A 47,851-nucleotide genomic window follows, 5' to 3' on the forward strand; every position below is an offset into this window, starting at 1 on the left:
TCCGCCTGTTTGTTCAGATGTGCATGAGGGTCCAGCCACCAGCCAACGATGGCCCATGGACCCTGCAGAAAAGCCATCCAAAAACCCGGTTGTTCGCAGCGGTCATTTTGCAGGCCTTTGAAAGCATTCACACAACATGACAGGACCCTGGATCCTTTATGCTGGTGCAATGCAGGGTGACCTCAGTGGCCCCTCACCTGCTTCCTGAAGAGGTTCTTCCATGGATTCACCAACCAACAAAACCCCACAGGACGGCTGGAGACAGGAACCTGGCGAAGCTTCTCTGTCCGAAGCCAACAGCACCATTCCCATTCCAGAAGGCAAACCACACTGGCGGCGCTTTCTGGCGTTTGTGGGTCCGGGTGCACTGGTTGCCGTGGGCTACATGGACCCAGGAAACTGGGCCACCAACCTGGCTGGGGGTTCCAAGTTCGCCTTTTCGCTGCTCAGTGTGGTGTTGATTTCCAACTTGATGGCCATCTTGCTGCAAGCCATGTCCCTGCGACTGGGCATTGCCACCGGGCGGGACCTGGCGCAGGCTTGCCGGGACCACTACCCCAGGCCGGTGGCCCTGTTTCTTTGGGTGCTGGCCGAAATTGCCATTGCTGCCACCGATCTGGCCGAATTGATCGGAGCTGCAGTGGCCCTGAATTTGCTTTTTGGCCTTCCCCTGCTCTGGGGCCTGATCCTCACGGCTTTTGATGTGCTGCTTTTGCTGATGTTGCAAAACCGGGGGTTCCGCTGGATTGAAGCGTTTGTGATGGTTCTGATTTTCACCATCTTTGTGTGTTTCGGCATCGAACTCGTGCTGGCCAAACCCGAGTGGTCTGCTGTGCTCAGGGGGTACATTCCCACCCACCAGATCCTGACCCAACCCCAAATGCTCTACATTGCCATCGGGATCCTGGGGGCAACGGTGATGCCGCACAACCTCTACCTGCACTCCAGCATCGTGCAAACCCGCAATTACAAACGGGACCTTGCAGGCAAAAAAGAAGCCATCAAGTACGCCACCCTCGATTCAACCATCGCCCTGATGCTGGCATTGCTGGTCAACTCAGCCATGCTGATCCTGGCTGCCACTGTCTTCTTCAAAGCAGGACGCACCGAAATGGCTGACATCACCGAAGCTTACGGACTGCTCACCCCACTGCTGGGCACCACACTGGCCAGCACCCTGTTCGGAGTCGCCCTGCTGGCCTGTGGCCAGAATGCCACCATCACCGGCACACTCAGTGGTCAGATCGTGATGGAAGGTTTTCTCAACTTCCGGGTGGCCCCCTGGATCAGGCGGTTGATCACCCGACTGATCGCCATTGTTCCCGCAGTGGCAGTCACCGCCATCCATGGCAGCAAAGGCACAACGGACCTTCTGGTGCTCTCCCAGGTCATTTTGAGCCTTCAGCTTTCTTTCGCGGTTTTTCCCCTGTTGTTGTTCACCAGCGATCCCAAAAAGATGGGAGGGTTCGTCAACCCTCCCTGGATGAACGTGCTGGGGTGGCTGACTGGCCTGACCATCGCTGGCTTCAACCTCTACTTGCTTCTGGTGACGTTTGGGATCCTCCAACACGGCTGAAATGGAGGGTGTTCCACAAACCCTGGACCGGTAAACGGTGGCCCTGGGGACATCTGCTCAACCCACTCATTTTTCTCCTGCCGTTTGAAGGTGCAGGTTTCCAGGCCACACCACAAGTCCGTGCATCCCCAGCGGCTCCACCTGCCGGTTTGCATGGTGTGGCCTGGGATCAACCTGCACCTGGGGTTCCACCCCTTCACAAGCCTTCTGCTGTTGCACCAAACCACAGGGCGTCCACCGGTGATGTGGCAAGAAAGACGTCCAGAAATGGCCTCACCCACCTCTTTGTCTTCGACCGCACCTTGCAACCACCTGAGAAGCCAGAGGTGTTCTTCTTTCAGGTTCCCCGGGCGGCTTTGAGACAAAAATCCTTGAAGGTGTGGTCGGCCCAAGCGTGAAACCAGAAAAGCAGGGGGAGGTTTCACCTGGGTGCACGCTGCGCGTGCGGCTCAGGGTCTTTGGGTGCCTGGAAGCCCTTTTCATCCTGCGCAAAATGAAAGGATGGGTGAAGTCATTGACAGCCCAGAACAATGGGAGTGGATTCACCTTCGCGGTGCTTTGTGGCCCCCCAGCGGACCGAAAAGGACCTTTTTCTGGTGCCTCATCCCGAACTGACGTGAAATGAAAGGGTCATGCCCACCCTGCCTTTCGGAACATTCGGCAGCCTGACAGGAGTGAATGGATGGCTTCAATCTTTTGGAACATCACTCCTGCCTGTGCGGTGCACCCATGAAACCACCTCTCCTGATGGTCAAAGCCCCCACTGAGGGTCCGGCGAGTTGGAGGGCACCCCTGTCAGTTGCACCCCCACCTGGAAACTGGATTGTGAAAGGAGCCCGGCTCCTGCTCCAGACCTGTTTTCCCAACCCAGCCGGTTGGAGTGGCATTCGTTCAGGAGGACCGCAGGAGGCCCGGCGCAGACCTGACCTCACCCGTTTGAACACCATGTTGGGTCACTGGCAGCACACCTGCACCCCCCGGAGGCTCTTCAGGCGTTCTTTTGCCTGCCCCGGATGGTGGACTGGCGACAGGTGCCAGATGACCTGGCCTTGAATGTGGTCACCGACAATGGCCGTGACCTCCCCCAGGGCACCCGGACCACACGCTTGCCCGGGCACACCACCATGGTGAAGGGCTCAGCGAGAGGTTTTGTGGAACGGATGGCTGGAAAGGCAGGAAGATGGTTTGCCCTGGAGAAACATCGCCGTGGTTTGCAGCAAAGCAAACCACATGGGCCATGCCCAGGCACCGGTTTGAAGGCCCTGCTCGGTGCAGCCCGGTTGAGGCAGGTTGCCTCCAACGCAGCAACGGGGACCCTGCAGGCTGAACGTTCATGCCGGCAAAAAGGCCCCATGATTGAAACCCTGCTGAACAGCCTCATGCCTCTGCACTCCAGAATCACCCGCACCCAGGTGCCTCGTGGTGGTCCTGCAGGGCCGTGGGCTTGAAGGAAGAAAGCACCCAAAAACCCACTGGAGGGCAAGCCTGCCTCCTCAAAAGCCTCGAAGGTCAGGGCTGCCCGCTCAACCAACTGGAAGGACGCCCGGCGGTGATCAATTTCTGGGCCTCCAGGTGTTGGCCCTGCCATTCAGAAGCCCCTGTCTTGCAGCGTTTGTTTGGGTTGACAGGAGACCAGGTGCAATTCCAGGGGGTGTTGTTCAACAACGACCCCGGGTCAAAAGTGGCGATTCACTGCGGCAACAGTCAGGTTCCTGTGACCCTACTGCTCGACCAGAAGGGCACCATCGTGTCCCCCCACCTCGGTGAAATTGACTTCAGAACCATGCAAGGTGTGCTGTCCAGCCTCGGGGTGAAGCTGTAAAATCTGTACCGGAAACCTGATGGATCTGTCTCCCCAGAAACACACCCACCATCACCCGGTTGGGTGTGTTTGTTTCAGCCCACCAGCGGCAAAACCGATCCGTCCACTGAAAGCACCCTGCGACCTGCTGGTACAGGCCAGACCTGAAGTGGAGTGTCCTGCCGAGCCTTTCTGGCTCACACCGTCATGCCCCCCTCTCCAATGGGACTGTCACGTCCCTTCGAGCCGACAAGCCGGATCCCATCTTTGGTCTGGCAGGTCCTGCTGCAAATTCAGGCCGGCTCAGAATCTGGGGTTCCGATGCCACAGGGTTGTTGCCTGGCAACTGTTCCCTGGGGACTCACTTTTCCTTGTGCTGGAGGTCAGCATGTTCATTCCCGGTGATGATGTGGGCAAGTCATGACTGCGCGCTTCAGATCCACCCAGCGAGGCACCAGCAAACCTGGCACCAAGCACCAAAGCGTCAGTTAAAGACTTGACGCAGTTGCAGAACCCCTGTTGGGGGAACGCAAGAGGCCCTTCAAGACCAGCAACACCACCCCGCTGACCACAAACACATCCGCCAGGTTGAAAATCGGAAAATCCTGTTTGTACAGAAACCGCGTGATGCTTGAAAGGGTGTGCGACATCAGGGGATCCACCACTTTTCCTAAACGGAACCCGTCCAGGGCGTTCCCCAGGGCACCCGCAGCAATCAGGCTGAGCGGCACCCAGATGTCCCGGTACTTGCCCCTCAGCAAACTGAAGGTGAGCCACAAACCCACAAGGAGGCGCAACACCGCCAGGATCAGGGTGGCTCCGCCCAGCATGCCCCACGCGGCCCCTTTGTTGTAAATGAGCCCCAGGCTTAAAAAACCCCCAATGAACGCCTGGAATTCCCCCTCCCGGAAGGTCGACACCGCCCACACCTTCAGCCACTGGTCCAGCACCACCCCCATTGCAATGCATCCCGCCGCCCGCCAGAAGAGACGGGGGAGGCTTGTGGAGAGGGCGGGATTTGAGGGATGCTGTGTCATGTCTTCCTCCGTTTTGTTGGGGTTCAGGGTTTGGCTTTTTCTTGCAGTCGTTTCCAGTCAGGTGGAAAGCCCCACTGTGACACCATTTCGCTGGTCACATCCCTGAAGATGGGGGCAGCGAGCATGGACCCAAAGTAATTTTTCTTGGCCCCATGCACCATGATCACCATGGTGACTTTTGGCTGGTTGGCAGGGAAAAAACCTGCGAAGAGGCTGTTGTAGATTTCATTGGAGTACCGTCCATTCACGACCACTTGCGCAGTGCTGCTCTTCCCACCAATGTCATACCCGGGAATTCCTGCAGCGGTTTTGATGCCGTCATCCACCACCCGACGCAGGAGGTCACGCATGGTGCGGGCAGTGGTTTCTGTGAGCACCTGCCGCTCTTCTCGGATGCGGTCCACAGCCACCAGGTAAGGTGCGGTGTATTGTCCGTCATTGGCAAGGGTGTTGTACGCTGCAGCGACCTGCACGGTGTTGGTGGTCATGCCCTGTCCGAAACTCATGTTCACTTTCATGATGTCACTCCAGCGGGAAGGCGGGTAGACCACCCCATCTTCGGTGTACAGGTTCTCGATGGGCGTGGCCTCTCCAAAGCCGTACTGTTTGAGGTAGTCGTAGAGGCTCTGATCGGGGTAATTCTGCACCAGATGACTCATGCCAACGTTGCTGGAGTACCGCAAAATCTCCCGGGTGGTCAGCCGCGGTGGGTGCTGCACTGCGTCCCGGATGCGGTTGTTGCCGATGGCACGCCACATGGGGGTGTCGAAGGTCTGTTCAGGGTGGGTTTTGCCGTCATTGAGGATTCCGGCCACCACGAGGGCTTTGATGACACTTCCCGGTTCATAAGAATCCACAAAGGGACGGTTCCGCCACCGCTCCGTGGGGTAGTTCCTCCAGTTGTTGGGGTCAAAAGTTGGCCAGGAAGCCGCTGCGAGGATCTTGCCGGTGGGGGTGTCGAGGATCACTGCGCTGCCGTACACCCCCTGGTTTTCGGTGGCGTACCGGTTCATTTGAGATTCCAGCACGGTTTGGATGGAAGGGTCAAGGGTGACAATGACATCCCGGCCTGAGGCGAGTTCTTCTTGATAGAACAGTTCCAGTCCAGAGAGGCCCCTGTCGGTTCCCAGCACGCCAAGGAGGGCTCCTGCGAGCGTCTTTTGGGGATAGATGCGTTTTTGCAGGCCGGTGGCTGGATCGTGGACACTCTGGGCGAGAATGGTGCCGTCCTCGGAGAGGATGCGGCCACGCAGCACGTCAGTTGTGTCCATGGGTGCACCGGGAAGCCTCCATTCCAGTTTGGCATAGGCAATCACCAGGACCATGAACATCAGCATGCTGATGAAAAGCAGGATTTTGGATCGGGAGCGGATGCGTTTCAGTTCCACCGGGTTTCGACCTCCAGAGGTTTGGGTTGAGGAATGGTGAGGGTCTCCTGGGAGGGTGCTTCAAAGTCGGTGGGTTCTTTCTTCGCCTTTGAAAAGGGAACCATGCCGTTTTTGACGGCCCATTCCCGGATGCGCACCGGACTGGTCAGGGACTGGAGTTCTATGGACAGGGTGCTTCGCTGGTCGTAAAGTTGCTCTTCCTGGTCCTGCAGCTCCGTGATCCGGGTGGGAAGGTCCCTCTGAATGTACCTCCAGGCCACGAGCACCGTGGCCAGAATGAAATACACCAGCATGTAACGCACCGCCCGATCCTGCCAGCTCACTCCTGATCCTCCTCCGTTCTTTCTGCCACCCGCAGTTTGGCGCTGCGGGATCTGGGATTGTGCTCGAGTTCTTCTTCGGTGGCCTCCACGGGCCGTTTGGTGAGGGGTTTGAAACCGTTGTTGCCTTTGACGAATTGCTTCACGATGCGGTCTTCCAGGCTGTGGAAACTGATCACGGCCAGACGCCCACCGGGTTCGATCAGGGTTTTTGCGGCCTGCAGGCCATCTTTCAGTGCACCCAGTTCGTCATTGACGTGGATGCGCAGGGCCTGAAAACTGCGTCTGGCCGGGTGAATGCCCCGGGCATGCTGTCCGGGGTAGGCCCGTTTGATCAGGGCTGCAAGTTCGGTGGTGGTTTCGATGGGTTTCTTTTGACGCGCTTCCACGATGTAACGGGCAATCCTGCGGCTGTGGCGCTCCTCGGCGTACTCGTACAGGATGGCGGCAATCTCTTCAGGGTCATACCCGTTGATGACCTCATAAGCAGAGAGGCCTTCCTGGCTCATGCGCATGTCCAGCGGGGCATCCTCGTGGTACGAAAAGCCTCTGGACGCATCGTCCAGCTGAAAACTTGAAACGCCGATGTCCAGCAGGATGCCATCCACCTGTGAAATGCCGGTTTCCTGCATGAGTTCCACCATGTCCCGATAGTTGCCTTTCAGAACGGTGAGACCGGGAAGTTCGGGGGTGCGGGAGGTGACAAAAGGGTCCTGATCAATGCCGTACACCTGAGCGCCCTTTTCGAGCAGCAGCCGGGTGTGACCTGCTCCGCCAAGGGTTCCATCAATGAACACCTTGCCAGGCTTCGGGTCGAGCCCTTCCACCACTTCGTTTGCCAGGACGGGAATGTGACTGTAATCCATGATGCTCCTCAGGTGATGAAGTTCTCCAGCAGTTCTGGAGGTGTGGATGAAGTGTACTTCCCAGTCTGCACCTCGGAGAGCACCTGGTTCCAGCGTTGTGGGTTCCAGAGTTCCAGGCGGTTCGGCGCCCCGGCCACCACCACTTCCGTTTCCAGATGGGCAAACTGGCGCAAGGGCTGCGGGATGGACAGCCGGTGCTGGCTGTCTGGGGCGCATGGGGTGGCGGAGCTGTAAAAGAAACGCACAAAGGCCCGTGCGGTGGGGTCCGTGAAGGGGAGTTGGGTCAGGTGACCTTCAAGCTTCTCCCAGGTGTCCTGGGGGAACAGGTACAGGCAACCCTCCAGGCCCCGGGTGGCCATCAGACCATGGTGCAAGAAGTCACGGAAGCTGGGAGGAATCACCAGCCGGCCTTTGGAGTCCATGTTGTAGTGGTGTTCACCGGTGGGCATCGACTGGCCTTTCTTGAATGATCCCTTGAGCATGGTGCTGTCCATGCTCCTGTTGTGTCAGAGCATCAAACTACCACAGTTTCCCACGATTTACCACCTGGCTTGCCTTGAACTCACCGGCACTTCATTGAAACTCCATATGATGTTCACGATGCGTTCACCTTTGATCCCCATGGTGCTGCTGATGGCCTGCTCACCGGCACTCGCACTCAACACGTACACCGTACAAGCAGGCGACACGCTCACCCGAATTGCCAAAAAACTCGGTCTGACCCCAGACGCCCTGCAATCCGCCAACCCCAAACTCAAAAACATCCACAACCTCACCATCGGTCAAAAACTAAACGTCCCCAGCCAAACCCAGCGCCCACCCAACCCCGCTGCCCAGACGGTGCGCACTGGACTGCAAAAAAACACCTGGGTGTGGCCAGTGAGTGGGAAAATCACCAGCAATTACGGCAACCGCTCCCTGGCCGTCGCAGGAAGCACCTTTCACGGCGGCATCGACATCTCTGCCCGCACCGGAACCCCCGTCAAAGCTTCACAGGCGGGCACCGTCACCTACGCCCGCTTTGACTCCAGCGGATTTGGCAACACCATCCTCATCGACCATGGGGCAGGCTGGAAAACCCGCTACTCCCACAACAGTCAACTGCTGGTCAAGGAAGGTCAAGCCGTCATCGCAGGACAGACCATCGCCCTGGTCGGTGCCACCGGCTTCGTGACAGGCAGTCACCTTGACTTCCGCTTGCTCTTCAACAACACCGAAATCAACCCCCTCAAAATCATGATGCCCCAGTGAAAAACCCACCGATGGCACCCAACACCGGACCATGAAAAAACGCTTCCCAAAGGGACTTTGCGGGTGACCTGATGCAGGGAAGCCATCAAAGGCAACGGTGCATGAAAGCAGACGGGTTTTCACACCTGCGATCTCGGTGGCCCATCAAACTTCATCCTTGAAACCCACCTGGCTGGACACGAAGTGTCTTGATCATGCGGCCTCATGCGGCCGATCGAAGTGAAGGACTTCAAAGTCAGCTGGGGTCAGGTGCCCCAGGCTGAAATGAATGCGCTGCCGGTCATGGAACACTTCCACACACTCAAAGACCCCCTTCGGATGGCCCTCCCCATCCAACCTCGTCAAACCCAGGCCACCCTGAACCATCGCATGTTGCGTTGATTCAGGAAGACAGCCATCATTTGCTGCGTCGCCGCCCAGGATGGCATCTTTCCTTTGCCCGCATGCGGCAGGCCTTCTTGGATGTCCCATGAATCCCGCTGGTGATCCTGAAAAACCCAGGGGCAAAGCAAGCCAAATGGTGCAAGAAATCCTCAGCGGGTCAGCTGTTTTTCCTGGTCGCCTGCCCTCCAACCCATGTCAATTCCATGTCTCTGAAAGGCTTCCTGAGGTGTGGACCCGAAATGTCATGGACGCCCTCAACAGGGGATCCATGCTTCCCAAAATCAAGGTGCACAGAAGGGCGATCGGCAGAAGTCAGAGGAGCCTGTCAACACCTTCATTTTCCTTCAAGGTGCCCCACCTGGTGCAAACATGAAAAACAACATGAGATGCATGGTTTGGAAGCACTGGTGCCGCCGGGAGGGCGCTCCTCTCCTTCACCCCTCCCGGTGCAGATCATTCCAGGACATCGGCACCTCACCCCGTTTCACTTCACCGCTCATCCTCAGGGCCTGAAAGAAAATCAGCACCTCCAGCACGGTGGTGGCCACCCCATAAAAGTCCCAGGCTTCCTTTTCACCCACAGAAGGACCGACAAAAGGCACCCCCCAGATGCGGGTGAAGACGTACAGCAGGGCAATCGCCAGGTTCCCCCACGCTCCTGCACGGTAAAAGCTGCTTTCCCACGAAACCACCCCAGCACGCGGGTACGGGTCGTTTAAGGCTTCTTTGGACTCCCAGAATTTCACCAGGGCCAGTCCACCCCAGAAGAGTTGCAAGACCGTGGAGACCAGGAAAAACACCCCGTAACCCACCCACGCCTCGAAGTGCGCCCCGGTCACCCCGCCGTGCAGGCCCGCAGCAGCGAGGCTCATCACCCCCACCTGGGGAATCGACGGGTGCAAAAAAGAAAATTTGCGGTCCCGGTCCACCTCTGGTGGACGGAACTCCGAAGCGGGGATCTGGGTGGGTTCTTCTTCCATGGGGCCACAGTACGGCAGCCTCCCCAAAAAGACAAGGGGGTTCATCTTCAGACCAGCGGGACATTCCTCCCCAAACCGCATGTTGTACAGTGACTTTTGATGCTCCTGCTTGTTCTGCTCCTCTCCTCCCAGGCCTTTGGGCACGGAGGCCGCACCATTGACGGTGAGCAAGGGCTTTTCCCCCAGGTGATGCTGGGCCTGGGCCTCCTGCTGACCGGCTGGGGCATGGTCCACTTCAGCTCCCGGACGTTTCACCTGCCTGCCCGGGACATCCGAACGAAGGGAAAACTTCCCCTGGGGCTGGCATCTGTTTCCACCGTGCTTTTCGCCCTCCTCTGCTGGGTGTCGGTGAAACCTGCGGGCCTGACCCTTCCTGTCCTCATCGAAACCCGTGAAGGGTGGGAGGTGCACCACCCGGGTGGCCTGCACTCCGAAACCACCCTGCTGCTGGAAGCGGGGAAGCCTGTGAAGTTGCAACTTGAAACGGAAAACGGCACCCGATTTCAGGTGCCTGCCCTGGGGGTGGATGTGGAGGTGAAAGCCGGAGAGAAAAGGGTGGTGAACATCGACCCCCCACAGGCCGGAACACATGAGACGAACGTGGAAGGCCTGTTCGTACAGGTCCTGCCAGAAGCAGAGTATGAAGCACTCATCCAGGGGGAGCCATGAGCCGCTCCCTGTGGATTGGACTCTCGATCCTCGCAGTTGGCTTTCTGGGCAACCTGGGCTTCTGGGGGTACCAGTACCACCAAAACACCCGCCTGGATTACTGCCTGGAGAAACCCGGTGAGGTCTTCGGTGGGGACCTCGGTGTTGTCCCAAAGGGGTACCGGCAGTTCTGTCAGGAGAACACGGTGGTGCGGCAGGAAGTCAGGGATGGCCAGATGCAAATCGAGTGGTTCCAGGTCGCGGGACGTGACCTCACTGGTCTCTGGGACACCCTGCTGGAACGGGGAGCAAGGATGAAAACCCGGGATCCCCTGCAGGAGAACGTCTTTTTGTCCCTGCTGACCTGGAAAGGGCAGGTGCTCGAGTACCAGGCGGTGTTTGATGGGGAAACCACCACCATCACCCTGAGTGGCTCTGGCGACGGGCACTGAAGGGGTCATTGTGCCCTGAACCTGGCTTTTTCCTGTCCCTTTCATCAGGTCCTGAGGTTCTTCATTTGATGTGGGTGCCGGAGAGGCGGCTGGTGGCGTTTTCAATTTTATTGACGCCGCTCGCGCAGTCCACGTCATAGCTGAGGGTGTTTTTGCTCTGGGCCGTCATGACCCCATGATATATGAATGAGTGTTCATATATCAAGCGATGCGAAGGACGTTTCTCCTCAAGCACAGGAATGGGTTCCCTTTGAAAAGAGGTCCTTCCCAAAAAGTGGAAGCAACCCGCTGCGGGCTGCTCCAGAACCACCAACACAACCCGGCGCCCGTATTTCCGTCCCAGGGACGCCCCCACAACCTGCCTTCAAAACCCTGCGCAGGAAAAGCCCGGAATGGCTTTTACCAGACAACAGCCTGACGACCAGGGCACCCATCGGTCAAAAACCGGGAACGGCGGGAGACCCTGCCAGATCCGGTGAGACCAAAAACCTGTCCTGGCACCCCCATGCAGGGTGACCACACGGGTAAGTGCCTCGCCCTTGTGCGAACGGCATTTTGCCTCCCAGGCATCGCTGCCCATGCCCCGCATTTCTAACCGACGAGGTCAAGGTGAGACCCCTCTGGTGATGAAGACAGCCACCCGTGGTTGGTCGGGTTAATTTTTCAAGGCCCGCAGGATCAACTGGACCAGTCGGTCAAGGGAGGCTTCTGGCATCCGCGTGGCTGCAGTGAGGCTGTGCAGGCAGAAGAGGGCCAGTTCCCCAGCAGGGGTGTCTTCCCTGACCTGGTGTTGCTGCTGGGCCACTTCGATGAGGTGGGTCAGGGTGTGCAGGAGGTGTTGTTGGGCCTCCAGGGCGTGGGGTTGCTGGTGCAGCAGGTGCGAGAGTTCCGTCTGGGGGTGATGGTGGGCCTGCTCGGCGAAGAGGGTGAGGATCTGCTTGAGGTGCTCCAGGGGGGTGCCGGGGGTGCTCAAAGTCTGCTGGAGGTGCTGGAGGTGCTGCTCGAGGTGCTGCTGGTGCCAGCGGGAAAGGATGGCGGCAAGGTCCTTGAAGTGCTTGTAGAGGGTGGCGCGACCAATGCCGGTTTCCCGGGCGATGTCTTGCATGGTCACCCCATTCAGGCCTTTTTCGTGGATCAGGCGGGCGGTGGTGTCCAGGATGGCCTGGTGGAGGTGCTGTCGGTGGCTTTCCAGGGTGTCGTCCCACAGTCTGGGCATGAAGCAAGTATACGGCATGTTGTTCATGGAGACACAGTGTGTTGACAGAGACAGACTGTCTCTATAAAGTGAAATGGACCGGACCTGCTTTTTCCGGGAAAGGACCCCCCATGCCTGACCAACCTGCCCCCCCCGGTCCACCCCGCTGGGTGAAAATCCTGGCCACCCTCACCCTCACCGTGCTCTTGCTGGTTCTGGCTGTGAAACTCCTCAGCGGAGGACAGCATGGCCCCATGCGGCACTTCAGCCCACCCGCCACAGAAGATCACCCATGAAGCTGACCGGCACAGCACGCAAACTGCTGCTCACCCTTCACATCAGCACCTCCGTCTCCTGGCTGGGGGTTGCCGCAGGTTTTTTTGCCCTCACCGTGGCCGGACAGCAAGACCCTGCTTTGAACGTGTACCCTGCCCTGAACACCCTCTCCCGCACGGTGCTCTTCCCCCTCTCGGTGCTGACCCTCACCACCGGCATCCTGCAGGCCCTCCTCACCCCCTGGGGCCTGTGGAAGCACTACTGGGTGGTCTTCAAACTCTTTTTCACCCTCATTGCTGCCCTGGTGATGTGGAACGAAATGACGACCATCGCCATGCTTTCTGGCATGGCCACCACAGGCACGCAGGCACAGGGGTTGCACCAACAGGGCCTGGCTGGCCTCTCCGTCCACTCCGGAGTGGGTGCCCTGCTCCTGCTGGGCATCAACCTGCTCTCGGTCCTCAAACCCAGGGGAGAAACCGGCTGGGGCAGAAGGCGCAAACCAAACCCTCAGTAAAAGTCCCCACCGTCACCCACGGCTGAACCCTCAAGCACCTCCTGGCACGTGGAAACCGACCCGATCCCACTGACCCTTCAGTTGCCCCGCAGGCCGGAAAACAGCAAGACCATTTGAACGGTTTGAGTGCGGTCCCCTGTTGTTGCTTCCCCAATACGAGAGCACGGGTTGCCGGGCATCCCCAGGTGGTCTTTGGGGTGAGGGTCCTCTGTGCCGGAATGTAGGGCCTGGTCTTCCCTGCCACAAGACCTTTGAGCAAGCGAAACACCAGACCCTGTCAGCATGTCCTGTGGAGGGTCCACCAGCGGTACGGGTGAAGGAAAACCCCTTCGTCAGGTGTGAAGAAGGTCCAGGCATGTTTCAACGTCTCTCCGTGTTGCCTGATGGGTGGGAAGGTCTTTCATGTCCCGGGTTGACCGGTCAACTTCGGACGTCAAAGCCAGGGGTTGCACCTGCCCTGGCTTTTTTCCTGACACCAAGGCAGGAAAACCGCAGATTGAATTGTCAATTTCTCAAGGCAAAATCCGGCAAAATGCCTTGAGAAATTGACCGATGGGTGACCAGCTTTCCACACCTCTTGATCCCGCAGCCTGCCCGGATCCGCATTTACCCCTTGGAGACCGTGGTGGCCGAGAAGTTCGCTGCCCTGCTGGAACTCGGGCGGGCCACCACCCGCATGAAAGACCTCTATGACCTGCACACCATCCTCAGCCGTGAAACTTTCGAGCTGTCCTTGCTCCAGCAGGTCACCCTCCGGGCCTTTATGAACCGGAACACCCCCAGGAAAGCCCAGGAAGAGGTGTTCAGTCCTGAATTCTGGGATGACCCTGCTTTGCAGGGCCGCTGGCGATTGTTCTTGCGCCGCACAGGGCTCGACGCCCCACAGAACCTCAGAACCCTGATGGAGACCCTTGCTGGATTCCTGCAACCCACCCTTGGCCCTTCAGCAGCAAAAACCTGGGTTCCCGAAAGAGGCAACTGGCAAAATCCATCCCCATGAGCCCATGCATCAGAGGGCCAGGCACCGGGAAAGGGGGAAAAAAGACCAGTTGGACGAAAAAACACGGCCAGACTCAAAATGTCATGTCTCGTAAAGCGGATTTTTTGTTTAAACTCCTGTTCTGACATGGCCATCCCCTTCAGATCAATACAAACATCCATCCAGACAGAACTTGACCTGAAGCAAACCGCTTTGACCGGGACTGTGCTGGGTGAACTCCCCTGCAGGCAGATGCCCAAGGCACCGGAAATCAACAGCCCTTTCGCAACAGAGACCCCTGGCATTTTGATCACGGCGAAACATTGAAGGGACTGCGTTGAAATGTTAACAGTGAAATCTCACTGGCCAAATTCAGAAGTAAGGGATTTCCCTGAAAAGCGACTGATTTTGGTCATTGCATACATTCGTTCAACATAGTGGAATAAAGGATACAGTTGTCGAAATTCGTGGTGAGAGGACATCAATGCCTGGTCAAGTTGAAGAAATACTGATGATCGTCAAAACATACCCAACCCCGAGCAAAAAACTTGGAGAAGTGGTGTGCACCGCTGGGATTCGATTGAGAGACATGGCCTGGGTGAGGTTGTACCCCTATCCTTTTCGGCAGGCAGATCGGGATTTTCAATTTCAGACCTGGCAGCGCATCCAGGCTCACATTGAAAAAAGCGACAGCCGAGACCGTCGACCTGAAAGCCACAAGCTGGTGGATGTGTCCACCATCCGCCACCTTGGAGCACCGATCGGGACGGACAATGGGACCTGGAAAACCCGGATGCCCTACATTTACAAAACGGAAGTTCCCAGCGTTCAGGTGCTGTTGGACGGGATTCCTGAGAAGGGAGAGGATGCATGGGGACCCACCATTCGACCTGTGCGAATTCAGCCTGGTGCGAAATTGACCGCTGAGCCGAAGAAGGATGAAGACTGGACTGAAGAAGAAAGAGCATCCCTGGCCAAAGCCAAGTATGCTGCCGAGAACAGCCTTTTTACCACCTATGCACCGGACACGTTCAGGACACTCCAGAAGATCCCCTACCAGTTTCGCCTGACGTTCAAAGACATGACCGGTGAGGAGTACAGTTACATCATTCTCGACTGGGGACTGGCTGTGCTGTACCTTCGCTATGCCGCAGACCCCTTGGACGCCATTGAAAAAGTCAGGCACAAGATGGAAGTCCAGATCTGTGGGCCTGACAAGGAAACCTATTTGATTTTGGGGAACATGAACCACGGGTTCAAGCAAAGGCAACTGGCAATTGTGGGGTTGGTGCATCCGAAGCTTTCACGGGAAAAGCTGCGCTTACCTGAAGGTGGCTTGTTTTAGGCACGACCTTACGCTTCTCCAATTCTTTGGAGATCAAGGAACGGTGACACGTCAGGGGGTCTGCCTCAAAGCACATGAGGCAAACTTCAGTGTTTTGCACCTGATGGGCCAGGCGGGTGAGGGCCTCATGTTGGGTGGTCAGGTGAGCCTCGTAATGGTGGACATAGTCCTGCCAGTCACCTGTGGCCTTGAGGTTGTTGCGGACTTCCCTGGGTGCACCCAACTCCCGGAGGTGAATGTAGGTGATTCCTGCAGCTTCGACGGCTTCCTTGAGGCGGGATTTTGAGAAGCCTTTTTTGCGGCTGAGTGGCACGGCCCTCACATCAACAAGAACTGTCACTCCGCTGTTTCTCAGGGTGGTTAGAAAATTGTCGATGTTGGTCCCTTCGTAACCGATGGTGTACAGCATGTGCTGATTTTAACAGGTGGGCGGATAAGAAAATCCAACGAGATCTGGAATCTGTAAACCATGTCTGAATGAACAAAAGCATGGGTCTGGGAAACAGGACCTGAGGTTCGATTTCTCTGACATTGCTGTATGAGCAGCAGAGTTGCCCTGGCGGTCGCGGGATTTCAATGCGCCGTGCGTGTTCACCAAATTGCCCATGGGTCCCCCTGAAAAAAGCCCAGATCTGTGAAAGTCTGGGCTTCCGGGAAGCCAAAAGGGTTCAGGTTCGCGCCTGAGCAAGACGTTTCTGTCCGCCCACCATCAGGGTCACTAACGCACCCACTCCGGCAAGCACTGCTGCAGAGATGAATGCCGCCTGGAATCCGGAGAGCAGACCCTCTGGTCCAGTTGTGGTGTTCGCCTGGGCAATCAGTCCGATCAGCGCGAGACCCACCGCACTCCCCACCTGGTAGGTGGTGTTCACCACACCGCTCGCCAGTCCCCCCTCTTCGGGTTTCGCTCCAGACACGCTGAGGATGGTGGCGGGAATGTACGCCAGGGACATTCCGAGGGCAGCAATCAATGTGGCGGGAAGCACATCAATGAGGAAGTTGCCGTCCACAGGAGCACGAGCGAGCAAGAGCAGTGCTCCAGCCAGCAGAACGAGGCCCACGGTGAGGTTCATTTTCACCCCGAAGCGACCGATCAGGTTCCCGGTCACCCCGACCATCAGGGCCATGATCGCCAGGGTCATCGGCAAGAGGGCCAGGCCACTGTTGAGGGCACTGAGGCCCAGCACCTGCTGCAGGTAGAGGTTCAGGAAGAACCACAGGGGAATCCAGCTTCCAGCAAGCAGCACATTGATGGTGTTGCCGATGGCGAGGTTCGGGCGGGAGAACAGGGTCAGGGGCATCAGGGGGTCACGACGGGACGCTTGCAGCAGGATGAAAATCAGCAGCAGCACCACCCCGAGAACGAGTGCACCGAGGGTCAGGCCCGTGAGGCCACGCTCGGCCTGCACGATGCCGTACACCAGGCTGGACAGACCCAGCGTCACAGTGAGGGCTCCGGGCACATCCACCGATCCCCTGGAACGCTGGCCTGCAGGGAGAATCGAGCGGCTGAACAAGAGCACCAGAAGGCCAACGGGCACGTTCACCAGGAACACCCATTCCCAGCTGAGGTACTGGGTGAACACCCCTCCAAGGAACACCCCGGCGCTCCCTCCAGCAGCAGCGGACGCCCCCCAGAAACCCATGGCTTTGCCGAGTTCCTGCGGACGGGCACCGAAGAGTTGCATCAAGAGGGTCATGGCCGCAGGGGCAATCAACGCCGCCCCTGCACCTTGCAGGGCCCGGGCGGTGTTGAGGATGCCTTCACTGGAGGCCACGCCGGCCAGCAGTGACGCCAGGGTGAGGATGAGGAAGCCCAGCAGGAAGATCCTTCGGGGACCGAACAGGTCCGCGAGTCGGCCCCCCAGGAGGAGCAGGCCCCCGAAGACAATCACGTAACTGTTGAAGATCCAGGAGAGGTTGTGTTGCTGAATGGAGAGTTCCTGCTGGATGGCAGGGAGGGCCACCCCGAGTGAATCGAGGTGTCCATGATGACAAAAAACTGGGCCAGGCACAGGATGAACAGGGCCTGCCAGCGGCGGGGGTCGGGGGTGCTCATGCTTGTTTCCTCCAGAAGTAAAGGGCAGCCAGCAGGGCCACGAGGATGAGGGCAATCAAAATTCTGGGCATGAAGGGTCCTTTCCCGAAGCCCGATGGGCTCAGGATCAAAAACTCAACCATCCCCCCAGGGGGATGGTTGTGGGGTTGTGGGTCAGGAGATCAGGGTGGCCCCGTAGCCTTCTTCGCGGATGGTTTCCAGCACCAAGTCCGCCTCGACCTGGCCTTCAATGGTGGCGACTTCGGTCTGGAAGTCAATTTTTGCCGTCTTCACCCCGTCGAGTTTGCCGAGGACGTGTTCGAGGGTGCGGACACAACTGCCGCAGTGCATGCCGGTGACTTGAATGTTCATGGTGTGCTCCTTTCAATACCCCCCAGGGGGGATATGGGAATGATGAACCCAAATCACCAGATTTGTCAAGCCCTGATTTGTTGATCCCCCATCAGGGGTCCCTATGATGCGCAGGATTTTCTACCCATCCCTGACAGGAGGAGAGCAAGAAAAAGCTTCTATAGGACTCCATAAAAGTGATGGTCTCGAAAGTGAAATGCCGACATGCCTGCTGCTTGACCCCCGTCCTGCTTGAAATCCCCCACGGGGGATGCTAGAGTGCGAAACAAACCATCCCCCCAAGGAGGATCACATGGACACCCCGGTCACCGTGTACACCACCCCCCACTGTCCCTCATGCCACGCTGTGAAAACCTACCTGACGCAAAAAGGCATTGCATTCACCGAGAAAGACGTCACCCAGAGTGAAGCAGCCCTGCAAGAAATGAAGGGAATCAGCGGGGTCAGGATTGCCCCGGTCACCCAGATCGGGGATGAGGCCTTCTACGGGGACTTCCCCGTGCAGCGTCCCCACATCGACCAGGCCCTCAAAAAACTCGGGCTGCTTTGAGCCTTGCAACACAGGAGGCAACACATGCATGAACCCCAGGTGATGGTGGTTGGAGGGTACGGGCAGGTCGGGCAGGCAGCTGCCCTGCACCTGCTGACCCACACGGACTGCCACATCATTGTGGCCGGACGGAACCTGCAGCAAGCCCAGCGTTTCTGCGAAAAGCACGGTCCACGGATGACAGCCAGATTCCTGGACGCCCAGAAACCCGAAACCCACAGTCCAGCCCTGAAAGGGGTGGACCTGGTGGTGGTGTGCGCCGAGCAGTCCGACACCCACTTCCTGCAAGGGTGCATCCAACAGGGCATCCACTGCCTGGATGTCACCGCCACCCCGGCTTACATCAGGGAGGCTGAAAAACTGCACCCACAAGCCCGGGAGGCAGGCACCACCGTCTTGCTGAGCGTGGGACTGGCCCCCGGACTCAGCAACCTGCTGGCCCGTCACGCCACCAGTCACCTGGACAGTGTTGAAAAGGTGGACCTCACGGTGATGCTGGGGCTCGGTGAGCACCACGGCAAAATGGCCGTGCAGTGGACGGTGGAGAACCTGATGCGGCCCTTTGAGGTGCAGGTGGCAGGCCAGGTCGGCACGGTGCCTCCCTTCTCCCAGGGCAGGACCGCACGGTTTCCCCACCCTTACGGCCACAGGCGGGCGTACCGGTTCAATTTCTCAGACCAGCATGTGCTCACCCGGACCCTGCCTGCCCCGGAGGTGCACACCCGCTTGTGCTTTGATTCCAGAGGGGTGACAAACCTGCTGGCCTTCCTTTCCAGGGTGGGGGTGTTCCCCCTGCTGGAACGGCTGGGGGCACGCAGCATGCTGGAGGAGGTGTTCGGGCGTTTCCATGTGGGGAGTGAGGTGTTCGGCCTCTCGGTGGAAGCCCGCGGCACCCTGCAAGGCCAGAAGACCGTGTGGCAGGAGGGCCTGCTGGGACGGGGGGAAGGCCAGATCACCGGGCAGATGGCCGGCTGGAGTGCAGCACAAATCCTGCGTCAGGGGTTGCCTGGAGGGGTGTTCCACAGCGAGCAGGTGCTGTCTGCAGAGGGGGCGTTGCAGTTTGCCGCCACCTGCGGGGTCCAGTTGCACCTCGGGGGGTGATGCCCCTTCAAAGTTGAACCCCCCACCGCAGGGTGGGGGGCAGCTGGTGCTGGATTTTACTGGGTGAGTTTCATGGCTTCAAGCAGTTCATCGACGAGTTCGGTGGCGTCTCCCCGCTCACTGGCCGTGGCGACGTGCGCTTCCAGGTGACCCTTGAGGACCACTCCGGCCACCCCACTGAGTGCCCCCTGCACTGCCTTGATCTGCCTGAGGACATCCATGCAGTACACGTTGGGGTCTTCCAGCATCCGCTGGATGCTCTCCACATGGCCCCGGGCGATGGCAAGCCTGCGGTTGGCCCGTTTTCTGGCGTCTTCAGGCATGCACAGGTGGGTGTCGGTGTGGGTGGGATGGCAGCCCACATCTTCGGTTTTGCTGTCGGTTTTTTTCATGTTCAGTTCCGGACCGTTGCCCCGTAACCCTCTTCAGTGACCGCCTGGATCAGGGCTTGCACATCGGCATTCCCTTCCACAGTGGCGGTGCCCTGCTGGAGGTTCACTTCGGCATTCTCCACGCCAGCAACGCTTTTGAGCGCACTCTTGACGGCTTTTTCGCAGTGTCCACAGCTCATTCCGCTGATGTTCAGTTCGACAGTCATGCTCTTTCTCCTTCTTCCCCCTCGGGGGGATATGGGACCAGTATAGGGCTTTTCGGAACTGCACGCAAGGGGCAACGAACACCGCAAGTGGGATAAATGTCACTTTCAGTGCTGATTTTCCAGGGCCGTTGCTGCGGAGGAACAACCAGGCTTCCGCTTGACCAATCCCCCTGAGGGGGATATAGTGGTTTCATACCCCCCTCAGGGGGACAGGAGGCAAGCATGAGCACAACCATTGAACTCGGCGTCCAGGGCATGACCTGCGCCGCCTGCGTGGGCAGGGTCGAACGGGGACTCAAAAAAGTCGAAGGTGTGGAAGACGTGGGCGTCAACCTCGCCACCGAACGGGCCGTCATCACCTTTGATGAGGGAAAAACCAGTCCGCAAGCCCTGATTGAGAAAGTCAAAGACGTGGGCTACGAAGCCGTGGTCAGCGACATCGAACTCCCCATCTCGGGCATGACCTGCGCCAATTGCGTGTCCCGCGTGGAACGCGCCCTGAAGAAACAACAGGGGGTGCTCTCGGCCTCCGTGAACCTCGCCAGTGAGCGGGCCACCGTGCACTACCTCCCCACCACCGTCTCCCCTGCCCAGCTCAAACAGGCGGTGCGGGATGCCGGGTACGAAGTCATCGAAACCCAACAAGGGACCCAGCAAGAAGACGCCGAGAAAAAAGCCCGGGAAGAGGAACTGCGCAAACTCAAAAACCAGCTCACTGTGGCATCCGTGTTCTCGATTCCCCTGTTCCTGATCGCCATGGTGCCCATGCTTTACATGCCCATCCACATGTGGCTGATGGACCGACTCGGCCACTGGCCTGGACCCTGGGGAGACATCATGGGCATGAACCTGTTGATGCTGGCTCTGGCCACCCCCGTGCAATTTGGTCCGGGCATGCGTTTTTACCGGGGCGGATGGAAAGCCCTCAAGCACAGAAGCCCGGACATGAACACCCTGGTGATGATTGGCACCACCGCCGCATTCGTTTACAGCGTGGTGGCCACCTTCTTCCCTGGCATTTTCCCAAAAGGCACGGCTCACGTGTATTACGAGGCTTCGGGTGTGGTCATCACCCTGGTGCTGCTCGGCAAGTACTTTGAGGCCATCGCCAAAGGCAAATCCAGCGAGGCCATGAAGAAACTGCTGTCCCTGCAGGCCAAATCTGCACGGGTGATCCGGAATGGTCAGGAGATGGAAATCTCGGTGGACGATGTGCGCCTGATGGAACAGATTCTGGTGCGCCCTGGGGAAAAGATCCCGGTGGACGGTGAAGTGCTCGAAGGCCAGAGTTTCGTCGATGAAAGCATGATCACCGGAGAACCCATCCCCGTCGAGAAAACGAAAAGCAGCAAAGTGACCGGTGGGACCATCAACCAGCACGGGGTCCTCACCTTCAAAGCCACCCGCATTGGGGCAGACACCGCACTTGCCCAGATCATCAAACTGGTGGAAAGAGCCCAGGGGTCCAAACCCCCCATCCAGGGGCTGGCAGACAAAGTGGTGGCGGTCTTCGTGCCCATCGTGCTGGTGATTGCAGTACTGACTTTCCTCCTCTGGCTGATTTTTGGTGGAGAAAATGCCCTCTCCAATGCCCTGGTCCACACGGTGGCCGTGCTGATCATCGCCTGCCCCTGCGCCATGGGCCTCGCCACCCCCACCTCCATCATGGTGGGAACCGGCAAAGCCGCAGAACTCGGGGTGCTCTTCAAGAACGGTGAAGCCCTGGAAATGCTGCAGAAAGCCGACATCGTGGCCGTGGACAAGACTGGCACCCTCACCGAAGGCAAACCCACCCTCACCGATTTTGTGGTGCAACCTGGCTTCAATGAACGGGATGTTCTGGCCCTGGTCGCCAGCGCCGAACGCAGCAGTGAGCACCCCGTGGCAGATGCCATCGTCAAAGGGGCCGAATTGCGCGGGGTGGACCTTCTGAAAGCAGATTCCTTCAATGCCGTTCCCGGATTTGGTCTGGAGGCTTCAGTGTCTGGCCGCAAGGTGCAGGTGGGGGCAGACCGCTACATGGCCAAACTGGGCCTCGATGTCTCCAGCTTCACACAGCAGGCACAAAACCTGGGAAATGAAGGCAAAACCCCCCTGTATGCTGCTGTGGATGGAAAACTTGCTGCCATCATTGCGGTCTCTGACCCCATCAAGTCAAGCACACCTGAGGCCATCAAAGCCCTGCAAAGCATGGGCCTGAAGGTCGCCATGATCACCGGGGACAACAAAAACACTGCAGAGGCCATTGGCCGTCAACTCGGGATCGATCAGGTGCTGGCAGAAGTGCTGCCCTCTGGCAAAGCCGACGCAGTGAAAACGCTGCAACAGCAGGGCAAGGTGATCTTCGTGGGAGACGGCATCAACGACGCTCCAGCCCTCGCCCAGGCAGACGTGGGTCTGGCCATTGGCACCGGAACGGACGTGGCCATCGAAACCGCAGATGTGATCCTGATGGCCGGGGACATGCGCGGGGTTCCCAACGCCATCTCTTTAAGCAAGTCCACTTTGAAGAACATCAAGTTCAACCTGTTCTGGGCCTTTGCCTACAACATCGTGCTGATCCCGGTGGCTGCAGGGGTGGTGCAAAGCACCCTCGGCTGGTCCCTCTCCCCTGTGTTGGCCGCCGCAGCCATGGGCCTGTCGAGTGTGTTCGTGCTGACCAACGCCCTCAGGCTCCGCTCCTTCAGGCCTCCCGTGAACGTGCAGGATGCAGGGCAGAATCCTGTGTCCAGCCGGACCGTGCAGGCCTGAAGTCCAGAGCTCCAGAACCCCAGGTGACCCCTGGGGTTTTTTCATGTGTGGACGGGCGTGAGGGCAATGCGCAACAGGTGCTTCTGGCTTCCGGAAGGCTTCTGGTACCGGGAGATCACCTGGGCGAGTTCCTGCTGCAATTGTTTGGCCTGCTCCTGGCTCAGGGAGAGGGTCGCCCAGTGGGTGAGCACCGCAGGCAACCCTTCTTGCAGGAGGTGCCCATGGAGTCGCCGGCCGTCGGTGCCGAGGTCGAGTTGGACTTCACCCACCCCACCGATCCACACCTGGTGCCGGTGCACGTCCAGCACACTCCGGTGGGTGGTTTCAACCAGTTCCCGGGTGAGGTGCCGGGCCTGGTGGGCATCGAAGTGCCCCATCAGGTCCTCCAGGGTGCCGGAGGGAATGTGCTTCAGCGGGATGTCGAACCGGTCGGCCACCGCCCGGTACCAGCGGATGGTTTTGCCCTGCTGTTTTGCTGTTCTGACCTCCCGGATCAGTCCGGCAGAGAGGAGTTTTTTCACCCAGTACAGCATGCGGTGAGGTTCCAGACCCAGATCCTGGGCGGCCTCCCGGACGGTTTTTTCCTGCCCGAGGAACACCCCGAGGTGCTGCAGGCTGCGGGGGTGGGTGAGCAGGTGCACTGTTGCAGGGTCATGGACCTGCAGGCTGGGTAAAATTTCGGTGTCCATTTTACCCAGCATACCGGCAAACTCAGTGCATGCAGAAGCCTTCTTTTCATGTGCTCCTCCTCCAGCAGGAGTTCGGTCCCTTCCGTCGCACCTTCCACCTCACCCTGCTTTCTGACTCCCAGCATGGCCTGACCCTCATCGACACCGGGTTGCCCGGAGCGGAAATGCAGATCCTGGACTTCATCCAGCAACTCGGACATGACACTTCGGACCTGAAGGCCATCGTGCTGACCCACTCGGACATCGACCATGCTGGATCGGCACGTGCTTTGCAGGACCTCACCGGAGCACAGGTGTGGGCAGGCCTGGAAGAAAAACCCCAACTGGAGGGCACCTTGCCTCCCCTCCGCACTCCGCCAGCACACCTGCTGGCTCAGCTCCCTGCTGAACTGGCTTTGCAACTGGGTCGGGGATCTGTACCCGTGCAGGTGAACCGGACCTTGTCTGAAGGGGAAGTCCTACCGGGCGGGTGGAAGGTGATTTTCACGCCCGGGCACACCCCGGGGCACCTGAGTGTGTTCCACCCTGACACTGGGGTGCTGGTGGCCGGGGACGCCGTGATGGTGAAAGAAGGGCGAGCGGTGTTTCCCGACAATTCCATGGACGTTGCTCAGGCCACACACTCCCTGAGCCGCCTCGCTGGGCTGGACGTTCAGCACCTCATTGCCCACCACGGAGGGGAAGTGTCTGGAGGGAACGTGCTGGACGCCTGGAGTTCCCCTGAAAGGGTCAAAAACCGAGGCGTTCCAGGGTGTCCTGATACAGCCTTGAAGTGACCTTTGCTCCTGATTGGGTGGCTTGCAGCACCACGTCTTCCAGCACGTCCAGCTGGTTGCCGATGATGCCCGATGTGCGCACGTACACCATCTCTGCCGCTTTCTGGTAGGTGTCTGTCCATTCCTCCAGCTTCAGGTGGGCGAAGAACGCCAGGGCCACGCCCAGGCTGTCCTCAAAAGTCAGGGCATCCATCTTGGTCCGGGTGAAGCGGGTGGAGGGTTCCGGGTTGATGGACAGGGCGTCCACCATGCGCTCAGTGCCCACCGGGACGATGCGAAGCCCGGCGTTGTTGAGGTCTTTGATTTTGGTGAGCATGTGGTGGCGGGTTTGTGTCCCGACACTCAGCACGTCATGGAATTCATCCAGCACGATGACCCTGGTGCCCACCACGTCCAGCAGGTTGAGGAGGTGTTCGGTGCGGGCGTCTTCGTTCCCACTGACTTTCACGGGCGTGACCAGGGCGAGCAGGCGGTCCACCAGCTGGGAGGTGTTCCTGAGGGGGGACATGCGCAGCAGCAAGATGGGTTTGAGGTCCAGTTCCTCCCCGAACACTGCAGGGTGCATTTTCATGAATTGGGTGATCAGGCGGCTCTTCCCGGAGTTTGCAGGTCCAATCAAGGCCAGGCTGCGTTCCCGGTGTCTGGGGGGATCGGTGACCAGGAAGGAAAGCCGCTGCAACAAAGTTTCGCGTTCAGGAATCAGGAACCAGGCGGATTCCCGGGACTCAATCAAAGCTTCGCGGGAGAAGCTCAACCCCGGCCCCGGTTGGAAGGTGGGGGTGCTTCCTCTATGGCAAAGCGGGGCCACTGGGTTGAAGGGAACCGGAAAACGGCGGAGGCCTCCGGTGCTGCCTGGGTTTCTGGCGGGCGGTGTTCAGGGGTGGCTGCTTGCATCTGCAGCACTTTGTGGTAAATTTGGTGGGCACTGCGGGCGGGTTTCAGTTCCAACTCCAGTTGTTTCCTGGCCTCCTCCCACCGCCACACGCTGGTGGGGCTGGGGATGTCCTTGCAGAACAGTTCCAGCAACTCCTGGGTTTCGGGGTGGATGAGCCACACCTGCTGGATGTTGTGGGGATCAAAGAGCACCGTGACTTCCCCCAGGCCTTTCCTGCGGCGCACCAGGTTCAGAAAATCCGGGTGGAAGGACACGTAATGCCTCTTCTTCCACTGCACCCCTCCTTTCTGCAAGGAACGCTGGACACAGGGCAGCAGCATGTTCTGGATCCTGCCATGGTCCTGTGCTGGGATGGGAGTGAACTGGCTTTTTCCCTCGCTCACCTGCACCCAGGCGTTTTGCAGGCGGCTGATCGTCTCTCCCCTTTTCACTTGCACATTGAGGCGGTCCAGCAGGTACTGGGTCAGGTAACGCTCCAGGTCTTTTTCCCCAAAGCAGGCGTAGTCCTGTCCGGTTTTGCCCCTCATGCGGTGGCGATTCAGGGTGGACCCTGGGAGGTGCCGGAGGGCTTCGTTGATCAGGCCGATCAGGCGTTCAATGCGGCCCCTGAGGTGAGGGGCTGAGGGGATGGCCTGGAAGGTCACCCCGTACTGAAGGCAAAACCGTTTCAGGGAGTGGTTGACGAATTCACTGCCCCGGTCCGTGAAGAGTTCTTTAGGGATCCCCAGCGGAGGCAAAGTGTTCTCCACCCCCAGGGCCTGGTGGTGCTCCTTCTGGTTCAGCAGGATGCCCCGGAGGGTTCGGAGGGTTTCAAAGGCCGATTTGGTGTGTTCGGTCAGGCTGAAATTCAGGAACAGGGAGGTGCCTTCGTCGACCGCCACGGTGATCCAGTACCGGGTGTGCATGGATTTGACTTGAGGCCGCTTGTTGCTGCTTCTTTTGACCTGCAGTTTGCCGTCCCTCACGAAGAAGTCCAGCAGGGTCCCGTCCATCTGGATGCGCTCGCCGAAGTGTCTTTCTGGACTGACGCCCAGTCGGGGCTCCCTGCTGCGGGCGATTTCTTCCCCTTCCCTGAGGCGGGCATACTTTTTGGGGTCCTGTTTCTCCCGCCGCTGGAGGCGGTTCTTGAGGGTGTTGTAGCTGGGTTTGGGCAGGTTCTTTTCTGTGCAGTGGTCGTGGATGAGGTCCAGCATGGCCTGGAGGGTGTAGGGGCGAAAGGTGGGACTGCCCAGGGGGATCAACCAGTGCTGGTCGATCAGGGTTTGCAGGAGTTGTTCGACTTCGGGACTCAGGGTGTGCTTTCGAAGTTGTGTTTTGCGGCCTTCGAGGAAGTCGGGAATGCTGACGGCGTGCTGGTGACCACCGAGGTCCAGGAATTTCTTGTAGTAACGGCGGAGGGTGGGAACGGAGATGTGGGCTTGCTGGCAGAGTTTCGCTTCGTGTGATTTAGGGATGCCGGTGCTGCCTCTTTCCCGGAAGTATGGGAGAAGGTGCTCCAGGGCTCGGGTGGCGCGGGCATACTTCGGGGAGGTCATCTTTTCATCTTACTGGGTGTGTTTTGCCACTGAACCCTGAGGAACAGGGATGATTTCGTTTTTGCCCTTCATGAAGAACCCAGGGCCAGGAAACCGGCACACTGCGCCATGATGTAGGCCTGTGTGGCAGCCAAAACGTTGCTTGTACGCTCGGTGATTTTGCTGGCCGCCATTCCTGGCTGCACCAGGCCAATGTGAATCTCGATGGGCAAGCGGGATTTCAGCAAGGTTTCCAGTTTTGCAAGATCTCCATTGCAGAACTTCTTTCCAGAGGTGTTCTCGAAGCGGTGTTTGATTTTTTTGAACATCTCTGCGGGGGGCAAATCCCTGAATTTCACAGACTTGATCACCTGTCCACACACCTCGTACACGTCACTGACCCGCTCTCCCACCACGCGATTTTTGCAGGATTTGACGTGATAAATGTGGATGTGGATGCAGTCTTCTTTTACGGCAAAAGTGATGAAGTCGCCGGTTTCCCCTGAGCCGTGGTCATAGAAGACCACGTCATCTGCCTGCGCGGCACCCACCAGGCGCTGTTCCAGCCAGTTGTGAATGGAGTTGGGTGTGCCGAACTCCTTTGAGATGTCCACTCCTGCTCCCCGCCAGTCGATGGCTTGAATGAGTTGGGCATCGAAAGGGCTTTTGGGCAAACTGGAAAGCCGGATGGCTTCACGGCCTTCAATCATGTCACCGTTCACGCAGCGGAACACTGGGGGGTGACTCTGGAAGTATTCCCCGATCTCAAGGGTTCGGCCCTGCTGGTCCACAAAGGAACAGGTGATTTTCTCGTCCATGTTCTCAACCCGAAAGGTTGACCCCAGCAGGTACATCATTTTGATGGTCAGGGAGCCGATTTCCAGGTGGAACTCGAACCGGTCATTCTTGATGGACTCGTAATCGATCCACAGGTGGGCGTCCTCAGGGGAGAGGAGTTGGGGTTGACCATGCACCTCCACGGTCAGTTTTCCTGGCTCCTCATAGAACCTGGGGTTCCAATCGATGGTGAGCAGGTCAAAACCTTTGAGGCTGGCGATGGGTTCACGCACCCCCAGGTAATCCAGGTTTGTTCCCGTGACTGGGTTGCTGCCGTTGCGGAATTTGATGGCCAGGGCGTCGCACCAGTGGATGAAATCAGGAATCTTGTCGGTGCGGTTGCTCCACACTTTTGCAGCTGAACTGAAACCCAGGGTGACGTCTTTGCCGTTCTCCTGCGCTTTGCAGAACGCGTGCCCCCGGTCGTAGATCTTGCCGTCAGCGCTGTCGATCACATTGTCTGCGCGGTTGCCGATGCGGTAGAGGTACGTTTCGTCCCTGTTGCCGCGGATTTTGCGCATGCCCACGTTAAAGACCTGCACCTGGGTGAGGTTGTGGAGGGATTTGTTGGTGATGGACATGGAGACCGGGGAGGGCAACGCAGAGACTGTGGAGGCAATGAAGTGCTTGAGGATCTGCTGGTAGAATTGTTCGGTTTTTTCGGTGGAACTGATGAACAAAAACCCGTGTTCTTTGTTGTGGTACACAATGCACAGTTCGTAATGGTACTGGGTCAGGAAATCACTGCGGATCCACTTGGGTTTGTCGAGGTACCTGAAGATCAGCACCGAAACGCGCGCTTTGGGGTAGTCTTTCTTGAACACCGTGCGGTGGTTGGACTCCAGGGTGACACTTTCTGGGATCTCAAATCCGTCCGGCAGGTCGTAGACTTTCACGTGGTGGTAGGGCCGCAGGGAGAACAGGGAGAAACCTGCGAAATCCGCATAATCAAACGATCCCGGGTCGAAGCCCTGAAAGAAGGCTTTGTCTTCCTCTTCTTTTTCGATCCGGGCATCGGCGAGTTGCGGGAGCAGGGTGGCCCAAACGGCGTCCTCTTCGTACAGCCGTTCGATTTCTGCATTCAGCCCGTCGGATGGGGTGTAAATGAAGCTGGCTGGACCCACCTTGTCCTCTCCAGTTCGGGCGAAACGGCCAATGAACTGCAAGGTGATGGCCAGGGATTTGTGCAGGGCATGCACAGCAGCGATCTTGAAGCGTGGGATGTCCACCCCTTCTGAGAGCATGTCCACGGTGATGATGCCGTCGAGTTCGCCCTGTTCCAGCAAATCCAGGATGCCCTGGTTGTGTTTGAGGGTGTGTTTGCTGTAAATGATTTGCATGCGCAGTGAGGTGTTTTTGCCGTACACGTCCAGCAGGGCCTCCGCGTGGTCCTTGGTGGCTGCGCGGGCCAGCACGTAATGGTGGTGTCCCCGGCCCCGGTCTTGCATGAGGGTGATTTCGGCCTGGCGTGCGATGGCGAGGTCTGCCGTTTCTCCGTCTTGTGGAGTGATGCGTTGTGGATTCACCTCACCAAAAATCTTGTCCTCGAAAGCTTTCAAGGTGGGATAGGTGTACACATGTTCGCCGTTCAGTTCCAAGCTGTCTGAGCGGTAAGGGGTGGCCGTGAAAAGCACCCGCTGGGCTCGGGGGAAAGCATCCAGCAGCTCATTCCAGGTGTGGGCAGGGGAATGGTGCGCTTCGTCCACAATCACCACATCAAACAAATCTTCACTGGGGAGGGGCACCTGCAGGCGGGCAGGACTCACCGTGTGTGGGGTCACCACCACCACATCGAATGCCCGGAGTTCTTCCCAGGCTTCTGGGGTCTTGACCGTCCCGGTGACGACTTTGACTTTGGGGGCAGCGTCAAGGGTGAACAGACCTGTCTTTTTGAGGCTGTTGAGGGTGGTGAAGGCATTTGCCATGTGACCTTTCAGCATCACACTGGGCGCAATCACGAGCACCCTCTTGGCTTTCAACAGGAACGGGGTGGCACAGATCACTGTGGTTTTTCCTGATCCTGTGGGCATGGTGATGATGGCGGGGGTGTCGTGCAAAGTGAAGTGGGCTGCAAGGGCGTGAATGGCACCCCTTTGGTTTTTGCGGAGGGAAAGTTCTGCCCCGTTGGGGAAAAATTGAAGGTATTGTTGCCGCTCTGAAAAGAAGGACATATCTTACCGTAGCCCATTGCAATCTCTGAAACAACCACTTCTATTGAATCATCACTCAAGTGTTAAATTTGACACTGTGTTATGTTTTGAGCAACTCACGCATCGAAAGAAATGATATGTTTGGCAAGTGAATTCTTTGGGATACGTCATAGTATAGGGGAAATCCCTTACCGCAATAAATGATTCTATTGAGCACCTGGGTCTGAAAACAAGAGCAAGATGGACATTCCGAATTGCTGAGCAGCATCACCGCGCATTTAGACATAATGCCTAATTGATTCAATTGAGGGCTAGGGAAGCAGGAAACCCTGCACGTTCGTCCTGATCCTGCAATCTGGCATTTGAAGTTGGGTTTCCACTACCCTTTCGGCAGCATAGAGGCTTTTGGTCAAAACAGCGAATGATGCTTGGGCTCTGGCTTGAACTATTACCTGGTGGAAAATGGTATCAAATCAGAATGCAAAATTTCTAGATTGATATCAGAACAGATTGCAACTGACATCCCTGTGATCAATGAAAATTCAGAGGAAGCTGATCTGAACCCATCACGGCAACTTCAGTCCGTAAATGTTCCTGTCTTTGCCACTGACGTAAGCCAGATTCTGCCCATCGGGCGAGATGGTCCACTGGTCGTAACTGATTTTTCCCGAGAGCCGGACAAGCTCCTTCATGTCTTTCTGCCCGACCGTCCACCGGTACACGGTGTGGGCCCCAGAGGTGTCCCTGAGGGGAACCGTCAGCAAGGTGTCGTCGTCCCTCCAGCGGTACGAACCAAATCCGGGCACCTGAAGTTTCCTGCCGTCCCGGTTCACCACAAACAGGCCATTCTTGCGGTCCTTGTTGAAGGCCAGGAAGTAGGCGATCCAGCTGCCTTTCGGGCTGATGGCCACCCCACGGATGTTGAGGGCGGTTTCCAGCTTGCGGGTCTTCCCGCTTTTCAGGTCCAGTGTGTAAAGGGTCCGGTTATCGGACTTCGGGTCGGTCTTGCCCAGCACCAGCAGGGTTTCCTCATCCAGAAAACCCTGGGCTCCCCCACCATAAACAGTGGCCAGAGTTCGGGGGGTCTGCCCGAATGCAGAAATGCGAATGCGGGTCTGGCGCTCATCGAAGTTGCCTGTATTCTGGCTTTCGTTCCACACAAAACGGGACCCTTGCGGAGACCACAACACGTTCCCCACCTCACCGGAAAGTGTGACGGTTTTTCCATCTGTGAGGCGTTTGATGCGCGTGCCTGCAGGGGTGGAAGGCAGCACCTGGTGCCTGAGGTCTGGTGAATAAAAACCCAGCGGCAGCATGGCCTGGGGTTTCTGCCCGGGCCTCACCCCGTACCACCCCACCGGACTCTGGCTGGAGGGTCGGTCAATGAACATCAGTTGCCTGCTGTCCGGCGTGAACACCGGCAGCACACAACACCCCCCGGTGGTGATGCGGGTGTCTTTTTCAGGCCAGCTGGTCTTTACAGGCCGGTACCCCGAGAATTTCCCCTGCTGGGGGGTGTCCTGGGGTTCATCTGGGGGCCAGCTGAGTGCAAACCGGTTCAGGAGTGCCCCACCCCGAAACGCCTGAGGCTGGTCCTCAGGATGCTGCCACTTCCGGATGTTCGCCAGATCCCGCTGGAATCCCCGCGAAAAACCACCCTGCACGAAAAGGGTGTCCCAGTCTGCCTTGATGTACGGAATCGGGTTGAAAAACCGCATGTGGCTGGTGTCCCGGATTTCCAGATGCAGGTGCGGCGCACTCCGGCAGGTGAACTGGCTGTCCCCACTGAGCCCCACCACCTGACCCTTCTTGACCCGCTGCCCCACCTTCAGAGAGGGACGTTTTTGCAGATGACCGTAAAAACTCGCCAGACCATTGCCGTGATCGATGATCAGGTTGTGCGGCGGCGAACCGTGTGGACCGTCCACATCCTGCACCACCCCATCCCCGATGGCGACCACGGGCGTGCCACACGCCGCAGAGAAATCCAGCCCGAAATGAATCCCCTGGCCGGCCCGGTACGTGGAATTCCGTTGCCTGTAAGCCCCGGTGGTGTTTCCGTACACCTGCCCCAGCAACCACGAAGCCGGACCGGGAGGGCTGGCAAACGGCAAACCGAACTGCTGTGCGGGCTTCGGCAACTGGCTGTCTTTCAACGGCGCACCACTGTGCGCCAAAGCATGGGCCCCCAGGGCCAGACAGAGCAACAAGAATCGCTGGTGGGTCATGACTTCATTCTCAGGGGGCAGCTGAGGAAAAGGTGAAGATTCTGCAGGGATGGCAGGCTGGTCTACAATTGGATCTGTTTGTGAACGATAAAGGTTTTTATTTTGCTTGTGAAATTAATATTGTTTCTGTTCATCATTCGGAATGCCATTGTTGCGCCTCAAGCAGAGCCTGTTCCTGTGCCTGCAGGGCCATCTGCAGCTCTGTTCGATCCAGAGCAACAGCGAGGATGGATGCAGCCCTCGCAGCCAGAACCTGCTCCTGCTCGGTCCAGGGCAGATCAACAGAACGGCTGAAGGCAATCACGGCCACCACCTCACCGCTGGGTTTGACAATGGGCTCAAACGCCGCAGAGATCCGGTGCTCACTGACGTTGCGGGCTCCCGCAATGTCGCTGTATTGCTGGGTGTAGTAGCGCTGTGCAGTCTGCACCACGTTTCTGAGCACCACCAGATCCTCAATGGGTGTCCCCTCCCCCATCAGGAAGGCAATGAGCGCAGGTTTGAAATCCCCCCAGGCATGCCAGAGCTTTGCGCGCCCCTGCTGAATGCGAATCAGGGTGATCTGCTCGGCTTTGAGGGCCGGTCCCAGTTTTTCCAGGGCCTGATCGGCCAGGACATCTGGATCATGCACGGTCTGCAACAGGTCACCCAGTGAGGCATGAAACTCGGCGTGGTCTCTTGCTTCCAGCAGGTCCAGATGGGCACGCTGCAAAGCCCTGTTCTGTTCCTCCAGGGCCTGCCGGGAGCTTTCCAGTTCCAGCTGTTTGTGCCTGAGCACCTGCTGGGCTTCCAGCAGGGACCTGACCCGTGGAAGCATTGGCGGAAGGGCCACAGCAGTGATGACACTGACGATTGCGGTGACAGCCCGGATGTAGGCATCGAGGTCATTTACCGGACTGTAGCGGGTCACCACATGCATCAGGTGGGTCAGGCCACAGGCGACAATGAAAAGCCCAAAAGAGAGCAAAATGCGGTGAAATGGGATCTGCTTGCGGTTCTGAAACACCAGCACACCCAGCGTGGAAGCAATGGCGGTATAAGCCAGAAAAGTCAGCAGGTCACTGCCCACCTGCAAAACCACCAGACTGTCCGACCAGTCGTGGTCATGCCCCGTCTCAATTCCCACAGACTTCAACAGGTTCAGGAGCACACCGGGCCACAAGAGGGGCAGCAAAAGTCCAGCCAGCAGCAACATCAGGGTGCTCTTCAGGGTGTTGGCGGTTTTGGATTTCTGCATGTGGGCTCCAGGGCGGCCTGCGGGCCATCACAAGATTGTTGCAAATGGACCCGCACAGTTTTCTGACTGCGGGTTGTTTGATTCCTGCTTTTACCGTCTGGAGGGTCGTGTATTGATGTTCGCAATAAGAACTGTGGGTTCTTTATGAAGGGTCAGCACGGAATCTGAAAGGCCAGGTGCATGCTGTTTTTTCAGGTCTGGCTGGCAGGTGTCTCTGCTCTCCCAGGGTGATCCCAGCTGACGGGAGGTGCCTGTAGATGCTGTTTGTTTCTGGTTGCTTGATCTCATACCATCATGCAATGGCAACACTGGTGCTCGACTGAGGTTTATGGATCAAATGACCAGCTGCTTTGCATGCAATGCAATCATTCTTATTCACAGTCTAACAATAAGTTGCACCATAAAAAACCCTACCAAAAGAAAAATTAAAATCTTGGTAAAAGTTCTATCAGACCAGGGCGTATTTGAAACCACATCTTTAATGATACTCACAACAAGAAAGGAGAGTGCGATTGCAAAAAAGCAATCCGGACTTGAGAGGATGTCGCGATCCCTAAGAAACATAAATGCCACAGCAATCAATAAATACGGAACAGAATCTTTCATTTCGATTTTCCAACGCAGATGTCCATTGGCTGGCCCTTTTACTCCACGAAACTTTACCAGCGAAAACAATACCAGCAACCAAGCAATCGTCATGAAAACTTGAGGCAATGTGATTGTCCATGAAAAATGCGTATCCATTTGTTTAGTGTATACACTTCTGAGACCCTTTCCAACTCAAGCTGTTCTGGTCAAGCCGTTGGAATTCTGAAGTGATTCAGCAGGTTCAAGATCACATAAATCCTTTGCATACAGATTGTGAAATATATATCTTTTATCATGGTGATGCAATGAAACAATTGGCCGAGACCTTTTCATGGTCCCGTGCTATACTGACCCCGATTCGGACAGCTGTCACTCGCTGTCTGCAAGGAGTCTCAGATGCAGCGCACCCTCAACATTGACCTCTTCACCTACCTGATCATGCTGGGGCTTGCCGGTGCCCTGTTCGGCAGCCTGTTTGAGTGGGAATGGATGGTGGTTTCCGGCCCCATTCTGGTGATCGCTGGTTTTGCTGGCATTTCCAGGATTGAAAGCAAAGTGGAAAGAATCCGCTGACAGACCTGCTCTGGTGCAGGACGGATTTCTGACCTGCACCCCTGTATTTCTTACAGACAAACCCCCACCCCTCCCACACAATGACGGGACAGGTGGGGGCTTTTGCATCTGCAATTCTGGCAGGCACAGGCTCCCGAATTCACAATCCGACTGCGATGTTCAGTCTTTTTGAGATCAAAGGGCGCAGTTTTGCTGCCCGGTCAAGGAGGACACCATGCAGATTGCTGATCTTGACATCCTGCAGAGCCAGGCACAGTATCCCAGCATCACCATCACCCTTCCCACCCACCGCACTTTTCCAGAAAAAGAAAAAGACCCTGTGCGGGTGAAGAACCTGATCCGTGAAGCAGAAGACCGCTTGCTGCAGGAGTACGAGGCCAGAGACATTCAGGACATCATGCAGAGGTTGTGGGATCTGGCCGATTCCATAGATCACAACCACAACCTGGAAGGCATGATGATTGTCGCCAACCGGGACGTGGCGAAGGTGTACAAAGTGCCCACGCGACTGGAAGAAAAAGTTGCTGTGCAAGATGACTTCCTGGTGCGTGACCTCCTGCTGGCCCAATCCAGAATCCAGAGTTACTGGGTCCTGACCCTGGCAGAGAATCCGACCCGTCTGTTCCATGCCGACAATGACCAGTTGCAGGAAGTGCAGGACTACGGTTTTCCTTTTGTGAACGAGGAGCCCGGGACCCGCATGACCCTGGACACCCGCTATGGGACCAAACCTGACTCCGAGCGGGATGAGCACCTCAGGATTTTCTTCCGCAACATTGATGCAGGGCTCAAGCAGGCCCTGGACCTGGAAGACCTGCCAGTGGTCCTGCTGGGCGTGGACAAAAACCTGGGTTTCTTCAAGGAAGTGGCCCAGAATTACGACAAAGTCCTCACCGTCATCGAAGGCAACCACGATCTGGCCACCGCTGACAACACCGCCCTGAAATTCGCTGAACTGGTGTGGCCAAAAGTGCAGGAAGTCATGCATGAGCAGCGTCACAATGATGTGGCCCAGGCCATCGATGCTGCGGTCAGCAGCAACACCTTCTTCACCGACCTGAATGACATCTGGGTGGCGACCCTGGATGGACGCGGAGCCAGACTCTTTGTTGAAGAGGGTTACAGTTTCTCCGCAAAAGTCAGCGAGGATGGTCGTTCCATCGCGGTGGTGGATGAACCCGAAGCCTACCGCAACCGGGAAATCGTGCATGACGCGGTGAACCGGATCATTGAACACGTTCTGCAAACCAGTGGCGAGGTTGTTTTTGTCGAGCCTGGGCGACTGGGGGACAACCGCAAATTGTTCTTGACCCTGCGCTACTGAGGTTGCTTCAAAGAACAGAAAAGAAAGCCCCTCTGCAGAAAGCAGAGGGGTTTGACCTGGGGTGATTCAGCTGGGGCGTTCTGCGCCTTTGCGGCCATAGAAGTACCAGTTCAGGGCCACATTGAAGAGGAAGAACGCTGCGATGCCGTAGAAGAAGGCCACGGTGTTTCCGGTGGCAGCGATGGTGGCACTGATCAGCATGGAGACGATGAAGGGTCCGTAGGCAGCGATGGCAGCGGTCCAGCCAATGACACCCGCAGCCTGGGTGGCAGGGAAAATCACAGGCATCTGGCGGAAGGTGGAGGCATTGCCGATGCCAGAGAAGAAGAACAGGGACAGCATGCCTGCCACGAAGAAGGGGAACTCATCCAGGCTCTTGGGGGTCACGTAGAAGCTGGTGAAGATGGCACTGGCCAGCATTCCGAGGCCGGAGATGGTGGTGAGGATGGCCCCACCGGTCTTGTCGGCGATCATCCCGAAGACCACCCGCACGGCACTGCCGATCAGGGGACCATAGAAGGCGAACTGCAGGGGCACAGGAGCGTTTTCAAAACCGCCATACAGGGTCTTGATCAGCAGGGGGAAAGCACCGGAAAGGCCAGAGAAGGCACCGAAGGTCATCAGGTAGATGCTGGTCATCACCCAGGTGTGCTTGTCTTTGAAGATGCCAAGGATCTGTCTGGGGTTGGCTTTGACGGGAATGCTTTTCAGGGAGAACCAGGCCCACACAGCACCAATCAGGATCAGCGGAACGTAGACGAAAGGAGCATTCTGCAGGAAGATTTCTGTGGTTCTGGCCTTGTCATGGAAGGTCTGGGACCCTCCGGTCATGGAGGCGAAAGCACCCAGACCAATCACCCAGGGGGTCACGAACTGGGCCAGCGAGACCCCGAAGTTGCCAATTCCGGCCTGTATGCCCAGCGCCGTGCCTTGCAGTTTTTTGGGGAAGAACAGCGAAGTGGAAGGCATGAAGCTGGAGAAGTTTCCTCCACCCAGACCGGCAGCGAAGGCCAGCAGCATCAGCATCCAGAAGGGGGTCGCAGGATTTTGCACGGCCAGACCCCACCCGATGGCAGGAATCAGGAGGCTCAGCGTGGAAAAAGTGATGGTGTGCCTGGACCCGAAAATCGGGATGAAAAAGGTGTGGGCAATCCGCAGGGTTCCTGCAGCCAGACCGGGCATGGCGGTCAGCCAGAACAGCTGCTCGGTGGTCAGGTTGAATCCGACCCCCTGCAAGCGGGTCACGATGGCCGACACCATGAACCAGGTGGCGAAAGCAAGCACCAGATTGAAGGTGGTGACGGTGAGGGTCTTCCAGGCGTGGGCTTTGCCCACAGTGGACCAGAAGGTTTCCTTCTCTGGGGTCCATTCTTTGAGCCAGGTGGAGCTTGACGCAGGTTTCTGGTTTTGACTGAGCATTTTGGGGTTCCTTTCAAAACTTTGTTGAGGCAAGGGGGCAAGGGCTTGATCGTGGGGTCAGGGGTGGGAAGGCCCCTGACCTGGCAGTTTCGATCAAAGGCAGCTCAGGGCAGTGCGTGCATTTTGTTCAGCACTGCAGCGAGCCACAGGGCAGCAAGCAGGGTGATGGCAGACATCACCATGAAGGTGGCTTCGGGAAGACCGATCAGGCTCTGGGACACCGCAAAGAGCGGGGGAAGCACGAACCCACCCAGCGCACCAAACAGGCCCACCAGACCGCCCACCGCACCCACATCTTTGGGGTAGTACTGGGGGATGTACTTGTAGACGGCAGCTTTGCCAATGCCCATCCCAACGGCCATTACGAAGAGGAGGGCTGTGAAGGTCCCCACAGACAGGCCCAGGGCAGGGATGCTGAGCACCACAGAGGGAATGAAGATCAGGGCAAACATCAGCTTCATCACCACGCGGGGGCCAAATTTATCGCTGAGGAACCCCCCCAGAGGACGCAGCAGGCTTGCAGGGAAGATGAACAGGGCGGTCAGGAGGGCAGCGTTTTTGAGTTCCAGACCGAACACATCGACGTAATATTTGGGGAGCCATGCAGAAAGTGCCACGTAAGCCCCGAAAACCACCACGTAGTACAGGCTGAACCTCCACACCCGGATTTCACGCAAGGGCTTCAGGATTTCGGCCATGGGTCTCCCCTGTCCGGGCAGGCGGTCTTCTTTTGGCCCGTAGAACCACATGCAGAGGGCCATGATGACCAGCAGCACCGCATACATGATGGGAATGAAGCGCCAGCCACCAGGAATCACGCCACCCAGAAAACCAGCCACAGGCAGCATGGCAATGAGTGTTGGGGCAATCAGCTTGGTCACACTGGCCCCGACGTTCCCTGCACCAAACACACCAAGGGCAAAGCCCTGGTGTTCTTTGCTGTTCCAGGCAGAGTTCCAGGCGATCCCCACCGAGAAACTGTTGCCCGCCATCCCGACCATGAAAGCCAGAATCAGCAGCATGGTGTAACTGTGGGTGTAGGCCACCAGCGCAGCAGGAATCGCAGTGAACAGCAGAAGTGCAGTGAAGACCTTGCGGCCCCCAAGACGGTCCGTGAGGATGCCAAAATTCAGTCGCCAGATGGCCCCGTTCAGCACGGCGACACTGGTGAGCCAGCTCATTTGCAGGTCTGTGAGGCCCAGTTCTTTGCGGATCGGAATCCCCAGCACCCCGAACATCAGCCACACGGCGAACATCAGGGTGAATCCGAGGGTGGAGAGCCACAGCACGCGGGTGGCTTCATTTCGTTCCTGGGCTTTGTGGATGGACGCGCTTTGCATGGTTGCTCCTTTGGGGCAGAAGGCTGAAGGCAGAAAGCAGAAGGCAGGCAAACTTTTGCTGATGCGAGCTGATAAGCCTTCTGCCTTGGCTTTCAGCCTTCTGCGGGGCCGGAGGCCCCCCTCAATTGCGAATCATCGACACCAGTTTCAGATTCAGCCCCCCCAGGGCCAGCGAACTTGCCGCAATAGGCCACAGGATGCCTTTCTCTCCACCCAGATACGCGTCCAGGCCGGTGATCAGCAGGAAGAGCTGGATGGTCCACAGGACCAGCACGAAGAGCAGGATCAGGTCAATGACCACGGTTTTCTGCTGGTTTGAGCGGTTCATGCTTCACCCATCCCCACAGCAAACACTTTGCCGTCTCTGACTTCAATTTCCACACGGTCCAGGCCACGCTGGGGTGGACCTGCGAGCACGTCACCGGATCTGGCATCGAAGAAACCTTCATGGCAGGGGCATTCCAGTTTTCCAGTGTGTTCTGCGAAGAACACATGGCAACCCAGGTGGGGGCATTTCTGGCTGAATGCGCTGAAGGTTCCGTCTTCGTGGCGGAGGAGCAGGGCGTGGTCGTCCTTGTGGGGGTAATGGAAGGCCAGGAAACCTCTGGGTTTGATCTGGTCCACTGCAGCAATTTCCTGCTCCGGGTAATCGGTGCGGGGTTTGGATAGGGTCCCAGCAGCGGCCAGAACGGTGGTTCCAACAGCGAGGGCTCCGCTGGACAGGCCCAGGAAACGGGTGAATTCACGGCGGGTGATCAGGCTGGTTTTGTCCCAGTCCACCGAGAAGTCCCTCTTCCAGTGGGGGTCTTTTTGGGCTTTGTTTTTCACAGCAGGCCTCCTGACATGGGCATGGCTTCCAGATGACTGAAAGGATCGAGGTGGTCGTAGGCGTTGTCTTCGAAGCGGCCATCGAGGTGGTGCATCACGTCCATGGACAGGTTGACGTAACCGTCGGGGGCCACCAGGAACACACGGGTTTTGATTTCCTGCATGCCGAAATCGAAGGTGTTGATGGGGGTGCCTTTGCGTCTGGACTGGAATTCCTCGAGGGTGCCGTAGAAGAGGGCCTCACTGGGGCACACGGTGGCGCACATGGGTTTCAGTCCCTGTGATGTGCGGTCGTAGCAGAGGTCGCACTTCATCATCTGGTCCATCTCGGGGTAGTAGCGGGGCACACCGAAGGGGCAGGAAACCACGCAGTTTTTGCAGCCGATGCAGCGTTCTTTCAGGCTGCTCTGCACCACCTGATCCTCGGTGCGTTTGATGGCATCTGCAGGGCACACGGCGGCGCAGGTGGGGTTCTCACAATGCATGCAGACCATCGGGACCGTCTGGGTGGAGCTTCCGCGCTCCATGTACTCCAGGTGGATCATGGGCTTGCCCTTGTGGGTGGCGCACTCACTGCAGGCCTGCATGCAGCTCTTGCATCCGATGCAGCGGATCGGGTCGATGAAGAAGCGCATCTCGCTCATCTGGAGAAGTCCTTTCTGCGGTCATTGATGCCATAGCTGACAGGGAGGTTTTCGGTCTTGTTGGCAAGGTGCTGGGCTTCTTCGCCTTCCCGGATTTCTTCGGGGGTGGCTTTCGAAACGGCGCAGGCACTGACTTTGAACTCGGGGATCTTGGAGATGGGGTCGAGTGCCCTCTGGGTGAGCATGTTGATGCTCTGTTTGCCCCCCCAGTGGTACGGCACGAACACGGTGTCCGGGCGGATGGTGTTGACCACCATGGCTTTGACGGTGATCTGGCCCCTGCGGGTTTTCACGGTCACCCATTCCCCATCTTTGATGCCAAGTTTCAGGGCGAGTCTGGGGTGGATTTCCATTTTGGGGTTGGGGTACTGGTCCACCAGGGGGCCAATGCGGCGGGTCTGGGTGCCGGAGAGGTACTGGCTGACCACGCGGCCCGTGGTGAGCCAGATGGGGTACTGCCCATCCACCACTTCTGCGGATTCACGCCAGTGCACGGCATTGAAGTGTCCTTTGCCATCCGGGTGGTAGAACTTGCCACCTTCAAAGAGTCTGGGGGTGCCGGGGTGGTTGGTGTCGAGGTCCTCGGAGCGTTTTGCAGCTTTGCCTTTTTCGGTGGTCTGGGGAGCGGGCCAGAAAACGCCGTTTTCTTTTTCCACGCGGTCCCAGGTGATGCCGGAGTAATCTGCTGTTCCCCCTCTGGAGGCGATGCGAAGCTCTTCAAAGATGTCGCGGGTGTTCTTGTAGGGGAAGTACTTGCCGCGACCAAGACGGTTTGCGATGTCCAGCAGGATTTCCCAGTCTTTGCGGGCTTCACCGGGAGGGGTGATGGCCTGATTGATCTTGATGACCCGGCCTTCTCCAGAGGTGGTGGTGCCCTCGTCTTCTTCCTGAAGGCTGCCTGGGAGCACGATGTCAGCGTGCTGGGCGGTTTCGGAGAGGAAGAAGTCGATCACGGTGTAGTGCTCCAGTTTGTCCAGCGCTTCACGGTTGAAGTTGGCATCGGGGAGGCTGACCAGGGGGTTGAAGCAGATGGAGAGCAGCCCTTTGATCTTGCCCGCGTGGATTTCATTGAGGATTTCCTGGGCAGAGAGGCCCTTACCAGGGATTTCGCTCTCCTCCACCCCCCACACGTCTGCAATGTACTTGCGGTGCTCGGGGTTGGTGATGTCCCGGTTTCCGGGAAGCTGGTCGCACTTGTGGCCGTGTTCCCGGCCGCCCTGGCCGTTGCCCTGTCCGGTGATGGTGCTGTGACCACACCCTTCCCGACCAATTTTTCCGGTGGCCAGGGCGAGGTTGGCGCAGGAGACGACGTTCTCAACCCCTTTGGTGTGGTGCTCCAGACCTCTGGCATGCAGGATCATTCCAGTTTCGGCTTCACCGTACCAGCGGGCAGCTTTTTCGATCTGGTGGGCGGGGATACCGGTGATCTTTGCGGCCCACTCGGGGGTGGCGTCTTTGACGGCTTCGCGGGTTTCTTCAAAGCCCGTGGTGTGCTCGGCAATGAATTTCTCGTCGGTGAGGCCATCTCTGATGATCACGTGCAGCATCGCCATCAGCAGGGCACTGTCACTGCCAGGACGCAGGGGCAGGTAAAGGTCGGCTGTTCTTGCCATCGGGACCATGCGGGGATCGGCGTAGATCAGCTTTGCCCCGTTGTCTCTGGCCCGCCAGACGTAATCGGTGGTGATGGGGAAGCATTCGGCAATGTTGGTGCCAATCACGAAGATCACTTTGGCTTTGGTGATGTCTTCCCAGTGGTTGGAGGCACGGTCGATGCCGTAGGCTTTTTTGTTTCCGGCTCCGGCGCTCACCATGCAGAGGCGTCCGTTGTAATCGAGATTTGCAGTCTGCAGGGCAAGACGGGCAAATTTGCCAACCAGGTAACTCTTTTCGGTGGTGAGGCTGACTCCACTCAGCATCGCGAAGCTGTCCTTGCCGTACTTGTCCTGAATTTCACGGATCTTGCGCACGGTTTCTTCGAGGGCCTGGTCCCAGGAGATGCGCTCGTAGCCTTTTTCGGTGCGCTTCATGGGGTGCAGCAGGCGGTCGGGGTGGGAGCCTTGCAGGTAACGCTTGACCCCTTTGGGACAGAGTTTGCCTTTGTTGAAGGGGAAGTCGGTGCGCGGTTCAAAACCCACCACGGCGTTGTCTTTGACTTTGAGGTTGATCCCGCATTGCTGGCCACAGAAGCAGCAGTGGGTGGCGATCAGCTGGTCGTAATCCTCGACGGTCTTGAAACCACCAGCGGGGGTGTAGTGCAGGGTCGGTCCGTACTGCTCGACCATCTGTTCGCGGGTTAAGGGCACTTTAGCCATTACATGAACTCCTTGCCGGAAACCCGGAACTGGTTGGCGGTGACCATCTTGCGGCGGCAACTGGGGCACAGGTTCTGCCAGTTGTCGGCCTGCTGGTGGGTGTAATCAAAGCCCAGTTCGGGAAGGATGGTTTTGATGTCCTGCTGGTGCATGAGGCTGATGTATTCGTCTCCACAGCGGGCACACTTGCCCTGCTCGGTGGTCTCTCCAGCGGCCTTGTAGAACCACACACCGACGTTGGCGATGCGCTGGAAAATGTGGAAGAACTTGCCGAAGGGGAGGTACAGGAGCCACAGCATCACGGTTACAGCGTGGGTGGTGGTGATCCAGTAGTAGAACTTCCCTTCCATGAACATGTTGGAAATGGTGAGCATCATGCCCGTCACACACACGGCGAACAGCAGGATCAGGGGCATCATGTCGTTGTCGAAACGCTGGGTGGTCAGTTCGGCCTCGTCTTTCATGCGGCGACCCACTGCCAGGGTGATGCCGATCAGGCACAGCACCGCAGAGATGTTCAGCATGTGGAAGTACAGCCAGCCCACCACACTGCGGGCAGCAAAGGCCGTGAAGGTCAGGTCGAAACCGAACAGCACCATGTAGTAGTGGTCGGGTCTTTCTGGGAGACTGGCAAAGTGCAGCCAGCCGAAGGTGAGGGGGAAGGTGACGGCAATGGCGAGCAGGCACCCCCAGAAGATGAACTGGTGGGCAGCCCAGCGGCCTCTGGAACGCTGGCGGATGAATCGTTGCTCCAGCAGTTTCTCCCAGGCCAGCACGAAGAACATCAGGGTGTTTTTGATGCGCTTTCCGGGTTCCCAGAACAGCTGCCAGCCCCTTTTCCAGTACAGTTTGGTGGCTGGACGCTGGAGCCACACGGCGTAGCGGTACACCACACCAAACAGGGCGAAAACCGTACTGAAGCAGTATCCTGCGAGTGCCCCATCGAAACTTTTCAGGCGGTTGGAGCCCACGAAGATCAGGACGCACAGCACCACAGAAAACACCAGACCCACCATCACCCCTTTGCGATCCAGGGTGACGTCCATCATGGGGACCTGGATGGGCAGGGATTCTTTGTTATTCAGGCTGGGGTTTTGCATGCTGCACCTCCTGCAGGTTTTCCACAACAGCGACCAGTTCACGCATGTCGGTGACGAGCTGTTCCCGGCCATCGGGGAGGGCTTTGACCCGGCCCTGCCAGATGCCTGTTTCGGCGCGCCACATCACCACCACATAGGTGGGTTTGGTATGTGATTTCGTTCTCGAAGGTGAACTCATGCAGGTATGATGCGACACGCCACTTACAGCCCACTTACAGCTTTTCGGCGGGTGAATTTTGTCCTTCATTTCCCGGGAAGATCAGGAAAATTGCCGCCCCTGATGAAGAAAGCCCTTCTTGTTCCTGAGTCATGGGGGACCAGATGACAGCCTCCACTTACAGAAAAACCTGCGTTCAGAAATCCATGAGACAGCGGAGCAACCGGGCATTCCTGGGCTGGTACGAGATGGTCCTTGCTGGGCATGAAAACCCACATGCTGGAGGGCAGTGGGACAATATAATGGATCCATGGCAAATGAGACCGAAAAAACACCTGATCCCAAAGGGTTTGATTTTGGTCTGTTCCAGTGATTTACGGCTTTTTTCATCCCGATTCAGCTGTTGGGGCAATGTCTCGTTTCCATCTCACCCAGTTCCTCCTGGCATTTGCACTGTGGTATTTGATCCTGTCTCTGGTTCGGTGGATTGGCCGTCATCGAAACTCCAGGAAATGGTCTTTCTGGAGGTTCAGGCCAGCGCACCATCGCATGACAGATGATCTGAGCCATTTGCATCAGGCCTTACAGATGGATCGAGGATCAATCCTCTGAGTGACAGCTCCTGTTCCTGGATGTCCTTGTGATAAATTTGGTGAATGTCCCACGACCCTGAGATGAACGAGAGTCCTGCTGAAACCGCCAGCAGGATTTACAAAAAGTGGAACACCACCACCTGGTTCTTTGGGGTGGGTGCTGTTGCTGCTGTATTCATTGGAAACGATTCTGAGTTTAAAATGGTTGCTTTGTTGACGGTGTTTCTTCTGCTGGGTCTCTTCTTTTACGGCCTCATGGCCTCTGCCAGAATCAAAGCCCACCTGTCCGAGGATGCGTTTGAACTGGTGATCAGAAGATACGGCTGGATCCTTGGACAGACGCCTTGATGTGGTGCCCCTTTCTGGACGCAACCCGGCTGACAAATTCATGACCCTGAACTTTTTCACGCAAACCCAGGAGGTGAACAGGTGTCAGGCCGCAACCCCCATTCAGGGATTGGTGTCTGAGGAGCCCATCAAACAGGGGCAGACCTGGGTCAACAGAAGCAAAACCAGGCACAGCAAACGATATTTCTTTTCTCAGACATCATTGTTCAGGGCTTGATTTCTGCTTTTTGTGTGGAACCTGTGCAGCTCGTGCATCAGGCCCCGGTTCTGCTGGTACAGGGCCAGAAAGTGAGGGTAGAGCTCACTGTAGATCTGGTGGTTGTGGGCACCGGGCTTCAGCACCTCGCGGGGTCTGGACCAGGCTTTCAGGTCTGTCATGTTGAGGTGTCCGCTGGCAAGTCCTGCCAGGAAGGCATTCCCGTAACTCGCTCCGACCGTCACCTCTGGAAGCACCTGCTCCATGTTGCACACGTCACTGACGATCTGGGGCCACATGCGGCTCTGGGCTCCCCCACCCACCGCCACGACGCGGTTGATGTCGGCACCCAGGTCCCGAAAGGTCTCCAGGTTGTGACGGATGCCAAAGGCGACCCCTTCCAGGGTGGCCCGGAACAGGTGGGCACGGGTGTGGGAGAGGTTCAGTCCAGCAAAAATGCCACTCGCCCGGGGGTCATTGATGGGGGTGCGTTCTCCACTGAAGTAAGGCAGCACCAGCAAACCTGCTGAGCCTGGTGGAACAAAGGTGGCTTCATGGAAGAGGGTGGAAAAACTGCTGCCCCCTGCCAGTTGCTCCCTGAACCACCCGGTCAGGGCTCCGGTGGTTGCCATGCCGGCAGCCAGATTCAACTGTCCTTTGAAGGCCCCTCCCACCGTCCAGACCCTTGGATCAGGGGTTGGCGTGTCCTGCACCAGAATGAAAAAGGTGGTGCTCCCGTACATCACCATCAGGTCCCCGGGTTCGGCCACACCCACACTGAGGGCTTCGCTGAGGGCATCAACTGCACCCACTGTGACGGGGGTTCCCTCTCTCAGACCAGTGATCCGGGCAGCTTCCGGGGTCACAGATCCAGCGATCTCATCACTCCAGCCCAGTTCGGGCAGCATGGAGAGGTCACAGAAGTGCCCGGCGTAACGCCCACTCCACTCCAGGGTCTCACCGTCCATCAGGGGCATGTAATGGCTTGCCGTATGGCGGTCCATCACATGCCTTGAGGTGAGTTTGAAGACCAGATAACTGCTGGCGGTGGTCAGTTTTGCTGTTCTGGACCAGATTTCAGGTTCATGCTTGCGCAGCCATTTGATCTTGGGTCCAATCGCCTGGGAGGTGAAGTGCATCTTGCTGAAGCTGTAAATTGCATCTTCTCCCAGCAATGCGTTCAGTTCTCTAATTTCTTCGGTGGCCCGGGTGTCCACACCATAGAGGATTCCAGGCCTCAGGGGGTTTCCCTGTGCATCCAGTGGAAGCAGGCAGGGCCCAATCGCACTGACGGCCATCCCAACCACATTTTCACCCGTGTATGGGGAACCGTCCAGCAGGTTTCTGCAGACCTGCACCACGTCCTTCCACCAGACCTCATCGGCGTCCTGCTCTGCCCATCCCGGCTGGGGGTGACTGACCCCGTGTTCCACCACATGGGTCTTCAAGAGGGTGCCCTGGAGGTCGGTCAGGACGCCTTTGGTGCTTGAAGTGCCGACATCAATGCCCAGCAACAGTTCTGTCATGTGCTTCCATTCTTTCAAAAAAGAAGTCCCACCCTGGAAGGTGGGACTGAAATTGGGTTTCCAGATTTCTGCCCCCAGGGAACCAGGTCACCAGATGGTGTAACCTCCATCCACCGTCAGGACACTGCCCGTCACGTAACTGCTCGCCCTTGAGGCCAGGTAGACCACCGAAGGACCGATTTCTTCGGGCTCAGCGAGGCGGCCCATCGGGATGGTTTCCAGCCAGACTTTGCGCCACTCCTCGGTTTCCATGCCTTTTTTGGTCAGGGGGGTCGCCACGTAACCGGGGGCAATGGCGTTGACCCTGACCCCTCTGGAAGCCCACTCTCCTGCAAGGGATCGGGTCAGCATGATCACTCCAGCTTTACTGGTGTTGTAGGCGGCCTGGGGCTGCGGATGGTTGGAGATGATGCCACTCATGCTGGCCAGGTTGATGATGCTGCCTGATCCGCGCTCCAGCATGTGTGGCGCAATGGCACGGCAGCAGGAGAAAACCCCATCGAGATTGACTTTCATGATCAGGTCCCACTCACTGTCCGTGGTTTCTTCTGCGGGGGTGTTGCGGACAATGCCTGCATTGTTGACCAGCACATCCACCTGTCCTGCTTCCACTGTGATCTGCTGGAACACCGCACTGACCTGAGTGGAGTCTGTCACGTTGAGCCCCTTGAACCGGGCACCCAGACGGCCTGCTGCTTCCTGCCCGACCTCCTGGTTCTGGTCCACGATGTACACGGTGGCTCCATGCTGGATCAGCTCCTGGCTGATTGCATACCCGATGCCCTGGGCACCTCCGGTGACAATGCAGACCTTTCCAGTGAGGTCAAAAGCATTCACTTCAGCACCCCTGCCAGCACTTCACCGGGCGACACGATGGCCTTGATGGACTCTGGTCTGGCGGTGATCTTTTGCCCGATGGCCTCATGCAGTTGACCCAGGGGCAGCGTGTCGGTGATCAGTTCCCGGGTCCTCACCTGCCCACTGCGCATCCACTTCAAGGCCAGAGGAATCGTCGCATTCAGGGAAAAACTCCCCAGCACGGTCAGGTCACGCCTGAAGATCTCGTAAGGACTCACCTCGATCCTCGCATCTTCAGGAGCCACGCCAAACACCAGAATCTTCCCTCCCGCAATTGCCTGATCGATCATTCCCTGCTGCACCCTCGGGACGCCAGTGGCCTCGGTCACCACATCAAAGCCATGAGGGTACAGGTCCCTGAGCTGCCCACCTGTTTCTGCAGTGGCCTGCAGCACATGTTTTGCCCCGAGTTTTCTTGCAAGTTCGAGTCGGGCAGGCTGCGGGTCCACCACGGCAATCTCGCTGACGCCAGAAGCCAGCAGGGCCTGCATCAGCAGGAGGCCAATCCCTCCAGCCCCATAAAGCAAGGCTGTAGAGCCAGGTTCGGGCCTGAGTCGGGTGATGCCCCAGGCGACACAACCGAGTGGTTCAGCGAACACCGCAACCTCGGGGTCCAGGTCACTGGCGTCATACACCACGCTTGATGGGGCCACCACGTACTCTGCGAACCCTCCAGCACGGGTCACCCCGATGGCTTCGTAGTGCAGGCACTGGTGACGCATGCCTTTCTGGCACATGATGCAGGTCCCACAGTTCAGGTCGGGGTCCAGCACCACACGCTGCCCTTCCGTGAATCCCCTGGCATTTCTGCCCAGGGCCACCACCCGGCCCACAATTTCGTGACCGGGAATGAGGGGGAGTTTCGCCTGAAAGTGACCTTCGAGCAGGTGGGCGTCTGTCCCACACACGCCAGCGAGCTCCACCTGGATCAGGACATCGTCCTGACCCACTTCGGGAATGCTGACTTCCTGATGTTCAATGGTGTGGGGAGCGGTGATCAGGGCGGCATGCATGGTTTGACGGGTGCGCAGTGTCATTTGACGGCTCCAAAGGTGAGACCGCGAATCAGCTGCTTCTGGGCAAACCAGCCGAATATCATCACGGGGGCAATGGTGAGGGTGGCCGCAGCAGACATCTGAGCCCAGAAGAGTCCTTCAGAGGTCTTGAACGAACTGATGTACACCGACAGTGGAGAGGCGTCACTGGAGGTGAGATTGAGGGCAAAGAACACCTCGTTCCAGGCAAAAATCACGCACAACAGTGCTGTGGAGGCAATTCCTGGAAGGGCCAG

48 protein-coding genes and 1 pseudogene are annotated in these 47,851 nt (G+C 57.7%); 17 read left to right on the top strand and 32 right to left on the bottom strand.

The features are described from left to right. Positions 1-220: 220 nt before the first annotated feature. From DC3_RS25330 to DC3_RS25340, 3 genes are all read left to right on the top strand, one after another. On the top strand, positions 221-1,576 hold the full coding sequence (locus DC3_RS25330; protein WP_146890247.1) for an Nramp family divalent metal transporter: 1,356 nt from the start codon (positions 221-223) through the stop codon (positions 1,574-1,576). A gap of 1,013 nt (positions 1,577-2,589) precedes the next feature. Further along, positions 2,590-3,024: a hypothetical protein gene (locus tag DC3_RS25335; RefSeq protein WP_146890250.1), complete on the top strand. Its 435-nt coding sequence runs from the start codon at positions 2,590-2,592 to the stop codon at positions 3,022-3,024. After that, positions 3,015-3,398: a TlpA family protein disulfide reductase gene (locus tag DC3_RS25340; RefSeq protein ID WP_146890253.1), complete on the top strand. Its 384-nt coding sequence runs from the start codon at positions 3,015-3,017 to the stop codon at positions 3,396-3,398. Before DC3_RS25335 ends, DC3_RS25340 begins: the two co-directional genes overlap by 10 nt. 467 nt (positions 3,399-3,865) lie before the next feature. Here DC3_RS25340 and lspA read toward each other — a convergent pair whose 3' ends face one another. Genes lspA through mraZ form a run of 5 tightly spaced genes read right to left on the bottom strand, consistent with a single transcriptional unit; the run spans position 3,866 to position 7,482 of the window. Further along, a complete protein-coding gene (gene lspA, locus DC3_RS25345) occupies positions 3,866-4,414 on the bottom strand; it encodes a signal peptidase II (protein ID WP_146890256.1) in 549 nt (182 codons plus the stop codon). 23 nt (positions 4,415-4,437) lie between these two features. Next, positions 4,438-5,802, bottom strand: a complete 1,365-nt coding sequence (locus DC3_RS25350) for a peptidoglycan D,D-transpeptidase FtsI family protein (protein WP_146890259.1) — start codon at positions 5,800-5,802, stop codon at positions 4,438-4,440. After that, positions 5,793-6,125 carry a hypothetical protein gene (locus DC3_RS25355; protein ID WP_146890262.1) on the bottom strand — a complete coding sequence of 111 codons (333 nt, stop codon included), beginning with the start codon at positions 6,123-6,125 and terminating at the stop codon, positions 5,793-5,795. Before DC3_RS25355 ends, DC3_RS25350 begins: the two co-directional genes overlap by 10 nt. Beyond that, entirely contained in the window at positions 6,122-6,988 is an 867-nt protein-coding gene (gene rsmH / locus DC3_RS25360; RefSeq protein ID WP_146890265.1) for a 16S rRNA (cytosine(1402)-N(4))-methyltransferase RsmH, read from the bottom strand. Before rsmH ends, DC3_RS25355 begins: the two co-directional genes overlap by 4 nt. A gap of 8 nt (positions 6,989-6,996) precedes the next feature. Then, a complete protein-coding gene (gene mraZ / locus DC3_RS25365) occupies positions 6,997-7,482 on the bottom strand; it encodes a division/cell wall cluster transcriptional repressor MraZ (RefSeq protein ID WP_246130812.1) in 486 nt (161 codons plus the stop codon). A gap of 106 nt (positions 7,483-7,588) precedes the next feature. Between mraZ and DC3_RS25370 the strand changes: the two genes are divergently transcribed. Continuing rightward, positions 7,589-8,239, top strand: coding sequence for a LysM peptidoglycan-binding domain-containing M23 family metallopeptidase (locus DC3_RS25370; protein WP_186816262.1), 651 nt, complete (start codon positions 7,589-7,591; stop codon positions 8,237-8,239). 818 nt (positions 8,240-9,057) lie between these two features. Here the strand turns inward: DC3_RS25370 and DC3_RS25375 are convergent. Beyond that, positions 9,058-9,603 (bottom strand): hypothetical protein, encoded by a 546-nt coding sequence (locus tag DC3_RS25375; RefSeq protein WP_146890271.1) that lies wholly within the window; start codon positions 9,601-9,603, stop codon positions 9,058-9,060. Between the two features lie 99 nt (positions 9,604-9,702). On the opposite strand from DC3_RS25375, the gene DC3_RS25380 reads away from it, so the two are divergent. Both DC3_RS25380 and DC3_RS25385 read left to right on the top strand, forming a co-directional pair. Continuing rightward, the gene (locus tag DC3_RS25380) at positions 9,703-10,272 is read left to right on the top strand and encodes a hypothetical protein (protein WP_146890274.1); all 570 of its coding nucleotides are present in this window, start codon (positions 9,703-9,705) and stop codon (positions 10,270-10,272) included. Further along, positions 10,269-10,703, top strand: a complete 435-nt coding sequence (locus tag DC3_RS25385) for a hypothetical protein (protein ID WP_146890276.1) — start codon at positions 10,269-10,271, stop codon at positions 10,701-10,703. The genes DC3_RS25380 and DC3_RS25385 overlap by 4 nt, the downstream gene beginning before the upstream one ends. 655 nt (positions 10,704-11,358) lie before the next feature. Here the strand turns inward: DC3_RS25385 and DC3_RS25390 are convergent. Then, positions 11,359-11,919, bottom strand: a complete 561-nt coding sequence (locus tag DC3_RS25390) for a TetR/AcrR family transcriptional regulator (RefSeq protein WP_186816263.1) — start codon at positions 11,917-11,919, stop codon at positions 11,359-11,361. Between the two features lie 110 nt (positions 11,920-12,029). Here DC3_RS25390 and DC3_RS29380 point away from each other — a divergent pair, with 110 nt between their 5' ends. The 4 genes from DC3_RS29380 (at position 12,030) to DC3_RS25405 (ending at position 15,015) form a co-directional block, all read left to right on the top strand. Continuing rightward, the gene (locus DC3_RS29380; protein WP_186816264.1) at positions 12,030-12,194 is read left to right on the top strand and encodes a hypothetical protein; all 165 of its coding nucleotides are present in this window, start codon (positions 12,030-12,032) and stop codon (positions 12,192-12,194) included. Continuing rightward, positions 12,191-12,691, top strand: a complete 501-nt coding sequence (locus DC3_RS25395; protein WP_146890282.1) for a hypothetical protein — start codon at positions 12,191-12,193, stop codon at positions 12,689-12,691. The genes DC3_RS29380 and DC3_RS25395 overlap by 4 nt, the downstream gene beginning before the upstream one ends. A 556-nt stretch (positions 12,692-13,247) precedes the next feature. After that, positions 13,248-13,691, top strand: a complete 444-nt coding sequence (locus tag DC3_RS25400; RefSeq protein ID WP_186816265.1) for a nucleotidyl transferase AbiEii/AbiGii toxin family protein — start codon at positions 13,248-13,250, stop codon at positions 13,689-13,691. Between the two features lie 490 nt (positions 13,692-14,181). After that, complete coding sequence (locus DC3_RS25405) at positions 14,182-15,015, top strand: DUF8758 domain-containing protein (RefSeq protein WP_146890288.1); 834 nt, start codon at positions 14,182-14,184, stop codon at positions 15,013-15,015. On the opposite strand, the gene DC3_RS25410 is transcribed toward DC3_RS25405, so the two are convergent. The 4 genes from DC3_RS25410 to DC3_RS25420 all read right to left on the bottom strand — a co-directional run bounded on the left by DC3_RS25410 (position 14,927) and on the right by DC3_RS25420 (position 17,425). Beyond that, complete coding sequence (locus DC3_RS25410) at positions 14,927-15,424, bottom strand: DUF488 domain-containing protein (protein WP_146890291.1); 498 nt, start codon at positions 15,422-15,424, stop codon at positions 14,927-14,929. The genes DC3_RS25405 and DC3_RS25410 overlap by 89 nt on opposite strands. 259 nt (positions 15,425-15,683) lie before the next feature. Then, on the bottom strand, positions 15,684-16,982 hold the full coding sequence (locus DC3_RS25415) for an MFS transporter (RefSeq protein ID WP_222594832.1): 1,299 nt from the start codon (positions 16,980-16,982) through the stop codon (positions 15,684-15,686). 88 nt (positions 16,983-17,070) lie between these two features. Further along, positions 17,071-17,196, bottom strand: coding sequence for a hypothetical protein (locus tag DC3_RS30050; RefSeq protein ID WP_281292600.1), 126 nt, complete (start codon positions 17,194-17,196; stop codon positions 17,071-17,073). A gap of 31 nt (positions 17,197-17,227) precedes the next feature. Beyond that, a complete protein-coding gene (locus DC3_RS25420; RefSeq protein ID WP_146890297.1) occupies positions 17,228-17,425 on the bottom strand; it encodes a heavy-metal-associated domain-containing protein in 198 nt (65 codons plus the stop codon). A 292-nt stretch (positions 17,426-17,717) separates the two neighbouring features. Here DC3_RS25420 and DC3_RS25425 point away from each other — a divergent pair, with 292 nt between their 5' ends. Together DC3_RS25425 and DC3_RS25430 are read left to right on the top strand one after the other, a co-directional pair. Continuing rightward, a complete protein-coding gene (locus DC3_RS25425; RefSeq protein ID WP_146890300.1) occupies positions 17,718-17,975 on the top strand; it encodes a glutaredoxin family protein in 258 nt (85 codons plus the stop codon). A 24-nt stretch (positions 17,976-17,999) separates the two neighbouring features. Beyond that, on the top strand, positions 18,000-19,076 hold the full coding sequence (locus tag DC3_RS25430; protein WP_146890303.1) for a saccharopine dehydrogenase family protein: 1,077 nt from the start codon (positions 18,000-18,002) through the stop codon (positions 19,074-19,076). 56 nt (positions 19,077-19,132) lie between these two features. On the opposite strand, the gene DC3_RS25435 is transcribed toward DC3_RS25430, so the two are convergent. Further along, positions 19,133-19,468: a metal-sensitive transcriptional regulator gene (locus DC3_RS25435; protein WP_146890306.1), complete on the bottom strand. Its 336-nt coding sequence runs from the start codon at positions 19,466-19,468 to the stop codon at positions 19,133-19,135. 2 nt (positions 19,469-19,470) lie between these two features. Further along, a complete protein-coding gene (locus DC3_RS25440) occupies positions 19,471-19,674 on the bottom strand; it encodes a CopZ family metallochaperone (RefSeq protein WP_146890309.1) in 204 nt (67 codons plus the stop codon). A gap of 222 nt (positions 19,675-19,896) precedes the next feature. Between DC3_RS25440 and DC3_RS25445 the strand changes: the two genes are divergently transcribed. Further along, positions 19,897-22,425 (top strand): heavy metal translocating P-type ATPase, encoded by a 2,529-nt coding sequence (locus tag DC3_RS25445; RefSeq protein ID WP_146890312.1) that lies wholly within the window; start codon positions 19,897-19,899, stop codon positions 22,423-22,425. 41 nt (positions 22,426-22,466) lie between these two features. Here DC3_RS25445 and DC3_RS25450 read toward each other — a convergent pair whose 3' ends face one another. Next, a complete protein-coding gene (locus DC3_RS25450) occupies positions 22,467-23,114 on the bottom strand; it encodes a hypothetical protein (RefSeq protein ID WP_146890315.1) in 648 nt (215 codons plus the stop codon). A gap of 29 nt (positions 23,115-23,143) precedes the next feature. Between DC3_RS25450 and DC3_RS25455 the strand changes: the two genes are divergently transcribed. Continuing rightward, positions 23,144-23,890, top strand: a complete 747-nt coding sequence (locus DC3_RS25455; protein ID WP_146890318.1) for an MBL fold metallo-hydrolase — start codon at positions 23,144-23,146, stop codon at positions 23,888-23,890. Here DC3_RS25455 and DC3_RS25460 read toward each other — a convergent pair. From DC3_RS25460 to DC3_RS25485, 6 genes are all read right to left on the bottom strand, one after another. After that, positions 23,844-24,644, bottom strand: a complete 801-nt coding sequence (locus DC3_RS25460) for a TniB family NTP-binding protein (protein ID WP_186816266.1) — start codon at positions 24,642-24,644, stop codon at positions 23,844-23,846. The genes DC3_RS25455 and DC3_RS25460 overlap by 47 nt on opposite strands. Beyond that, positions 24,641-26,320, bottom strand: coding sequence for a TnsB C-terminal domain-containing protein (locus tag DC3_RS25465; RefSeq protein WP_146890324.1), 1,680 nt, complete (start codon positions 26,318-26,320; stop codon positions 24,641-24,643). Before DC3_RS25465 ends, DC3_RS25460 begins: the two co-directional genes overlap by 4 nt. A 68-nt stretch (positions 26,321-26,388) precedes the next feature. Further along, positions 26,389-29,307 carry a DEAD/DEAH box helicase gene (locus tag DC3_RS25470; RefSeq protein WP_146890328.1) on the bottom strand — a complete coding sequence of 973 codons (2,919 nt, stop codon included), beginning with the start codon at positions 29,305-29,307 and terminating at the stop codon, positions 26,389-26,391. A gap of 545 nt (positions 29,308-29,852) precedes the next feature. Then, a complete protein-coding gene (locus DC3_RS25475; RefSeq protein WP_146890368.1) occupies positions 29,853-31,514 on the bottom strand; it encodes a peptidoglycan DD-metalloendopeptidase family protein in 1,662 nt (553 codons plus the stop codon). A gap of 133 nt (positions 31,515-31,647) precedes the next feature. Then, the gene (locus DC3_RS25480) at positions 31,648-32,751 is read right to left on the bottom strand and encodes a GAF domain-containing protein (protein ID WP_146890331.1); all 1,104 of its coding nucleotides are present in this window, start codon (positions 32,749-32,751) and stop codon (positions 31,648-31,650) included. Positions 32,752-33,126: 375 nt separating this feature from the next. Further along, a complete protein-coding gene (locus DC3_RS25485) occupies positions 33,127-33,495 on the bottom strand; it encodes a hypothetical protein (RefSeq protein WP_146890334.1) in 369 nt (122 codons plus the stop codon). Positions 33,496-33,735: 240 nt separating this feature from the next. Between DC3_RS25485 and DC3_RS29385 the strand changes: the two genes are divergently transcribed. Both DC3_RS29385 and DC3_RS25490 read left to right on the top strand, forming a co-directional pair. Next, positions 33,736-33,912 (top strand): hypothetical protein, encoded by a 177-nt coding sequence (locus tag DC3_RS29385; protein ID WP_186816267.1) that lies wholly within the window; start codon positions 33,736-33,738, stop codon positions 33,910-33,912. A gap of 214 nt (positions 33,913-34,126) precedes the next feature. Beyond that, a complete protein-coding gene (locus DC3_RS25490; RefSeq protein WP_146890337.1) occupies positions 34,127-35,236 on the top strand; it encodes an AOC03_06830 family ribosome hibernation factor in 1,110 nt (369 codons plus the stop codon). A gap of 66 nt (positions 35,237-35,302) precedes the next feature. Here the strand turns inward: DC3_RS25490 and DC3_RS25495 are convergent, their stop codons facing one another. The 8 genes from DC3_RS25495 to DC3_RS25530 all read right to left on the bottom strand — a co-directional run bounded on the left by DC3_RS25495 (position 35,303) and on the right by DC3_RS25530 (position 43,060). Beyond that, a complete protein-coding gene (locus tag DC3_RS25495; protein WP_146890341.1) occupies positions 35,303-36,655 on the bottom strand; it encodes an MFS transporter in 1,353 nt (450 codons plus the stop codon). Positions 36,656-36,759: 104 nt separating this feature from the next. Then, positions 36,760-37,995, bottom strand: a complete 1,236-nt coding sequence (locus tag DC3_RS25500) for an MFS transporter (RefSeq protein WP_146890343.1) — start codon at positions 37,993-37,995, stop codon at positions 36,760-36,762. A gap of 121 nt (positions 37,996-38,116) precedes the next feature. Then, positions 38,117-38,323 carry a DUF6755 family protein gene (locus tag DC3_RS25505; RefSeq protein WP_146890346.1) on the bottom strand — a complete coding sequence of 69 codons (207 nt, stop codon included), beginning with the start codon at positions 38,321-38,323 and terminating at the stop codon, positions 38,117-38,119. Then, positions 38,320-38,823: a QcrA and Rieske domain-containing protein gene (locus tag DC3_RS25510; RefSeq protein ID WP_146890349.1), complete on the bottom strand. Its 504-nt coding sequence runs from the start codon at positions 38,821-38,823 to the stop codon at positions 38,320-38,322. Before DC3_RS25510 ends, DC3_RS25505 begins: the two co-directional genes overlap by 4 nt. After that, complete coding sequence (locus DC3_RS25515; protein WP_146890351.1) at positions 38,820-39,467, bottom strand: 4Fe-4S dicluster domain-containing protein; 648 nt, start codon at positions 39,465-39,467, stop codon at positions 38,820-38,822. The genes DC3_RS25510 and DC3_RS25515 overlap by 4 nt, the downstream gene beginning before the upstream one ends. Beyond that, positions 39,464-41,782, bottom strand: coding sequence for a molybdopterin oxidoreductase family protein (locus DC3_RS25520; protein ID WP_146890353.1), 2,319 nt, complete (start codon positions 41,780-41,782; stop codon positions 39,464-39,466). The genes DC3_RS25515 and DC3_RS25520 overlap by 4 nt, the downstream gene beginning before the upstream one ends. Next, complete coding sequence (locus tag DC3_RS25525) at positions 41,782-42,882, bottom strand: respiratory nitrate reductase subunit gamma (protein WP_146890355.1); 1,101 nt, start codon at positions 42,880-42,882, stop codon at positions 41,782-41,784. Before DC3_RS25525 ends, DC3_RS25520 begins: the two co-directional genes overlap by 1 nt. After that, entirely contained in the window at positions 42,860-43,060 is a 201-nt protein-coding gene (locus DC3_RS25530; RefSeq protein WP_146890357.1) for a hypothetical protein, read from the bottom strand. The genes DC3_RS25525 and DC3_RS25530 overlap by 23 nt, the downstream gene beginning before the upstream one ends. Before the next feature lie 635 nt (positions 43,061-43,695). On the opposite strand from DC3_RS25530, the gene DC3_RS25535 reads away from it, so the two are divergent. Further along, positions 43,696-43,980: a hypothetical protein gene (locus DC3_RS25535; protein ID WP_146890359.1), complete on the top strand. Its 285-nt coding sequence runs from the start codon at positions 43,696-43,698 to the stop codon at positions 43,978-43,980. A 192-nt stretch (positions 43,981-44,172) separates the two neighbouring features. Here DC3_RS25535 and DC3_RS25540 read toward each other — a convergent pair whose 3' ends face one another. The 4 genes and pseudogenes from DC3_RS25540 to DC3_RS25555 all read right to left on the bottom strand — a co-directional run. Beyond that, a complete protein-coding gene (locus tag DC3_RS25540; RefSeq protein WP_146890361.1) occupies positions 44,173-45,702 on the bottom strand; it encodes an FGGY-family carbohydrate kinase in 1,530 nt (509 codons plus the stop codon). Between the two features lie 87 nt (positions 45,703-45,789). Continuing rightward, positions 45,790-46,539, bottom strand: coding sequence for an SDR family NAD(P)-dependent oxidoreductase (locus DC3_RS25545; protein ID WP_146890363.1), 750 nt, complete (start codon positions 46,537-46,539; stop codon positions 45,790-45,792). Beyond that, positions 46,536-47,597 (bottom strand): zinc-dependent alcohol dehydrogenase family protein, encoded by a 1,062-nt coding sequence (locus tag DC3_RS25550; RefSeq protein WP_222594833.1) that lies wholly within the window; start codon positions 47,595-47,597, stop codon positions 46,536-46,538. Before DC3_RS25550 ends, DC3_RS25545 begins: the two co-directional genes overlap by 4 nt. Then, a pseudogene (locus DC3_RS25555) lies at positions 47,594-47,851 on the bottom strand (carbohydrate ABC transporter permease); the annotation flags it as partial. The pseudogene DC3_RS25555 and the gene DC3_RS25550, both read right to left, overlap by 4 nt.

Source organism: Deinococcus cellulosilyticus NBRC 106333 = KACC 11606, from assembly GCF_007990775.1.
In the GTDB taxonomy this organism is placed as follows: domain Bacteria; phylum Deinococcota; class Deinococci; order Deinococcales; family Deinococcaceae; genus Deinococcus_C; species Deinococcus_C cellulosilyticus.

Coding starts and splice junctions, on each gene's coding strand:
- DC3_RS25530 (WP_146890357.1), bottom strand. CDS start 43,060: ATGAGTTCACCTTCGAGAACGAAATCACATACCAAACCCACCTATGTG.
- DC3_RS25515 (WP_146890351.1), bottom strand. CDS start 39,467: ATGAGCGAGATGCGCTTCTTCATCGACCCGATCCGCTGCATCGGATGC.
- DC3_RS25470 (WP_146890328.1), bottom strand. CDS start 29,307: ATGTCCTTCTTTTCAGAGCGGCAACAATACCTTCAATTTTTCCCCAAC.
- mraZ (WP_246130812.1), bottom strand. CDS start 7,482: ATGGACAGCACCATGCTCAAGGGATCATTCAAGAAAGGCCAGTCGATG.
- DC3_RS25440 (WP_146890309.1), bottom strand. CDS start 19,674: ATGACTGTCGAACTGAACATCAGCGGAATGAGCTGTGGACACTGCGAA.
- DC3_RS25490 (WP_146890337.1), top strand. CDS start 34,127: ATGCAGATTGCTGATCTTGACATCCTGCAGAGCCAGGCACAGTATCCC.
- DC3_RS25495 (WP_146890341.1), bottom strand. CDS start 36,655: ATGCTCAGTCAAAACCAGAAACCTGCGTCAAGCTCCACCTGGCTCAAA.
- DC3_RS25540 (WP_146890361.1), bottom strand. CDS start 45,702: ATGACAGAACTGTTGCTGGGCATTGATGTCGGCACTTCAAGCACCAAA.
- DC3_RS25480 (WP_146890331.1), bottom strand. CDS start 32,751: ATGCAGAAATCCAAAACCGCCAACACCCTGAAGAGCACCCTGATGTTG.
- DC3_RS25520 (WP_146890353.1), bottom strand. CDS start 41,782: ATGGCTAAAGTGCCCTTAACCCGCGAACAGATGGTCGAGCAGTACGGA.
- DC3_RS29380 (WP_186816264.1), top strand. CDS start 12,030: ATGCCTGACCAACCTGCCCCCCCCGGTCCACCCCGCTGGGTGAAAATC.
- DC3_RS25500 (WP_146890343.1), bottom strand. CDS start 37,995: ATGCAAAGCGCGTCCATCCACAAAGCCCAGGAACGAAATGAAGCCACC.
- DC3_RS25420 (WP_146890297.1), bottom strand. CDS start 17,425: ATGAACATTCAAGTCACCGGCATGCACTGCGGCAGTTGTGTCCGCACC.
- DC3_RS25525 (WP_146890355.1), bottom strand. CDS start 42,882: ATGCAAAACCCCAGCCTGAATAACAAAGAATCCCTGCCCATCCAGGTC.
- DC3_RS25455 (WP_146890318.1), top strand. CDS start 23,144: ATGCAGAAGCCTTCTTTTCATGTGCTCCTCCTCCAGCAGGAGTTCGGT.
- DC3_RS29385 (WP_186816267.1), top strand. CDS start 33,736: ATGCAGCGCACCCTCAACATTGACCTCTTCACCTACCTGATCATGCTG.
- DC3_RS25385 (WP_146890276.1), top strand. CDS start 10,269: ATGAGCCGCTCCCTGTGGATTGGACTCTCGATCCTCGCAGTTGGCTTT.
- DC3_RS25435 (WP_146890306.1), bottom strand. CDS start 19,468: ATGAAAAAAACCGACAGCAAAACCGAAGATGTGGGCTGCCATCCCACC.
- DC3_RS25475 (WP_146890368.1), bottom strand. CDS start 31,514: ATGACCCACCAGCGATTCTTGTTGCTCTGTCTGGCCCTGGGGGCCCAT.
- DC3_RS25505 (WP_146890346.1), bottom strand. CDS start 38,323: ATGAACCGCTCAAACCAGCAGAAAACCGTGGTCATTGACCTGATCCTG.
- lspA (WP_146890256.1), bottom strand. CDS start 4,414: ATGACACAGCATCCCTCAAATCCCGCCCTCTCCACAAGCCTCCCCCGT.
- DC3_RS25465 (WP_146890324.1), bottom strand. CDS start 26,320: ATGACCTCCCCGAAGTATGCCCGCGCCACCCGAGCCCTGGAGCACCTT.
- DC3_RS25535 (WP_146890359.1), top strand. CDS start 43,696: ATGTCCCACGACCCTGAGATGAACGAGAGTCCTGCTGAAACCGCCAGC.
- DC3_RS25375 (WP_146890271.1), bottom strand. CDS start 9,603: ATGGAAGAAGAACCCACCCAGATCCCCGCTTCGGAGTTCCGTCCACCA.
- DC3_RS25410 (WP_146890291.1), bottom strand. CDS start 15,424: ATGCTGTACACCATCGGTTACGAAGGGACCAACATCGACAATTTTCTA.
- DC3_RS25485 (WP_146890334.1), bottom strand. CDS start 33,495: ATGGATACGCATTTTTCATGGACAATCACATTGCCTCAAGTTTTCATG.
- DC3_RS25450 (WP_146890315.1), bottom strand. CDS start 23,114: ATGGACACCGAAATTTTACCCAGCCTGCAGGTCCATGACCCTGCAACA.
- DC3_RS25425 (WP_146890300.1), top strand. CDS start 17,718: ATGGACACCCCGGTCACCGTGTACACCACCCCCCACTGTCCCTCATGC.
- DC3_RS25330 (WP_146890247.1), top strand. CDS start 221: ATGGATTCACCAACCAACAAAACCCCACAGGACGGCTGGAGACAGGAA.
- DC3_RS25390 (WP_186816263.1), bottom strand. CDS start 11,919: ATGCCCAGACTGTGGGACGACACCCTGGAAAGCCACCGACAGCACCTC.
- DC3_RS25335 (WP_146890250.1), top strand. CDS start 2,590: ATGGTGGACTGGCGACAGGTGCCAGATGACCTGGCCTTGAATGTGGTC.
- DC3_RS25445 (WP_146890312.1), top strand. CDS start 19,897: ATGAGCACAACCATTGAACTCGGCGTCCAGGGCATGACCTGCGCCGCC.
- DC3_RS30050 (WP_281292600.1), bottom strand. CDS start 17,196: ATGGTTGAGTTTTTGATCCTGAGCCCATCGGGCTTCGGGAAAGGACCC.
- DC3_RS25405 (WP_146890288.1), top strand. CDS start 14,182: ATGATCGTCAAAACATACCCAACCCCGAGCAAAAAACTTGGAGAAGTG.
- DC3_RS25430 (WP_146890303.1), top strand. CDS start 18,000: ATGCATGAACCCCAGGTGATGGTGGTTGGAGGGTACGGGCAGGTCGGG.
- rsmH (WP_146890265.1), bottom strand. CDS start 6,988: ATGGATTACAGTCACATTCCCGTCCTGGCAAACGAAGTGGTGGAAGGG.
- DC3_RS25550 (WP_222594833.1), bottom strand. CDS start 47,597: ATGACACTGCGCACCCGTCAAACCATGCATGCCGCCCTGATCACCGCT.
- DC3_RS25380 (WP_146890274.1), top strand. CDS start 9,703: ATGCTCCTGCTTGTTCTGCTCCTCTCCTCCCAGGCCTTTGGGCACGGA.
- DC3_RS25370 (WP_186816262.1), top strand. CDS start 7,589: ATGCGTTCACCTTTGATCCCCATGGTGCTGCTGATGGCCTGCTCACCG.
- DC3_RS25395 (WP_146890282.1), top strand. CDS start 12,191: ATGAAGCTGACCGGCACAGCACGCAAACTGCTGCTCACCCTTCACATC.